We start from the raw sequence: 57,671 nt of genomic DNA, 5'->3' as shown, positions 1-57,671 counted from the left end.
CGGCAACCGTACCAGCGCGCGTATTGAATACGTTGCTCCGGCCAAACCTGCACCGGCCAGCCAGGGAGGTGCGGAGTGAAGATCACTATGACTCGCTATTCGTTTGCCGTCTCGACTGCATTGTTTGCCACGTTTCTGGCACCTACGCCAATATGGGCTCAGGCTGCTGCCGCCCCAGCGAAGACTACGGCTGCCACTACTGCGCAGCCCTGGAAGAAGATTCCGATTCCGCCGCTACATGCATTCAAACCCGAACAGCCTAAGCGCATTGAGCTGACCAACGGCATGGTGATCTTTCTGCAAGAGGACCACGAGCTTCCCTTCATCGATGGCTCAATCCTGATTCGTGGCGGCAATCGCGACGAACCTGCGGACAAGGTTGGCCTGGTTGCCATGTATGGACAAGCCTGGCGCACCAGCGGCACAACAAGTATCAGCGGCGACAAGCTGGACGACCAGCTCGAGCTGAAGGCTGCGCGCATTGAGACCTCGGGCGGGGCGGCAAACACGTCGCTGCGCTGGTCGAGCTTTAAGGGCGACTTCGATTCGGTCTTTGCCTCAGCGATGGACCTGCTGCAGCATCCCGAGTTCAAGGCCGACAAGCTGGCACTCGCGAAGCGCCAGATCGACACATCTATCTCGCGCCGTAACGATGACGCCGACGGTATCGCCATCCGCGAGGCCATCAAGCTTGTCTATGGGCCGACGAGTCCGTTTGCCCGCCAGACGGAGTATGCCACGGTCAACGCAGTCACTCTCGAAGACCTGAAGGCGTGGCATGACAAGACGGCGGTGCCGAATGGCATGATCGTCTCCGTCTCAGGCGACTTCGACGCAGCTGCTATGGAGCAGAAGCTGCGCGCAGCCTTCGAGCCCATGCCCCGTGGCCAGGTGATGGCGGAGCAGAAGTTCACGTTTACCGATCCGACACCAGGCGTTCGCTTCGCCAACAAGGACGATGTCAACCAGTCGAATATCCTGATCGTCGGCCTCGGTACCGAGCGCAAGAATCCTGACTACTATGCCCTCTCGGTGATGAACGAGATCTTCTCCGGTGGGTTCGGATCGAGAATCGTCCAGAACGTGCGCACCAAGCTAGGTCTTGCGTATGACGTGGGCGGCAGCTTCAGCGCCTCCTACGATCATCCAGGAATCTTCTATGTCGAGGCCGGCACGAAGAGCACATCGACTGTCGCCGCCACCAAGGCGATGCTGGATGAGGTGAACCGCCTGAAGACTGTTCCACCGACTGCGACGGAACTGGCCAAGGCGAAGGACCAGCTGCTGAATGCCTTCATCTTTCACTACGACTCGCCCGACAAAATCCTGAACGAGCAAGTTACGCTGGCCTTCTATGGTTACCCTTCGGACTTCCTGGAGAAGTACAAGACGGGCATCGAGAAGGTGACGGCAGAGGATGTCGCTCGCGTCGCGAACAAGTATGTGGACGCGTCGAAGCTGGGGATCGTGGTCGTGGGCAACCAGGGTGAGATCAAGCCTGCGCTCTCGACGATGGGCACGGTGACCGATCTCGACATCACCATTCCTCCTCCGCCGGCCAAGGGCGGCAAGTAAGGTTGCGGGCTGCCGATGAGGCGGCCCGCAGCATGAGAAGATAGCCTGTGATGGATACACAAGGCTTCGCGATCGCAATCATGGCGGCCGGTAAAGGTACCCGGCTGAAGAGCAAGCGTCCCAAGGTTCTGCATGAGATTGGGGGCCGTTCCCTGCTGCTGCACGTTATTGCGGCAGCGCAGCAGATCGTTCCAGCGGAGCAGATCTACTGCATCATCGGCCACGAGGCGGAGCGGGTACGCTCGGCTATCGCGCCGACCGGCGTGCAGTTCGTGATGCAGGAAGAACAGCGCGGGACCGGCCATGCGCTGCAGATGGTGAAGGCCTACTTCGCGCTCTCCGGTCAGACGATTCCCGAGAACCTGCTGGTGCTTTCGGGCGATGTTCCACTGATTCGGCCAGAGACGATTGAGCTGATCCGCGAGACTCATCTTCGGGAGCGAGCCGCGATGACGATTCTGACCGCGGTGCCCCCGAATCCAACCGGCTATGGACGCGTACTGCGTGTCGATCCGGGCAAGCCGGAGGTTACGGCGATCGTCGAGCAGAAGTCACTGCGTCCTGACCAGCTTGCTACACCTGAGATTAACTCGGGAATCTATTGCTTCCAGACGGCCGCCCTGTTTGAAAAGCTGGATCTGCTTGATACCAACAACGCGCATGGAGAGTTCTATCTGACAGACGTTGCCGCGATGATGGTCGCAGACGGCCAACGCGTGGTTGCAGTCAAAGCCGACAGCGCCGACGAGGTTCTGGGCGCAAACACCATCGCTGAAATGATGCACCTGGATGCTGCGATGCGACTGAACACGGCGCGCAGGCTGATGGCCTCCGGCGTGACGATCTTCCAGCCGGAGACCTGTGTGATCGATGCGGAGGTTGAGATCGGGGCTGACACAGTGATTGAGCCGCACGTGCAGCTGCTAGGTTCGACAAAGATCGGCTCCGACTGCCGTATCCGGTCTTACTCTGTCATCGAGGACACGGTGATTGGGGAACGGGTCACGGTTCGCAACGGCTGCATTATGGGATCGGCGTTTGTCGCTGACGATGCCGTACTTGGGCCCTATGCACATCTGCGCCCGGAGAGCAGGATCGGCGAGGCGGCGCACATCGGGAACTTTGTAGAGACCAAGAAGGTGACGATCGGCAAGGGCTCGAAGGCGAATCACCTGAACTACCTGGGCGATGCGGTGATCGGCGAGGGCGTCAATATTGGCGCAGGCGCCATCACGTGCAATTATGACGGCGTCAACAAGCACCAGACGACGATCGGCGATAACGTGTTCGTGGGTTCGGACTCGACGCTTGTAGCGCCAGTCACGATCGAGTCGGGATCCTATGTCGCGGCAGGCAGCACCATTACCGAGACGGTTCCTACCGGCGCTCTTGCGCTGGGTCGCGCACGCCAGACGGTTAAGCCGGGTTGGGTGGAGCAGAAAGCCGCACAGCGTAAAGCGCGGAAAGATTGATTGTGGGAATAGACGCCCCGATTCAGCTAAGGAATTCTGTCGCGATCTGCCGATAACCATGGTGTCCATGCGCCCCTGCGCTCATGGAGCCTGGTCGACAGATGTCGCAGGAAAAGATTCTTATAGTCGATTCAGCCGATCGCATTCGATCCGCTAATATAATCAGCCAGGTTTGTATAGGCAGCCAAGTTTGCCCGCGCCTCCCTTCCCGCTCTAGCATGCGGAGTGAGGAGGATTTTCATGTCCGTTCTGACACAGCAGGAACTCAGCAGCTTTCTTCAATCCGGGACAAAGTGGCATCTGCAAGATGGCCAACTCATCCGCGAATGGACGTTCCTCAATTTCAAACAGGCTGTGGCCTTTGTAAATCGCATTGCCGACGAGGCAGAGTCAGCCAATCATCACCCCGATATCGATATCCGCTATAACAAGGTGCGTCTGGCACTTGTTTCGCATGACGCAGGCGGAATTACAGCCCGGGACAGTCGGATGGCATCAAGGATAGATGGCCTTCCGGAGTGACCGAGTTTGGATTTTTCCAGCCAAATGGAGATCCATATTTGGCGATTTCCAAAAAGTGAAATCGCTAATAAACATTATTTCGGGGCCGGCGGAAAATTTCAGGCAGCCAAAACTCACGTCCAAGTTATTCATAAATAATGAAATAGCATCCACAATCCACACATATCCCATCAGGAGACTCGCAGAAAGTTATATGAAGGAATGTATTTTTGCATTTACTCATACATATTGTGGTATATTTTTCTTACGGGGATGAAGGCACCCGGAAAGATTCTCAGCTTGAGCGAGTAGACCTCGGCTGATACAAGTTGCGTCACTGGCCTCCCGGCACGAACTCTGTTCGTGCCGCCTTTTTTTGCCCAAAATACGCGGGTTATTTAGGATGGCTTCATGAAGCGAATTATCGGATGCATTGCGCTGGGACTTATTACAATCGCCGCGTCTGCGCAGTGGAGCAATCCAGCTGCAGATATTCCGGCATACAACGCGAAAGCACCGACCAGGGCGCTCCCGCCGATCCTCAATGGCAGCCAACTGACGGGCGACTACTTCGCCAATTCATATCAGATCACGGCTTATAAGATGGCGGCAAAGATCCCCAATGTGCTTCACCAACAGCCTTGCTACTGCCATTGCGACCGAGCCATGGGGCACAATAGTCTGCACAGCTGCTTTGAAGGTACACACGGGGCTGCCTGCTCGACCTGCATGAAGGAGGCAGTCTATGCCTATCAGCAGACGAAAAAGGGCAAGACACCGGCGCAGATCCGGACAGGCATCATTCATGGCGACTGGATCGACGTCGACCTCGAAAATGCTTCTCTCTAAAAAGATCCGTTCCCTTCCCTTGCTCGCAAAGATGGCCTCATGAACTGGCTCTACTGGTCTATTCTCTCGGCCATCTTTGCCGCAGCGACCGCATTACTGGCGAAGGTGGGCGTCAGCGGTGTTGATTCCAACCTGGCGACCGCTATTCGGACAACGGTCGTAGTGGTGTTTACCTGGGCGATTGCCATCGGATTTGAGGCGCATCGTGGCTGGAGCGCTCTTAGCGGCCGCAATTGGCTCTTTCTGATTCTGTCGGGTTTAGCGACCGGCCTCTCCTGGCTATGCTACTTCCGAGCCCTACAGCTGGGGCCGGCGTCGAGCGTGGCTCCGATCGATAAGCTGAGCGTGGTTCTGGTGGCACTGGGTGCGTGGCTTCTGCTTGGAGAACGACTGACGCCGATGAAGCTCGGCGGCATCACGATGATTGCAGCAGGCGCTTTGGTCTTGGCGCTCGCTCGCTGAGCCGCTGCGCCAGCTATAGCGATATAATGAATACAGTTCTTTGCAGGGCCCAATGCAATGTTGGTGCCAGCTCCAGATGGGGGCGTCACGGCTTCGACGGGATTGCTTGCGGCAGAGAGGCATGCCGGGGTGTGGACACCCGTAATCGCTCACAAAACTATAAGTGCCGAACCTCAATTCGCGCTTGCTGCTTAATTAACTAAGTAGCCGATTGCTTCCGCTTCGCCTACGGGCGGATACCAATCGTCGCACAGTAGGCTGGCCAAATCTGCTCCGTCTGCGCGGAAATGGCGAGATCAATCAGGCTGGTGGTTGTTGCATCTTCGCCCGTTCCAAGTAACGACCACGAGACAAAGATGATACGGGAAAAGCATGAATGCTCTCTGTTGAAGGTTTTTTCGGACGCGGGTTCGACTCCCGCCGCCTCCACCATCACTAACTAACCGGGAATCAATTGGTTAGCTAATCGGACGGAAAAATCACGGCAAAACTGTACAGTCGCGCTCAAGGATTTGACCCAATTCGGCGATCGAAGCAGAATCTCGCTGAAGTCGGGGTCAACATGCTTTCCGTCTATACCCGCCATCATCCGGACTGCAAGAACGCCGGCGACAAGTCCTGGCGCCGCTGCAACTGCCCGAAGTGGATCTGGGGATCCGTCAACGGCAACTTCATCCGCCGCAGCGCCCGCACCCACAACTGGGACCAAGCTGAGGAGGTCCGCCTTAGCCTGATGCAGGCGGTGAGCGTGCCCTCCCTTCCAGCGTCCCAAGCCACTGAACCCTCTCCGCCAGTAGCGCCCTTCGCTCTCCCGGCTCCACCCGTGCAAACGCATCCCACTGGCCAGGTCTGCCTCCGGCGCCGAAGAGACCGCGTGTCACCGTCAAGAAAGCCGTCGAGGCCTATCTCGCCGATGCCATAGGCCGTAACGTCGCCGAGGCCACGCTCGAGAAACTCAACACCATCTTCGAGAAGCAGTTCCTTCCTTGGAGCTTGGCGCAGGGGTTCGAGTACATCGACGAGGTCGAGCTCGACGCGTTGCTCAACTTCCGCAGCACCTGGAAAGACGGCGCTCTCGCCAAACAGAAAAAACAGAGCCGTCTCATCGGCTTCTTCTGGGCCTGCGTGCGTCGCCGCTATCTGATCGAGAATCCCGCGCTCGGCCTGGGACGAGTCAAGGTTGTTCAGGTTCCGACCGACTACTTCCCTCCCGACGAGTTCCGGAGGATCGTCGACGCGATATACATCTACGGCGATCCCCGCGGTGGCTACATTCCTGTCTAGGACACGCGGACGCGGCTCCGCCCCCTGACGCTTCTCATGCGCTGGAGTGGGCTGCGTATCCGCGACGCAATTCTCCTTGAGCGACACCGCCTACACGAGGACAGTCTTTTGCTCTACCAAGCGAAAACAGGAACTCCCGTTTATGTGCCTCTTCCCTCCTACGTGGTCGAGGCACTTGAAACTCTTCCTCGTGGCCCGAAGCCCAACGCGCGTTACTTCTTCTGGAGTGGCAATGGAAAACCAAAGAGCGCAGTTGCTGATTGGCAGCGCGCTTATCGTCGCCTCTTCGAACTGGTAGATATCCGCAGGCCGGATGGGCAACTCAAGCGTTGCCATCCCCACATGTTCCGTGACACCTTCGCCGTGGAGATGCTGCTGGCCGGGGTTCCCATCGACCAGGTTTCGCTGCTCCTCGGACACGCATCCGTGAAGATCACGGGCCATGGCTCTTCAGAATCGCGTCAGCTTTCGCGACACTGTCGCCGCTGTTAAGTAAGTCATCTAGAAAAACAACGGGCAATTCATTTAGTTAGCCTTCAATCGCCCGAAGACGACCGTTAGATTTACGCTCCTTACGAACAATGACGCCGTTAACATGGCGCCCTACCTGAAAACCGTGGGATTGAATACCTGCTAGTAACGGAATACCTGTCATTTCAAGACACGCAAGTTTAAAGTCGTTGACATTCTTCATGCGTTTCCAGAACAACCGGGAAATCCAGCTCATAGTTAAGGGATCAAGTAGCAATACCCGAGTATCTATGAGCCACGAGCAGGATTTCCCTCTTGTTGACCATGTACTTTCGTTTCCGGCTAAGATAAGCGATCGCGTTTTCAAATGATGTAAAAGTTTTTTTCGGATCTCCACGATTTCCTCGTCTTCGGTGCCAGCCGAAGACGAGGCGGCTTCTGCAATATTGTTCATAGATTTTTTTAATGAGACCCCATTCTGCCGAGCAGAAATCCCATAGCCAATGAGACAGCAATTCCGACAGAACCAAAAACCGTTTGCAGTTGGATGGCACTCCGAAGATATTGATATTTCGCCGACCGATCTTCGGCACTGACTACAGTAAGTTCAAATCTCTTGTATGCGTTCCGAAACGACCACCAAATAGAAATTAAAAAAACATAAGGGGTCGCCAGGAAAAGAAAACACAAGGGAGTTGAAGGTGTCTTTAGGACAAGCGATGCCATTGAAGCAGCTACAATCAGGACAAGGATGGAATTAGCAATATATTCTTTACGGTCTGCACGAGTCGATGTCATTGTCGTATTTTTCCTTTCAGGGCGGATTGTCGTGTGTAACAACAATCCGCCGGAATCATTAGCTAGTTAGCAAAATACTGCGTAGTAAGCGCCAATCGCGACGATACCACCAAGAAATGCGAGCAAAACTCCTACTGAGGCGAAGCCAACAGCTGCGGCAAACGCAGCAGCAGCAGCAGCATCGGCCTCAGCCCAAGCTGCAATAGCAGCAGCACTAAGGCCGCCTCCTAACGCAATAATAGAAGCAAGTACTTGGCAGGTGTCTAAGGCGCTGACGGATTCCATCCCTTCATAGACAATCGTACCGTCTGAATATTCCGCAGTATCCACATCTCCCGGACTGCCTGGACCGGTATCACCATCACCTCCAACACCCCCTCCGTCCCCCCCCCACCACCACCATCACCATCACCGATCGGTAGATCGGGATCGTCGCAATCATCGCAGTCGTCCATGGGCTCGAGCACATCACTTGGGTCAGCTAGAGCATTAAGGCTCACAAAAACTAGTTTGGGGTTCCTTGGTTTATTTGCAAGGTCATCGTCCATATCAGATGTCATAGATTGAATGTTGCGATGCCCTTGAAATACAGCTGGCATTAAACTCGCATCTGACTTCGACAGCAATGAGGCTTGTTGGAGTGTATGTTTAGTGCCCCTCGACTCCTGCCTTATCATGTCATGGAGGCCTCTGTGCATCGCCCACAACCCGTGCGTCTCCACGATATTTGTAAACGCCTGAGAAGCTTGTGCGGCATTTTGCGTGAGATGTTGAGTTATCGCCGGCCTGGCTTTAGGAGCAAATCTGCCCCATATTTTCTAAGATTCCGAAGTTACTATCTACAAGGGTACTTGTTACAGCTGGGGCGCCGTTTGCTTTGATGAACTTCTCTAGCTCCGCGGTCATACCACTACTACGCATGCCCTCCATAACGTAAATTTATTGGCCTTTGCCATGACGAGTCGATGGGCTGTATTTCCGGGCCCTGCCCCTGAAATTTTCTGGTTTGATTTGATTGATGTTTGTTGTGCTACTGCTTTGGTTTCTGACGGCATCGCCCCGGTGGCAGCAACGGCTAGCGATGATGTTACAAAACCGCGACGAGTAATCATTGCGTGACATTTTCTTGAATGTTCATTTCATTTTTGTGTCTTTAGCTAGCGATTTGCGTAAAAAAAATGATGAGTCCGCTCCTATTCGCATTAGGAACTGAGAATGAGCTGAAGCGACTGTCTTTCTCGGAGACAAGTTGAGATAAAAAGGTCGAACAATCAGTGATGCGAAATATATGGTCTTCGCATTAAGGGCGTCAACGCACTTTGGTATGCAGACCAAAGCGCGTAGCAAGGCCTACGTGCGACCAACGATGTCGACGCCAGTTGTTTTTTTGTATACCGCTGACCTCTTGGGGAAAATACGCTAGCCGCGGGCCGCGCAACGCTCCACAAGATGCACGTTGATCTCAAAACCCATGACAAGGAGAGATCGATCAGCTAAAAGCGGCGGTTGGGCCAGACGCGACCACCAAAATAGAATATTATCTGCAAGGCCCTCTGGCCGCATCCACTTCCCTCATTACTCTTACAGCCTCCCAGTTGCAAGCATTGCGGGCGCTGAAGGGGCAGGCGCGATGAGGCGATCGAACCGCTTTTGGATAATGAGCATCTGCGCGATGGCTTGCCTGCTCGGTGCAACGCATTGATTCCACGCCAGAAGCGGATAAGCCTTCTAGCACCTGGTATCGCGCTGTCACGTACAACATGATCCTCATTGCCTGCAATACTGGCATGAGACGCATCCGTGTGATCTCAAAAGAGACGGAGTTGGAAGGCCGGTTTTTTACTACTGTGAACGGGAGCCCGCAAAGAGTCTCTATATCTCATTGATTGCTGATTTTCCGAACAAAGTAAACTTGCGCGAAGGCACGCAGGGCGTGTCGAGATCGATCTATTGCTATGCCACGCTGCGATTACAGGAGGGTGTGGACGCGTACTTACTTGCCGAGCAGATGGGGACTTCGGTACAGATGATCGAGCAGCACTACGGGCGTGTGAGTACGGTCAAGCACGCGATCTCGTGCTGCAGGGCGTGACAGGATGGGAGCTTCCGCATCAAGAGGATGCCCAAGCCAGGGCGTCCAAGGCAGCAGAGACACACGATAAATCCAGGCGCGGTCAGCGCCACAAGCCTCGCTGACCGTTACTCCAAAGCCGTCTTTCGCCGGAGCCGATGGCGGAGGCGGACGTAGGGAGTTCAATACTTAATTAACCTCTTAAGATTATGAGTTAGGATTTGCCGCAGCCCTGCTGGGGCGTTCTTAGCGGCAAATCTTTGCGCACGTGCCGTCGTTGGCGGCTGTCTTCGTGCGCTTTCTGTGGGGGCAGCTGCAACGACGAATGGCCTAGGTGGCATCCACGTATAGACTTTTCGGTGGATTTGTTTTGGTCTGCATTGGATGTATGGCGAGCCAATACGAGTTGAGCGATGCGCAGTGGGATCGAGTGCAGGGGACTCTTCCTGGGCGTGTGGAGCATGTTGGTCGGACTGCGGTGGATAACCGTCAGTTCGTGAACGGTGTGTTGTAGGGTCTACGTTCGGGGGCTCACTGGCGCGATTGGCCGGCCTGCGTGCAGATATCGATTATGGCCTCTGCGATGGCAGGAGCTGGAGAGATGTCTATGAGGATCGTCATAGTTGAAGAGGACATTTCGTGTTTCATTCGTGCATCCATCCGGATCGCCAGGTCATCTTCACCGTAGATCGTTACGCTGAAGAGATCGCTCCGTTTGCTGCGGCTGACGAAGAAATCGCCGATACGGTTTGTTCCGTGAGCCAGAGCAAAGGACATTCTCCTAGACGTTCGACCTCTTGGGTGATGTTGTAGGTAGCTTTTGTGAGAATCAGGTCGCTCACCAATATGAGGTTATCTACCTCATTTGAAGAACGAATCACAGTAACATTCTTTTCGTGTGCGATCTGTGATCGGATGATAGTGTCATCTTATCCTGCAACCCATAGTAGCCTTATCCTGTCGGGATCAAGTTTGCGGAAGGCGCTCAAGATGAGTTGGCAGACAGGCTCGCGAAGTTCGCGAGGGCTGCCGGAAGCACATACGGTCTGTCTTCGATTCAAAGAACCAAACCCGAGGGGGGGCGATTGTCTTTCGCTGTGCCCCATTGGTGGTTCGGCCGAGGCCCCATACGAAATCGCAGTTCGCCACCGACCGCTATTTCTTCCTGCTTGAGCCATGCACGGTGCAATGCGTGGCCGTTGAGTTCGGCACGTTGTATGTACAGGTTCGTTGGACTGTTGCTTTCGGCAATGATCTGGAAACGGGCGCCTGTAACGTCATTGACGATAGTGGCTCGATCTATGAGAGGACTGCCCAATACATAGACACCATTTGCGGTGTTGACAGGGTAGAAGCCGAGCGCGGCATACGTGAACCAGCAGGAGACTTCGCCGCAGTCGTCATTCCCTGGAAGACCGGCGCGTGTTGGGTTATATAACTGCGCGACTTTGCGTACCCAATACTGTGTTTTCCATGGCTGGCCGGCAAAGACGTAAAGGTATGGGTTCCAGTGGCTGGGTTCGTTGCCTTGAGCCTGCTGGCCGACCATGCCGGTAATGTCTGGCCGCGCATTGATGACGAATGATGGTGATGTGAAGAGTGCATCCAGTTTGCGCACAAACGCTTCGTCGCCGCCATGCAATGCAATAAGTCCTGCAATGTCATGTGGTACAGCAAAACTTGCCTGCCATGCGTCTGATTCTACGTATTCGTCATACTCTTCGTCTGGGCGGAACGGGGCTCGCCAACGACCGTCCTCGTACTTGCCACGCATGAAACCTACTGACGGGTCGAAAAGGTTTCGGTAGTTGCCTGCGTACGCTAACAACTCCTGAGCTTCGGCCTGCTTACCAATGAGTTGTGCGAAGGTTCCTGCGCACCAAAAGTCATATGCGAGGTCGAGCGTGGCAGAGACGGAGCCATCCAGCATTTCCATCGGGATAAAGCCGTTCTTTCGAAACGCCGTTTGCTTCTGCTGGAAGTGCTTTACGTCTGCCCCCTGAAAGGCCGACTCCCGCATGGCCTGCAGCGCCAACGCATGATCAAAGTCACGATATCCGCGGACGAACGCTCCGAGGATGATACCCGCGGCGTGGAAGCCGTTCATGCTCCACGTTTCGTTACCCCAGAGTTGCCACATGGGCAGAGAATGAGCCTGCATGCCGCTGTATGCGCGAAGCAGTGTGCAGATCAGGTCATTGATTCGCTTACCTTCGGAGAGCATCATGAGCGGTACCTGTCCGCGATAGGTGTCCCAGATGGAGAGCGTGGTGTAGACGGCAGCTTTGCCTGCATTGCGATTGGTGTGGTCCTGGTCACGATAGGTGCCATCGACATCACTCCACGTGGAGGGTGCCATATAGCTGTGATAGATAGAGGTGGCGTACGTCTGGCTGAGCTTCTCGTCATGGAAGCTGGCGCTGAGCCTGTTGAGTACGTCTGCCCATGCGGCTTTTGTTGCGTTGCGTATGCTGTCAAAGTTAAAGCCCTGTACTTCTGCCCGAAGGTTTTTACGTGCGCCCTCAACGCCAGTGCCGGAGATGCCGACGCGCAGCACCACTTCATGCACATCATGCGGTAGCGTAAGCATGGCTTGCATGCCGCTACCCTGCATGTGATCTCCCGGTGTGATCGCATGCTCTGCTTTGTCTTGACGGAGAGTGACTGCGGTGGGTGCTACATTGAGCTCAAGCACGAAGAAAAACTCACGGTCTTTGGCCCAGCCGTGTGTTGTGCGCGAGCCCGTGAAGCAGATGGGCGTTTCCCATGTGAGTGTCGCTGTTTCCAGATTGGAGCCAAGTCCGTGGAGCAGGTCGAGCAATAAGCCGCGCTTTGCATTGCTTTCGTTTGGAGGGAAGCGATAGCGATGCACGCCGCAATGCACGGTCGCTGTCATCTCTGCATGGACGTTTGGTGTTTCTAGATGGACTTTGTAATAACCTGCTGCGGCTTGCTCTGTCTCTTGCCGGAAGGATGAACGATAGCCAACCTGTGTGGGGAATACCCATCCTGAGTCCGGGCCAAGGAATGCAGCCTGCATCTCTGCCAGCGGTTCAGGAACGCCAATCTCCCAGCTCCAGTTGCGCCCCTCAACAATAGGCATGATGCGGAGATCGCCAAGGTCTGAGCTACCGGTTCCGCTGAGGTGTGTGTGCGAGAACCCAAGGAGTACATCGTCCGGGCTGTGATAACCGGAGCTGTGTTCCCAGCCATCCCACGCGCCCCGTTCGTTCCACTTGGGTTCAGGCGGCCCGCTGGTGTCAGGGCTTAATTGCACCAGACCAAAGGGAGCGGTTGCGCCGGGAAAGGTGTGGCCTCGCCATGCGGTGCCAACCAACGGACGCACACTATCGACGAGACCTGTAGCGTTCGGGACCATGCGGCTACCGAGCTTCTGACTGAAGGCTGAGGAGGTGATGGCTGCTGCGCCGAGGCTAATGAATTCGCGCCGTTTCATGGCCGTGTTTCTCCGTGGGTGACGTCTACGTAGTGTGGCCACGAACATGGCCAAGGATGTCATGGGAACAAGAAGGCCGGAGACCATGCGGCTCCGGCCTTGGCTAAGAACTGGCGCTAGAAGTTGATCTTGGCCTGGAGAGTTCTTTTGCGACACCTAGAGTTGAAGGTTGGTGGAGTCGCAAGCTCCCACATGCACTTATGATTTTCCATAGAAGGACGGCTCAAAACCGGATATGACCTGAGATGTCAAGCCAGCGTGTAAGTCCCCCTCCATTTGAATACCCGTCGACGGTCACCTGTCCGAATTGGGGCGACGTGGGAGTCGTATTGGGCGCCCCGTAAAGTTGCTGGTTGAACACATCGAAAGCTTCAAACCGCGTTTCGAGACTCACTCTATTTTTAAGGCGGAAGGTCCGTTGCACATTGACGTTCCACGCATTAGGTCCCTTCAAGTGGACTCCTTGAAAATAGGTGGGAAAAGACCGCGAATTATTACTAGGCTGGCACTGTGGATTGGTGACAAAACCCTCACCGGTATAGGTGCACACACCATTGTTATAGGTCGCAGTGACATTCCCAACATTGAGCCACTGGATATAGTTATATCCACCATTCGCGCTTGCGCCATTATTGACAAAAACAGGGTGTTTCAACTGAATCTTCTTGGAATCTGGCTTGCCGATATAAAACAAGTTAGGAAAGTTGATCAGCCATCCGGGCTGAGTTTCATACGTGGTGCTGATTTGATATCCACTGAAAAGAGCCGATTTCCAACCTGAATTTGCCCACGTGTGACCACGTCCGAAAGGAAGCCGAAATACAGCCTGGAGTGTTACACGGTAAGGTGTGCTGTTATTTGAAGCTTCCCAGCTTGGCGAAGGGTCAAAGCTATTTGCGAAATAGTTACGATCTCGTTGGTGGTTGAGTTGAAGCGCGGCCATCAGCGAAAAACCGTTACTTAATCTTTTTGTCACATTGACCTGAATCTCCTGAAATTTCGACTCGCCAAGGGATTGATACAACGTCAAGCCATTCATTTGTGGGTATTGATTAAGAAGCTTATAAATTGAAGTGTTCTTGGCGGTGAAGTAGCTACTGGATGAGATCAGGCTGTACTGCGTCGGATTGCTGGCAGCGAGGCTGCTGAAATTTGCAAGCAGAAACGGATTTGGCAGTTGGGTCGATAAGATGTCGGTATTCTGTGCAGTATTGGGTTGCGGACCGGGCTTGTAGAAGGATGCCGGCGTCGGCGCTGTGTTCTTTGGCATTAGAATTCTGGTTGCGAGCGATCCAGTCCAGGCGACTTCCACCATTGTCGACGCGCCAAACTGATGCTGGATGCCAAAATAACCGCGGAGCAAACGTGTTGGGGTCAGATTATGGTCATAGATGCTAGGGTTTCCTCCTGCGTAGTACATCGCTCCTGCTGCACTACCGATCGGTTGATTGAACCTGCTCCCGCTGGCGTTTACCGGAAACGGATTTCCCAGGGGTGATGTTCCGGCTACAAAGTCTGTTCCACCCACGTTGGAAGAATTCACCGTCGTGCTGGAGCTGTATCCATCCTGATTGCTGGTAAAGAATGCCTCCGTACCTTTGCCGGCGCCGCCGCCTGAGTAACCGCCTATTAGAGACAAAGGTGTGCCCGGCGAGGTGGTCGCATTGAGCGTGTCAGAAAAAAGCCCCACTCCTCCTCGAAGCACGGTTCTCTCATTGAGTTGATATGCAACCGCAAGTCTCGGCAATACGCGGGAGTTGTTTGCAAACTGATTCCTCGGAGCACCATTGACTCCAGCATATTGTGGACCACCTTGAATGATGAGCGAAGCAGGCAATACCGCTTGTTGGGCCGCAGTTGCACCTGCGCGAGCCGCTTGATATGCAAGGTTGGCAGCAGCCGCAATGGGAAGCGATGCTGTTGGATCCCATCCCACAATCTGGCGGTCGTGTTTTTCCACTGGGCCATACTCGTATTCGTAGCGGATGCCCGGAATGATCGTAAGTCTTGGTGACACACGCCACGTATCACCGATATATCCTGCATAGTAGGGCGTCCCAATCGACAAACTCGATTGATAGTTCACTTGAGAATTCGTCTGAACGCCCGCCAGAAGTGCTGCATAGGCCAACCCGTAGTTTTGCTGGGTGTAGGTGTGATCCGAGTTGTTATTTTGTTGCGTATAGGTATTGTCGAAGGTGTAGATTCCACTTGTATTTGCCTGGGCTCCGATTGAATAGTTCTGGAGTCGCCATTCAAATCCGCCGCGCAGCGTATGGCTGCCCGCTACTCGGGTCAGGTTGGCGCGAACGGCAAGAACACGATAATTGCTCGTTCCGGCATCCATATTCCCAATTTTTTGATAGCCCGACACGGCGATTGTGGGCAGCGTCAAGAATCCCTTCGCATAGTCATCTGCGTAGCCAGGTAAACCAACATCGCTTGGTTTGTATTGGTCGTATCCAGGAAAATTACGAGACTGCTTGCGTTGCGATGCTCCGACTGTAACATCAAGATTCGTTTTTGCATCGAACACGTGGTTCCAGCCCAGAGCTCCGGTGTCCACCCAAGTGTCTACCTGTCGCCTGTCCACATTGCCGACAGTAAAGCCTTGCAGCGTATTCGAAGCATGCGCCCTTGACCATCGAAAAAACGCATGGTCCATCTGGGAGGCTGCATAGTCGAACCGCTGAACGAATTGACGAAATGTGTTTGGCGTTGAAGTAACATAAACGAAATTGTTTCCTGTTGCGCTGCCATTCGTCGGGGCGGGTGTCAGGCTGTTGTAGATTTTCGCCATGCTGTTCTGCTGCATCATGCTGGCAGGAAGTATGTTGCCGCAGACCGGGTCTCGACGGGGAGTGCGGCTGGAGTCGTATGTTGCGGTATAGGGATTGTAGATCTGGTACTGACCGTAATAAGGAGTTCCCGCACCGCATTTACTTATGAACGCGGCTGGTACATTCGTGGTCTGCACAGGAAGGTCGCTGAAATTCCCTCCCCGCTCCAGCAATGTAGGGACAGTTGTCGTGTTCGCAGCCGCGTCAGTAAATACATCGTTGTCATACCCCGTAAACCAGAAGAGTTTGTTGCGACCGTCGTAGAGAGGTGTCCCATCAAGCTTCGGTATAAAGAAAGGTCCGCCGATACCGAAACCTGCATTGTGTTCATGGACTCCGGGATAACCAAACTGGTTTTCGTCCAAAAAGCACTTCGGTGAAGTCTTCGCACCGTTGTAGCAGTTATCGACGGATTTTTGATACTTGTAATTCAAACCCTGAAAATGGTTCATGGCTGCCCAGCGGCGATTCTGGTAGAGCCAGCGAAGGCCACCATGCAGATCGTTCGTACCATTTCGAGTGGTTTGCGTGACGGCTATTCCCATCGTGTGCCCGACAGAAGCATCGTATCCGCTCACATCGATCTTCATTTCGCCGATTTCGTCAGTTGAAAGACTGATAGCGTTCCCTCGTTGACCCGCCTGATTCGGCGCACCGTCGACACTGTACTCGTTCGCATTTGGCTGGCCTGACGTTCCCATCTTGGAAACACCGTTCCATCCCAAGGTGCCACTCATGGAATATCCCTGCGAAACTGAGCTTTGTACTCCAGGAGCCATCTCGATAAGCTGGAAGGTATTCTCGCCGCTAATCGGTAAGGCCTGCATCTCAGCCGTTGTCAGTATCTGCCCTCCTGTGCCGCTTTCCATATTCAGCAAGGAAGCATCCGCCGTTACGGTGACCGTTTCCGTAGTATTTCCAGGACGGAGCTTTAGAGGAACGTTGATCCTTGCATCCGCCTGAAGAGTGATTTGCGTTCGTATCAGCGTTTGGAATCCAGGAGCAACAACCGAGATTCTGTAAACACCCGGAGTTAGAGAGTCCACTTCGAAGAACCCGCTCGAGTTTGTGACAGAGCTTTGGGAAACCCCAGTTTCAGTATTCCTCACCGTCACATGTGCTTCGGTAATAACGGACTGAGTCGAATCTGTCACAGTGCCAGATAGGGTCGCTAATCCAGTAACCTGAGCGCTTGCAGTAACGCCGGCGAGGCACAGGCAGGTGCAAAGCACCCCGAATGCGCCGACTAGAAAACAGGAGAATACTTTGCTTTTTTTTGCGTGGTGTGATCTTAGCGAACTCTTTGGCGTCATTTTCCTCTTCAAATAAGTCCGAATCTCGGTAGGAAGATTTTGTTTCATCGGAATTTCCATTTTTTCTTCTCTCTAAGTGGTTCTGCGGGCGCTGTACGTCTCTGTTGACTCAGCGAATTCTTGACTGTGGGGCAAAATTCAGAGCAAGCTGGCGATGATCTACGGATTTCATCTTTTTGCCATACGGCTTACGAGGCGTGACGACCAGTATTTTGGAGATACGACACCACAAAGTCTCGGGTAGCGCGTGCTATAGCTTTGCTTATGAACCTCACCCCAATGCTGCGAACCCACACCTATGCCAGGACGGTTATGAGTTTCATTTGCTTTTTATTCCATTTCCGCAGTTACACAATGGGCTCACTTGCTTCCCATGATTCGTGCGACAGGGGACCAAAGATCGCTATAAGCGCAAGAGTCAAAATGCAACTTCTGCGCTGAATCCTGGACACCAGGCGGGCGCGGAGACGGATGGGGATTACGCGGATCGTCCTCGATGGTTTTCAAGGCCCAAACCATCCAGCCGATGTCTTCCTTGGCAAAGAGGGCCAGCATGCCGGCCTCGAACTTGCGACAGGTGGTCTCGTCATATTGCCACCAAGTAGCTCCAAATTCGGTGCAGAGGACCGGCACATCGTATTTATCGCGGAATGCGGTCACATGCTCTTGGACTAACCAAGGTTCGTCGCTGTGTGGATAATCATGAAAAGCGAAAACAACTTGATTGAAGGGTGCATCAAGTGTTCTGGCGACTGCACCCCAGGTTTTCTCCAAAGCTCTGGAATGCGACCAATCGGCGGTGCCGACAATCACAATGTGCCGCTGGTCAACCTCGCGAATCGCCTTAATGCAGCGAATATACAAGTCACGGACAGTTTCTGGAGGCAGATCGTGAGGCTCGTTGCAAAGTTCATAGCCAAGGACATTGGGCTCGTCTTTGTATCGAGTAGCAACTTTAACCCAGCGAGCAATCCATTCTTGAACACCGACTTCGTCCCAGTGGCTATATTGCTTTTGGGCCTGTCTGGCCTTAGATTCGTCGATTCTCTCGCTGAAGTATTCGTGGTCATCGAGAATGACATATAGACCGTTCCTCTTGGCGGCGTCTATGACTGGGTCGCAAAAGGTGGGGAGTTCCGCATCAATGTCGATTGGTTTGGCTACGTCATTATTGAAATGACGCGTGTAGAAAGCTAAGCGGACGGTATTGAGGCTATGCTCTTTGCAGAAACGCATCACTTCATCGTCTTGAGCTCGAATGATTACATTACGGGCATATCCAATCCCAAGGGGTATGAAGGGATGCTTGGCTTCTCGGTCATCTGAAGAGCGAACAATCATGTGGCCTTTTACTGAAAGCCAAGGCAACGCCTGGGAGACATTTTTTTGGGAAGACGCTGTTTCGGATTCCATTACTCCTGAAACGTCAGCGTCCAAGTAGGGCAGTTCGGTATTGTCCGTGGACCACCTGCCGTCGTGCATTACATACAGAGGGGTCCGCAATGTCGCGATCTTGGCAACAGCGCTCCGCCCACTTATCGCCCATGTCAGCCCTCCGATGCCCATTGCCGCAAGCAGGGATCTTCTGGGAATTCCATTTGAACGATCACAATATCTCTTCATAAGCTCCTCTTCCGCTTCACCGGTTCTTCTCAAACGTTTGGTGCGATCCGCTCGGGCCCGTACAAAACTGTTGAGCACGGTCTATCCCTGTCGTATCGACAGGCAAGAAAATTACAGTGTTTCTCTGTTCGATACATGTTTATCGGCATGAAAATAAAGGAAATAATCGGTTTTTGGGGCTCCACATTTCATGCCTCCGCGTGGTACCATTTTCGCGCTCATGGACTCATTGAAAAGCTTCGCCGAGCCGTCTTCTCAAGCGGCGGTACAGGGTGACCCGTTCTTGTTGCTGCCGCCAACAGATCCCCGCCGGGGCGCAGTAGAGCGCGTACTGGCTAGTTCTGTGTTCCAGCGCTCACCTCGAGCAAGCGAACTTCTGCTGTACCTCTTTCGACAGGTCCTACTCAGACCGACTGAGAGTATTTCCGAACAGGATATTGCGGTAGATGTCTATGGGCGTCGCCCGGGATACAACGCAAGCGAAGACGCAATTGCCAGAGTCCAGGTCTCTCAGCTCCGAAAGAAGCTCCACTTGTATTCCGTGGACGAGGGAGCGAAAGACCCTATTGTTATAGAAATCCCCGCGCGATCCTACGCTCCGACATTTCGAGAGCGGCAAGCAGAATCGGTAGATGTCTCGTCGCCGACGGAGTCGTTGCCAGCCGCAAGCAAGCCCATTTGGACCTTCTTAAACGGTGCAATCATTGCGGTTCTTGTTCTTGGATGTGGGGTGTTGGCCTATCAAAACCTCGCGATGAAACGCGAGATTCGAACGAAATTTCCGTATGCCCCAAGTTTGGATCGCCTGTGGGGTACCATTTTCCACCAGGACCGTTCGCTTCAGGTTGTTCTGTCCGATTCGTCCTTGATGCAGATGGCAGATCTCACCGGTAGGCGGGTAACCCTGAGCGAGTATCGCGACGCTCTGTTTCCATCGCGGTTCTTGTCGAAAAACGTAACCGATCCGGCCGTTCTCACCACGGCACAGAGGGTTATCGCCCACATCTACACGACAACTCAGGACTCCGATGCGGTGTGGCAGATTAGCCGTCTCACGTTGCGCTATGGAGTTTCGGCAAATCTGATCTCGGCAAGAGACTTTCGCTTGGAGCCGCAGACATCTGGGGATGTAATTTTGTTGGGCCACCCTTATGGCGATCCCTGGATGGAGCTCTTTGAGGGTCGGATGAATTTCCGGTATGACATGGCCTCCGACGGCAAACGAAGCATTCTTAATATGAACCCGCAGCCCGGTGAAAGCCGGGTATATGAATCGGATTCCTATCCATCGCAGATGGGCTATTGTGTTATTGCGTTTCAGCCAAAGCCGATTGGAACAGGAGACGCTCTTCTCATTCTTGGAACCGACATGTCTTCTACCGAGGCGGGACTGCGAGCAATTTCTGAAGAAGCATTTGCTGCCGAGTTGTTGCGACGCATCGGAGCAGGATCGTCGGGAACGCTGCCCTATTTCGAAGTGTTGGCGCGCGTAAAGCTTGTGGGAGGTGTCTCACCGGGGTTTGAATTCGTTACGCAACGAACAGCAGTTCATTGACACCGCACCGCATCGCTACTTCTTCATGGAACACACATAAGAGGTTGGGTTATTTATGTCACCCTGACCGTTATACTTTGGCTCTGCCGGGTAGGCACACACAATCCTGACCATCCCATTGCCCGTGGCAGTCAATGCTTCCGGGGCCTTTCCTTTCTCGACCCAATTCACGACAGCGTCCAGCGGCGCAATGGTTGAAGGCCCTTGTCCACCACTGCAATGCTGAACGCCGGGCAACATAAACAGTCGCACCGAACCGTCGATCGGCGCTCTGGCAGCCGCGGCGTTGAAGTATGTAATGGTCTCCCCGGGTGGCACGATCTGGTCAGCCCAACCGTGATACAGAACGAGCTTGTGCCCATGCTTCATAAACAGATCAAGGTTAGGATCGGTGGCATTCAGTGTACCCGACAGCTTCGCCTGCATCGTGTCGACATCGTTGCCGTAGTCGAAACTCTGCCAGGCCCAGTCCGCTCCAAACACCCATTCAAACACAGGTGCAAACGGTGCTTTCGCTATCGAAAACCTGGATGGCAGCCATCCCCAGGCAAACTCACTGCCACGCTCTAACCCAGGGTAGAGCTGCCGTCCGTTCCGAGAATCTTTCGGTCCTGCATAGGTCTTGTTTACTGCCTCAACCTGAGATGGGGTAAGGCATTGTTCGCTCTTTCCGTCTTTGCAGAGCAAAACGGCTGGATCAAACCTGCATGAACGTGGATCGCCAATCAGACCATCCTTCACCCCATCATTCATGTCACAGGCCTTCACAACTGCCTGATTCACCAGCGTCAGCTTGTCCGCCGAAAGGGAGCTTCCTGGAGCTTCAAGTGCCGCAAAGTTCCACAAAATACTCTCATGCACTCCCGTCCGGTTATGAGCCGGCGCACCACCAACAATGCCGTCATAGTCATCCGGAAAACGTTGCGCTTCCATCAACGCCTGCTCACCACCCGTTGAGCAACCGACGAAATAATCCTTCTTCTCTGCACGCCCATAAAACATCTTTACGACGGACTTGGCGAAGACCGTCATCTCATGAGTGGAACGCCATCCCCAATCTGCCCACCGCTCTGGGTGGCCGACATAGATTCCAGCGTCCTTACCATCCGGAACACCGAGTCCCATATCGGTATTGGCGACGGCATATCCATCCTTCAACCCATCCGCCAAAGGACCGTAACCGATGTGTCCAGCCAACCCTCCGTTGCCTGTTCCCTCTAGGCGTTGGTTCCACGTCGTCACTGGTAGCCAAACTTCGATCTTGATCGATGAATCACCACTCGGATTCAGTGTCGCGGTAACGCGACAGAACTCAGGCAGGTCATCGATTGCCTTTCCGCCTTGCGGCGTAAACGAACCTCCGTGAACGACCTCAGCCGACGTCACCCCAGACATCGTCTTAAGCCGAGCGCAGTCCTCTGCAACCGCAATGCCTGAACCGGGTAGCGTAAGAACCGCCAGCAGCAATAGATCCCGTACGATACGTTTTCTCAAATTTCCGTTCCAGTAACCGTGATCGCAGCCAAGGCTACCATAGCATCGGCGATTTACCACCCATGGTGAAAAGCAAAAAAATCAGATGGTGGAGAGGCCAGCGCGGCGAAGGTTCATATCGAGCGCCACGAAATGCTGTCGCGCGATCAACTGGAAGCTCTTGGAAAGAACAAGATTAATATCGGCGTTGGAAGGCCTCTAGACCCGCCGTTTGATCGAGTGTTTTCTTCAGAGACGCTGTACGAGGAGGAGATGGTGTTTTGTTACCATCAGGCCATCCACTTGCGGAGGCCCTATCGATATTGGAGCGCTTGCTTCTGAGCGGTTTGTCTTGCGTGATCGAGATGGGATCGAGGATCGGTATGACAGCATCCTGCAAGCTCTAAATTTGACTGCAGGTTTACGGCACTGAAATCCCGGAATGCTGCACTCAAATCCCGCACGAAGTTCGGGGTAAAGTTTGTCCGGGAATTGAATGCAAAAATGGCGTAACTGAGAAGCTGCGGGGGAGCCGATTGGCTTTTGGCGCTGAAGCGCGAATCGGTAATAAGCGCAATCAATCAGCACGAACGCAGTCGTTGACGATCGTCACCGTTCCGGAGCAGATTATTTCGTCCGGGATTAGAGTACATAAACCAGCTCGAATTCCGGGATTGAGTGCAGTCCGACAACGGCATCACTATTCCTCAGCGATACGACCCCTGACCTTCTCTTCACCGAAGGCGACTTCAAACTCTCTCGAGATGATGCTGTCCGGAATCACTCGCAATTCGGTAGAGGTGTTCATAAGTGCAGCCTGACTTTCGGCACGCTACATCGTGCGCGGTATCCCGAACTTTGTGGTACTCAACGAAGGCCACCTCGTCTCGCAGCAGGCCGGGCTGGTAGGCCATCAGTAGACGGAGCAATGGCTGGCGAACGCCTGAAATATTCAGGTCGCGCCCGGCTGATACCGAACGCGACCTGCGTGTTGTCGAAATACCCTCTTCCTGTCTGCGGTTCCAGATCATGTTCCGAAACCGCAGACTGCGAGAGAGCATCGTTTAGTTGCTGTTCATCACTGAGAGCGTGAGCTGCGAGGTACGCTGCACGGAACCCGCCGTTGCTGTCACCGTGACGTTGTAGTTAGTTGCAGCCTGCGCCGTCGAACCACTGCCGCAACCTGTCAGGCTGCCAACTCCCACCACAGTGCCCGCGAGCAACAGCGCCGCGAAGAGCACGCGCCCCAGCCTTCCCGTCGCCCACCGCATGCGGCGTACGCCTGCCAGTGGTAGCAGCAGGAGTGCAAACGAAAGCGGTAGACCACGCCGATCGTGAAGTCCAGCAACGACCGCAGCCGCAGGCAGTTTAATCAGCAGGGTTACGGTTTGTGGTCCGGCGTTCGCAGCCAGACTCGTTGTTGTCGTTGTCCAGGTCGCACCCGTTGGCAGGCCTGTGACCGAGAACGTCACCGGGCCGGGGTATGCTCCGTTGACTGGAGCAAGCTGATAGCTGACTGCTACCGACGTGCCCGTGTACACCTGGGTCGTTGACGGGCCGGTAAAGCTGAAGTCCTGCGAGGCGACCGTGATCGTACTGCCTGTCGTTGAGCTCGCGCTGCCCAGGAAGTTGCCATCGCCAGCGTACGAAGCCGAGATGACGTGACTGCCCGATGCAAACGTGCCGCTGTAAGTGGCGACGCCACCGCTCACCGCCGCAGTACCCAGCGCGGCGCCGTTGTCGAGGAACGTCACCGTCCCCGTCGGCGTTCCGCTGGTGGCCGAGGCAACAGCCGCCGTCAGGACGACAGTCTGCAACGGCGTTGCGGACGTACTGCCAAGGGCCAGCGTGGTACCCGTGGCCGCTTTCGTCACAGTTAGCGTTCCGTTCGAGGTAAACACCGCGTAGTTATTCAGCGTGGCTCCCGTCACCGCAGGCGTGACCGTATAGCTTCCTACGGGTGACGTCGCGGTGGCCGTCGTTGTGAAGCTGGTGGTGAAGCTCTCGTTGTTCTTCGCTCCGGTGACCATGCCCACGAAGGCCGGGTTGGCACCGCCGTAGACGCGGGTTGCGTCGTTCGCCGTCACCGTCAGCGCCGCGGGCTGAATGGTAAAGCTGGCCGTCGTCGAGGCCGCCGGATAGCCGCCTGCTGCATCCTGATCCACGCGCAGTGTGACGTTTCCTGCGCCCGTGATCGTTACCGTGCTGCCCATGACGGTCGCCGGACCGGAGACGACGCTATAGCTCAACGCGCCTGTTGAGCTCGAGGTCGCCGTCACGCCGAACGGAGCGTCGCCGTAGGTATGCGTTCCCGGAGAGGGCAGGGTGAGGTCAGCTGCCAGCGTCACGACCTGCAGAGAGAAGGTGTCCGTCGCTGTCGCCGCGGTGGAATCGGTGACCGTGATGGTGTAGGTCGTCTGGCTGCTGAGAGCCGTCGGCGTGCCGCTGATCGCTCCCGTGCTAGAGTTCAGCGACAGGCCCGGTGGCAACGCCGGAGCGGCGCTGTAGGCCAGTGGAGCCGTGCCGCCCGCGCCCGTGACCGGAGTAAATGTCGTCGCGGCGTGGCCAACCGTCAGGGTCGAGGAAGCAACCGCTGTCGTCGCCGTCAACGGGGCGAGCCCGGTGCCACTCAACGCGATCGTGTGCGTCGTCGAAGGGCTGGCGTTGAGGTGGTTGTCGGTCAGCACCAGCGAACCGGAGACCGGTCCCGCTGCGGTTGGAGCGAAGCTGATGTCGAGCGTGCAGTCCGTCCCTGCGGAGAGCAAACCCGGCGCACTGGTCGTGCTGCCAGTCAGCGGGCACGCAGTTCCCCCCGTACTGTTCAGCGAGAAATCCGATGCGATGCTGGGATTGTTGCCCGACGAGGGAATCGGGAAGCTCAAGGCTTCACTACCGATGTTGTCCAGTGTGATTGTCTTAACCACGCTCGTGCTACCGATGTTGGTTGCGGGAAAGGTCAGTGAGTTGGCTGCGGCTGAACGATCGAGGATGCGGACCACGTTCCCGAAGTCGGCGATCAGGATATTGCCGCCCGGATCAAGCGTAAGGGTCATCGGATATGCGCCGAGCGAGCTGACTGGAATGACAGTCGTTATTCCCGAAGACGATACCTTCACGATACGCGCGTGTTGGTCGGCGATATAGACACTTCCTCCCGCATCAACGGCAATACCCGCAGGCACGGATAACGTCACCGAGCCAGTTGCGAGCACTGACGCCTGACCATCAGCCGTAATCTTCAGGACACGATTTGCGGACCTGTCCCCGGCATAGAGCGTACCGGCAGAATCAACGGCAAGATCGAGCATCGAACTAGACGAAAAGCTGTAACCGGGTGTGCTGACCACGCTTCCCGTTCCCGTGGGCGAACCGGTCGAAAGGCTGACGCCATTGAGAACGACCTTGTCGATGCAGGTGTTGCCATAATCCGCAATGTACAGAACTCCGGAGCCATCGATCTTGAGCGATGTGGGATGGCTGGGCGCAGAAGGCAGACCGCTGATGGCCAGCGTTCCCGCTGTGCCTGACGCGGGAACAACGAGAATACGGCTGTTGTTGTAGTCCGCGATGAAGAGATTTCCTGCTCCATCGACGGCGATGCCGGTGGGTAGCGAGACGCCCGAAACAGGAATCGCAACACCGTCGCCCCCGCCGGCCGGAATCTTGAAGACCTTGTTGGAGTTGGAATCTGTCACGTACATGTTGCCCGCGCCGTCGAAGGCCGCCTGGTAGGGAGCATTGAGGGTTGTGTTTCCCGTATTCAGGTTGCTGACGGTGCCGGGCGTAAACGCGGCCTGCGGGCCTGTTCCCGTCCCATAGATATATGCCGTGGCGATGGAGTCGCCGCTGCCGTCCTTCAGGACGACGGCGCCTCGACGTTGGCCCGGATAGCGTGGCGCGAAGGTCACATCCACCGTGCAGGTGTCGCCCTTTGCATAGCTGTGCGATGTGCCATTGGTCGTGCAGCTTCCCGTCCCGGCATCGGTAAAGTCGAGTCCTTCGCTGCCCTGCGTCATCACCGACGGCGCGGCGATGCTGCCAGGCGTGTCGAAGGCGAAGGTGAGGGTGCGCGAGGCCGGAGTCGTCGCCGCAACCGGCAGATCTTCGAAGTTCACCGAACGGGTCGAAACCACACCGATCTGCGCCTGTCTCACGCTGGGAAGATAGTAGATATGACCGCTGGCAGCGTCTACCGCGATCCCGAAGCCAGTGTAGTTGCTTGCCAGGGTGCTGGTGATCCCGCTGCCGGGATTGAAGCTCAGAAGTTTATTGGTCGCGCTGCCATAGCCCGAGATGATCAGGTTGCCGTTGCCATCCACCCGGACATTGTTGGGAAAGCTGATTCCCGGAACCACCGTCGTCATGGAGGGGTTGGCGGGGACAGTGCCACCCACCGCCAACATCTCCACAATCGTTCCAGCGTTTGCCATCGCGACATAGATGTTCCCACTGCTGTCGATGTCGATGCCGCAGGGCCAGTTCAGGCCGGACGCAATGACCGTTACCGTGGGATTGGCCGGGATGGTGCCGCTGACCGCGGCAATCTTATGCAACGAGCCTGTCGTCGTCTGCGCGAAAAAAATATCGCCGGCTGCATCGACCGCGAGGCCGGTCACCGTCGTTAGCCCGGAGGCAACCGTACTGATCGCCGGACTGTCAGGGATGCGGCCACCGACCGCGGCGAGCATCTTGATCGAATCGGGACCGCTGATGAGGAGGTTGCCCTGCCGATCGAAGGTCAGGTCGTTTGGTTCAGTCAATCCGGACACAAGCTGCTGCGGTACAGCATCGGAGGGAATCTCCCCGCGGATCGCCGTGAATCTCCAGATCGACCCCAACGTGAAGTAGCTGACATAAAGATTTCCCTGGGCATCGGTCGCGAGTCCGTACGGCGTGCTGGCCAGCGGAGAGTTGAGTGTGCTCAGACTGGCCAGAAGATGCGCTGTCGTCGCCGAGGCATGAAGGCCGACAGTCCCAGCGAACAGGAGGCCGATCGCTGCGATCCAGCGGGAGAGGCAGCCGGCATGATGGAGAACAAGGCGCGACAAGGCAGAGGGCAGGTAGCGTGCTGAGAGTTTCAAAACGTCCTTAAGGAGATCGGTTGTTAGTTGGTTCAATGTTGCATGGCGCTTCGCCCGGGAGACGTGAGCACATGCCAGCAGGGGTAGAGGTAGTGTAGAAATTTCTTCGAGGTTTCCTATTCAACGAAAGTGGCAGATCTCTTCCTGTCACTCCGTTATGCAGGAAGAGTATGCACCGCGTCAGCGGAGGTAAAGACTCTCAAGCCTGCGCCCTTGTCACGATTCGTCATCTCAACAGTGTTGGTCATACAGGCCCACGCCTTCTGATTAATGCAGACCCGAGAAGGATCGAGTGGGTTGACAGCCTTGCCAGCTGCAAACGACTGGCATCCCCGACACGAGCTGATCGGGACCGTCTGGCAATTGGTGGTGAATGTATCCACCGATTGCGATCTCTACGAACAGCGGGCTCGCTACCGAAGAGGATTCACATTCGTGGAAGTCACTTCTGACTCCCCTGTTCCCCAAGGTCTCGGAGTCTCGCTCGCGTGCCGGGCTTGGCCATCCCACTGCGGCGACGTCTGACCAGCAGCGCTCTCGAACAGCTTCCCAAGAGAATGATTTCAGCTTTCTCCAGTCCCCTGCACTGCGTCCGCGATTTGAGTACAGTAGCCGAGGTTTCGGATCAAATCCGTGATTTGAGTGCAGCGTGACAGTAAGCAAGTGGACCTTGGTCGTCAGACCTCCTCGGGAACGCCACAGAGCCTTGTCGCTCCCATTTTGCGATCAGTGACGCTTCCTGGTGGGGCGCGCGATGGTCTAAGGCCTGTTACTACTAATCGAAGATCCAGATCGGCGAACCGGTCTGCCAACTTTGTCGCCGCCTATCCTCTGAACGTAATGTCTAATGCAGAGATCCTTTGATGGTTGACATGCCGACTCTTTCTTAGCCGCGCAAGGGCCACCTGCTACTGAATCATCTCGTAACTGATGGAGCGATCCACTATCTTTCATGTACGGCAGGAACCTGCCACGAGGAGGGGTCCGCATTATAAGGATGTACGGTGATTATTGAACTCCAAACCGGAGTGTTATTGTTGATCTTCACCTTAAGGAGAGCTTCAAAGTATGGCACTTTGCTCCCTTTGTGCACTCCTAATTTGTTTAGCAGAGTAGCGATACAGGAGTCATCCGTAAGACAATCAACAGCAGCGCGAGTGCCTTCCGTCAAAGTGCCTGCAAGAACAAGCATATTTCTTTTGGAATCCATGCCAGGCGTAAAAGCAATCACCGCGTAGTCGTATTCCGAATCGTTCGAATACCTATCCGATTCTCCAGGCTGCGGGTGAGCGTTGATAATGCCACGTCCGGTCTGAAAATAGAACTCGCTTAGACGAGACAGCTTTTGCAAGGCGGGATTCTGCTCTGGTCTGCCAAGAAAGATAAGATTGGAGACCCTGGCGGCGTCCCAGGAGAGGTGGGCTCCCGATTCGAGGCGGAAATCCCATTGGATTTGGTCGAAGAGGTGTGTCAGTGCCCGGACCGCCGGTACGTCGCCTGACCCTGTATAGGTCAAATTAAGAGACAGGTCAGGACGAGGCTCTTCTCCCTGATCGGCGTAGTGCAGGCCATCGGTCCACAGGTGGCCTGACAGCCGGGGATTCGAATAGACGATCGTCAGAGGTTGTTGTGCGTTGTAAAACGAGGTCCAGAACTGGTCCAGGTGTGCCGGCATCCTCTTCGATCGTTGACGCTCAATCATGTGCGTAGCAACAGCTCCCAGCAAACTGCCAAGAACAAGAACCAGGATGAGAATCATGCGTCCCTGTGTTTTGCCCTTTGTGGAAGCCGGCGCAGTCTCCATTATGGCGTAGGGGATTGAGGGGAGTTCTGCGGGTGGTTCTGCGTGGACGTGGGCAACGGATTCTTTGGTTCGAAAATGGCTAATCAGGCAATAACTGCCTTTTGGGATCTCGAGAAGAACCTCATCGTCGATACCAGCGCTTGCATAATACTCGACGAGCCTGGTCCGTAGTCGGCCTATCCGGACTCGAACGGTGGAATCAACCTGTGGGTCGAATTTATCCGATGATAGACCGAAAACTTCTCTGGCGAGCTCGATCTCTTTTACAGGCTGACCTGGGTGGTCGATCGCGCGCTTTCCGAGATAAGCCACAAGCTGGCGATTGGAATCAGAATGTTGAAACAGCTGATGTGCAAGTAACCGCTCGATCTGCCCTGAGATCTTCCCGGGAGCCTGCGTGTTGGGAAGCGAGAAGCTACTCTCACAGTCCGATGTATCGTCGAGACGCGCACTCGCACTCATCCGTTCCTAGTCTCCACATGGCCAATCCTCAATTGGCGATGGATCATTCTCGGTGGACACAATCATGGTTGTCAATGGTGCGAATGCTGAAGGCAACTGTGCAGAACAGCCACACCTGGCGGTTCTACGCGATAAAGAGGACGTAAGTCACATCCCTCCCGGATTAATGAGCAACCGTAGCTGTCTCGTATGCTCTGTGCGTTTGAAATTTGACGGTTAAAGCCTTGAAAGAAAAGCAATATATCGTCGTTACGCTGCCTCCTCAGGCTCTTCTTCCATGATGTAGTTCACGCATGTAACACCACGTTTCAGACCTAATGAAACTTGGCCATGCTTGCACGGCCACATATCTTTTCTGGCGATCCAATACTCCCGTTATCGCATAAGGCCTCACGAAAAAATAAAGCCTGATTTCTGTGACGCGGAGGTCCTTTTGAGGAGGCAGAAAGACCTTGTCGAACGCAAATAATTTTAGAAAAGTATTCTTTCGTATATGGCTGGCTAACCTGTTGGCAGTTACGGCATACGCACAGTTGTTTACGGCGACGATCACCGGCACGGTGACGGATTCTTCGGGGGCAGCGGCAAGCGGTGCGTCGATAAGGGTAGTCAATACGGCCACCCAATTGACTCGCCTTCTGAAGGCCGGCGAAGACGGTCACTACAATTTGAGCCAGATCAATCCGGGAAATTACTCCGTCACCGTTTCGCTGGCTGGATTCAAGACGGTGAAGCAGCAGATATCTCTCGAAGCGGGCCAGAACATCGGGCTTGATTTTGAGCTTCCTGTAGGTGAGGTCTCTGAGCAAGTAGTCGTAACCGCAGAAGTTCCCCTGCTGAACACGGAAGACGCCAACAAGAACATTACGCTCACCGGGGAGGAGATCAAGGATCTTCCATTGCCCACGCATGGTGCAATGGCTGCTGTGTGGGCACAGGCAGGTGTTGTTGCCATACGAACGGGCCAGGGCCTGAATGCGACATCAGGAGACCAAAACACCAATCGCTTTGCGCTGAATGGCGGTCGTGATGAGTCGGCGGCGATTCTGGTTGACGGGGTCAGTATTACGGCCGGTGACTGGGGAGGTGCCGTCGGCCTGCCCTCATCGGAATCTTTGCACGAGTTTCAGGTATTCAAAGCAGCATACGATGTGCAGTACGGCAGAACTGATGGAGGTGTGGTAAGTGTGACGACGCAGGGCGGCGGTCCAACCTTTCATGGAGGAGCTTTCCTGCATTATCAGAATGCAATCTTCAACGCGAACGCATGGGCCAACAAACGGAACACGACCATTATTCCCAGGGCTGACTACAGCATGAAGTTCTTCGGCGTGCGGGTGGGCGGTCCAATCTGGAGAAGCAAGAAGTTATTCTTCTTTACCAATTGGGAGCGTGTGAGACAGACCTCGCCTTCCAGCTTTACAGGGACTGTTCCAACCCAGGCGGAGAGGAATGGAGATTTCTCGCAAACATACGATTATTCCAACGGAATTGCCACGCTTTCCAGGATCTACAATCCTTTTTCGTCAAATTCCACTTTGGTGGCAAAGACGGCATTTCCTAACAATGTGATTAATCTTCCATTTGATCCTGTTGGGCAGAAGATCATAAACCTGTTTCCTCTCCCAAATACGACAGCAATTAATGGACAGAACAACTTTATTGCAGGTGGCACTTCGGCGACGAAACTCGATCGTCTGGATGGCCGTGCCGATTACGTCTTGAGCCCGAAGTTCTCCGTCTTCGGAACCTTTATGAAGCTATGGAACAGCCAGGACATCCCTGCGTTTCTAGGAAAGGGACTCGATACGAACTATGCGTCGTACAACCCTCTATACCGAGGACTGGTGAGCGCCACGTATGTGCCGACGGCGACCTTGGTGATCAATGCAGTTGGAGCATTTTCGACGTGGCACCAGTACCAGGTGTCGCCGAGCGAGATCTACGGCCTGGATGCCTCAACCTACGGTTTGCCTACGTCGCTGGTCAGCCAGCTCTCGACCAATACGCTTCCTGCGGTGTCCTTTACAAACTACAGCACCATTGGAAATGCCCGTCACCTCAATTACACGCTGCACAACTTTGACGGGCAGCTGAATGTCTCGAAACTGGTGGGCAATCATAACTTCCGTCTTGGCTATCAGGTGACGGTGCAGCAGTTGAATGACAACGACCAGAACTCCGGCAGCTTCTCCTTTAGTCGCGCTATGACGGGTGGACCTACGCCGAGCAATAGCACGTCGACGACAGGCAACGCGATTGCGTCGGCGTTGCTGGGGGTATACAACAGCGGAAGTGCCAATGTGGCCGTTGCGCCTGCGGCGCAGCAGGCCTATCATGCGTGGTACATAGAGGACTCCTGGAAGATCAATCCGAAGCTAACGCTGAACTACGGTCTTCGGTATGAGATCCAGATGCCTCGCAACGAGCGTTACAACCGCTACAACCATTTTGACGAGGATGCTGTCAGCCCTCTGGCTGGTTCTACGGGACTGCCGCTGAAAGGTGGGTTGGTCTTCGCCAACTCCTCGAATCGTGGGATGTGGAGTCCACAACTGACAAACTTTGCCCCGCGTTTCGGCTTTGCCTACAAGGCGTACAACAACATCTCCTTCCGCGGCGGCTATGGCATCTTCTATCCGCAAATGATCACGACGGCGCCGACGGCCAACACTGACGGCTTCTCGGTAACCAATGCGGCAATTGCGACCGTGAACGGTCAGGGTATTTTTGCCAATACGCTGATCAGCAACCCGTTTCCGAATGGGCTTGCTTCTGCGGTCGGCTCGTCGAATGGATTGCTGACGAATGTCGGCACCTCGGTAAGTGCATTCCTCTTCCAGAAAACAACACCAAGAATGCAAACCTACTCGTTCGATGTTCAACTGCAGCCGACTTCACGCTCTGTCGTCGAGATCGGATATGCGGGATCTCAGGGACGCCACCTGGCATCGGGATACACCCTGAATCGGAACCAGATGGACCCGAGCTATCTTCCGCTGGGGCCAACCTACCTGAACACAGCGGTGACCAACCCCATGTACGGCTATCTCCCGACGAGCAGTGCGAACAATACAACAACATTGCCGCGTTATAAGCTGTTGTTGCCTTACCCGCAGTTCACCAGCGTTTCGCTGCCTACGGATCTTCCCAAGGCCTCGTCAAGCTACAACGCTCTAACGACCAAGTACACGCAACGCTTTGGCAGCCAGTTGACCACGATCTTTACGTATCAATGGTCGAAGGCCATCGATAACACATCGGAGACCCAGGGGTGGGAGACGGGTGATGCTGCACGCGATTACTATCACCTGAATCTGGAGCGGTCCGTGAGCGCTCACGATGTTCCACAGTACTTCACCGGGATGGTGATCTGGAAGCTCCCATTCGGACACGGTGCACGCTGGGGGCAGAATATGAACACGGTGATCGACGGCGTTCTCGGAGGGTGGGAGGTTTCGTCGATTACAACCTTCTCCAGCGGCCTGCCGTATCAATTCTCCTGTACGAACAATCTGAGCATCTTTGGCTTCTCTGCATGCAGGCCGAACGTAAGCGACATTGGTCAGCTTAAACTTCAGAAGCGCTCGGTAGATACGTGGTTCAATGCGAATGTGCTTTCTAATCCAACCCTGATGAACGCTTCCGGTCAGGTAACCAGTTACGGTATCGGTAATATGCCTCGTTATACCTCTAATGTGCGATTTGGTTCGGCCCGCAGGGCGGATCTAACGCTCAGGAAGCGGTTCAAGCTCCCCCAAGAGATGAACTTCTCCATCGAGGCGGCGGCCTACAACGTGAGCAACACGCCTCAGTATGGGCAAGCGAATACCAGCGTAGGCAATACGGCAAATGGGGTGACCACCTATAGCAATACGATGGGACGGGTTACTTCACTCGCTGCCGGATCGACGCCGCGAATTGTGGAGTTTACGGGAAGATTTAACTTCTAATACAACTCACACAAGTGGCCAACAGATCGATCTGCTGGCCACTTGTTCTTTTCGCTTGCCGATCCAATTACGCATGTGAGGCAGTAGTGTCAGAAGAGATGCGGCCACGTTTTCATCTCTGCCTCTCATCAATACAAACAAGACAGATTGTTATTCAAGGAGATGAGTGTGGAACGACGCAACGCTATACAGATGTTTGGGGCTGGGATCTTCGGTGCGCTTTCTTCCTCAGAGACTCGTAGCTCATTTAAGGAAACTGCTGAGCAGGGGATCCCCTTTCTGCTCCCGCAGTCGTTTGGGGCAAAAGCCGACGGCAAAACGCTCGATACCGTGGCTATCAATACCGCCATCCACAAAGCCAGCGCTCAGGGAGGCGGAACGGTTTACGTTACCGCGGGCACGTATCTTTGCGGCACCATCATTCTCGAAAGCCGCGTGACGCTCTATCTTGAAGCTGGTGCAGTACTACTTGGCAGCAAGAATGTTTCTGACTACACACCTCAACCTGGCCCGTCGCCGCATTCGGATGCTGGACAACTGCATCTGATATTCGCTCGAGATGCCGAAGATGTCACCCTGGCTGGCCCGGGGAAGATCGACGGTCAGGGGCCATCCTTCTGGGTGCCCTCCGGCCGTTCCAAACTTCCTGTTGAAGAGCATTGGAGGGATGTAGCAACGTATGATTTCAAGCCTCTTCCACGTGTCTCACCAATGCTTGAGTTTGTTTCCTGCAAACGTTTGCGTGTCGAACAGGTGAGGATTGAGAACTCCTCCGGCTGGACCATGCGGCTTATCAACTGCGATGGCGTGGTTGTTGACGGCATTGCGATCAAAAACCCCGTTGCCGGGCCAAACGTTGATGGCATCGACATCAGTAACTCTTCCAACGTTCGTATCGCCAACGCGCTCATCGATACAGCCGATGATGCCATCTGCCTGAAGAGCGAAGTTCATAATCCGTACTCTACGGAGAACATTGTTACGCGCAACATTACCGTTACCAACTGCATGCTTTCCAGCTGCTGCAACGGCTTCAAATTCGGTACTGCCGGTCATGGCGGTTTTGAGAATGTACTCTTCAGCAACTCCATCATCTTTAATAATGAGGTCGATTATTCTGAACGAGTCATCGCAGGGATCGCGATTGAGGTTGTGGATGGAGGCTGGGCGGAGGGCATTGTAATGACGGGGATTCGTATGCAACGCACACGAACTCCGATCTTCCTCCGCCTTGGCAATCGAACGCCGAATCCCGATGGTCGTGCTGGTTGGATGAAAGGAGTCATGCTCAGCGATATTCATGCAACAGGTTCTATCCTGACAAACTCCATCACGGGCATACCGGATTTCAACATCGAGGATGTAACTCTTTCAAATATTCATATTCAAACGGAAGAACCGGGAAAACATGAGTGGGCAACACGTAAGGTCCCAGAGCAGGTTCCTGCCTATCCTGAAGCGCGAATGTTCGGACGCCTTCCGAGCTATGGTCTTTATGCGCGACACGTACACGGATTGCGTCTACGCGATCTTGTCTTCGAGACGCTGACAAGCGAAGAGCGTCCCGCGATTCAATGCGACGATGTAAGCGATCTGGAAATTAGTGGGCTGCGTGTGCCCCAGCATGGCACGGGATCTGCGGTCATTGCTCTCCACGATACTCGTACTGCGTGGCTTCGCACAGGACGTGCACCTGCGGGTGTACCAGCATACGTTGCACTCAGCGGAGCGATAACGGACGATATTTTGCTTACCGAAAATGATCTCCGCAAGGCCACCAATGCCGTCAGTATGACCAGTGATGTCTCTTCAAGCGCTGCCACCGTCGCTGGGTCAAATTTAGTTGTTTCTCAGAAAGAGACGAAGTGAACCAGCCGGGTAGTACGAAGCCGCCCCGTCGGCGAAGGAGCTGCTGCTGCCGCCGCTGTGCAAATCCAATCTTCCACTTCCCTGCCCAAGCCCCTTAGCCTGATGCACCCGTTTCCCCAAAAACCCTCTGTTGATCTGGCCTCATGGAAGGTCTCCAGCACGCCGGAATCTGTAATCAAATTAGGTGCTCAGGCCGTCTTTACGACACTTATCACCAAAAAATACGACAAATAATTTCTAAAACGACACTACCGACATGCCGACTTCAAGGGCCTGTCACCCGAAGAACCCGGATCAGTGCAGCCATCGCAGCGGTTTGCTGTCGTCTGCTTGGGTAATAAAGATAGAAGCCGGGATACGGTTGGCACCAGTCCTGCAGGACACGAATCAGTTTCCCGTTCGCGAGTTGATCAGCAACTTCTTGCTCGGTAATAAAAGCAAGCCCAACACCATCAAGCGCAGCCTGGATCACCAATGCCAAGTCGTCTACGATGAGAGGCCCATGCACGCCAACCGAGAGGGATTTCCTACCTTTCTCAAATTCCCAGCGGTACAGGCCAGTCGAGCCATGACGAAAATTGATGCATTGATGCTTCAAGAGATCCCGCGGGAGCTTCGGCCTAGCATGCGTTTTGAAATATGATGACGAGCCAACGATCGCGGGTCGATGGTCCGAGGAGACTCGTTGCGCAATCATGTCTTTCTGGATGTATTCGCCAAAATGGATCCCAGCATCGAAACCCTCCGCAACGATATCTCTGCGGCTATCGTCCGTCACAATATCGAGCGTAATGTCCGGATACTCGCGGTGAAACTCACCGAGCTTTGGCGCGAGAACTGAACGAATAGCAAGCCTAGGAACAAGCAAGCGGAGACGACCCGCCGCCTTGTCTCTCTTGCCGGAGATGTCTTCAAGGGTCTCTGCCACTTCGGCAAGGGCCGGTCTCAAGCGCTGGAGAAGCTGTTCCCCGGCTTCTGTTAACGACACACTTCGCGTTGTACGTGCGAGAAGTCGCACGCCTAATTGCTCCTCCAAGGCTCGCATCGCATGACTGACAGCAGATGGCGAGGTTTCTTGGCGTTTCGCTGCGCGAGTGAAACTTCGTTCTTCCGCAACCAAAACGAACGTCGAGAGTGACGATAGATCGGCAGACATCATTTGTGAATTTTACTCACAAGCGTATGCAAGTATCTCGCGATTCGAAAGCGACTCTCTGGGTATCTAATTAAGCATGGGGGTTCATGAGGCGACGCTAAGTCTGGAACCTGCACGAATGCCGCATACACCGATAAAAGGCCTCGGCTTATGGACACCGAGGCAGCGTTGGGCCCTAACCGGAATCACTGCCGTTCTTGTGTTACCTGGAATGATTCAAAGCATAAATGCGCAAACGGCGTTAAGCAGCCCTGCTGAACACTTGGCGATCATCGCCTCAAACGACCAGAAAGTTTCCAGCGGATCAGCTTCTTCCTTCACTGGTTCTGTACGAGTACAGCGTCTGTTTGCTGTTTTATCTCCTAGTCGTACGTCGGGTGGTTTGGTCACCTTTCAACCCGGAGCTCGGACGAACTGGCACACGCACCCTCTTGGGCAGGTGCTGATCGTTACCGATAGCGAGGGATGGGTTCAGGAGTGGGGACAGCCGCGCCGTGTGATTCATAAAGACGATGTAATTCAGATTCCGGCGAGCGCGAAGCATTGGCACGGCGCGACAGCGTCCACAACAGTGACGCATATCTCCATCCAGGAGTTGAGCAATGGAAAGAACGTCGACTGGCTCGAACCCGTCACAGACAGTCAGTACCTGAGCTCGAAGTGAATACTGATCAGGAGGAGCAAACATGCCGCACGTCATCGTCAAACTCTGGCCAGGAAAGTCGGCGGACTAGAAGAGAGAGTTGAGCGCAGCGATTACACAAAGTGTGATGAGAACCCTTCACTACGGAGAAGAGTCGGTTTCGGTCGCCTTCGAAGAGGTGCCCTCTGCGAATTGGAAGCCACAAAGTCTACGAGCCCGAAATCAAAGCAAAAGCGAGCCAGCTCTACAAGAGACCTAGCCCTAATTACGTTATCGCTATGCGATCCACCTCGAATCATTGCAAAGGATAAAAACATGCCCGATAACAGACATTTGCCCCACGGAGTCCTCAGCCTGGATGACGTTCGCTCGGTCTCCCCGGCGCTCGAAGCATATACACAGGGCGCTTTGCTGAACGGATTGTGGAAGCGCACAGAGCTATCGGCGCGAGACCGCAGTCTGGTAACCGTAGCGGCGTTGATCGCGAGGATTCAAACAATCGAGATGCCCTTTCACTTCGCTCTTGCTCTCGACAACGGTGTGAAACCGGGTGAACTTTCCGAGACGATCACGCATCTTGCTTTCTACTCCGGTTGGGCGAACGCGATGTCAGCGGTATCGGTTGCGAAGGATGTCTTTAATAAGAGAGGCGTCAAACAGGAACAATTGCCGCCTGCTAAAGACAAGCCGCTTCCTCTGAATCAGGAAGCCGAGGATAAGCGAGCGACTACAGTCGTGGCTAATCTTGCGGCAACGACTCCCGGGCTGGTGCAAAACACGACAGACCTGTTGTTCCTTGATCTGTGGCTTCGGCCTGCTCTGGCGCCGCGGGACCGTAGTCTCATCACGGTGAGTGCTCTCATCGCCTCGGGGCAGTCAGCACAGATTCCGTACCACCTCGGTCGCGCGATGGACAACGGACTGACGGCAGTCGAAGCAGGCGAGATTGTTACGCACGTCGCGTTCTATGCTGGATGGCCCAATGCGTTCTCCGCCGCCCCGGTGGTGAAGGACGTTCTCGAAAAGCGCCCAAAGTAAGGAGTACCCCATGAGCAACTGGACGACGGAAGAGCTTGATAAGATCGCATCCACTGATGACCTGCATATCTCTCCATATCGCAAGGATGGAAAGACACTCGGCACGCCGACCTGGATCTGGTCCGTCGTAGTAGATGGAAGCCTCTACGTTCGTGCCTATAACGGGCAGGTGTCCTCCTGGTACCAGGCTGCACGAGAGCAAAAAGCAGGACGCATCACAGCCGGGGGCCTGACAAAGGACGTCGTATTCAAGTTGCTGGGCGACACCGATCAAGAACGCATCGACGTGGCATACAAAGCAAAGTACAGCAAGAGCCCATATCTTGCTCCGATGCTTGGAGACAGGGCACGTTCAGCCACTGTCGAGATTACACCTGCATAGTCTCGAAGGCATGTACAAGAGCAGCAAGCGCAACAAGGAGATGATATGAAGATTCAAAGAGTCGGCACACAACCCTCAGCCAAAGGACCGGAGGAATACTTCACCGGCTCCGTGCGCGTAGACATGATGTTCAAGGCTGAAGAGCCTGGACGTTCTTCCGCAGGCCATGTGACGTTCGAGTCTGGTGCTCGCACGGCATGGCACACCCATCCTCTCGGACAGGCCATCCTCATTACTTCTGGTTGTGGCTGGGTACAGCGCGACGGCGGACCTGTAGAAGAGGTGCATCCCGGAGATTCCGTTTGGTTCTCCGCCGGTGAGAAACATTGGCATGGTGCAACTCCTACAACTGGCATGTCGCACATCGCAGTGACCGAATCGCAGGACGGGAAGGTCGCCGATTGGCTGGAGAAGGTCACCGACGAGCAGTACATAAAGCCTAGCTCCATCCGGGCTTAACAATTGGTAGATGCCGGTTACGGCAGAGGTGTGAAGAGTGCGAACAAGAAAGCTTGGCAATAGCAGTCTCGAAGTGTCTGAAGTTGGGTTTGGTTGCATGGGAATGAGCTGGTCCTACGGCGCTCCCAAGGACAAACTGGAGATGATCTCCCTTCTGCACGCAGCTGTCGATCGGGGTGTCACATTTTTCGATACGGCGGAGGTCTACGGGCCACTCCTGAACGAGGAACTCGTCGGAGAAGGGTTAGCTCCCTTTCGCGGCAAGGTTGTCATCGCAACAAAGTTCGGCTGGGAGGCGAACCCTAATGATGGCGGCAAGTGGACGGCGCTTAACAGCAGGGCCGAACATATTCGCGCAGTAGCGGAAGCCTCTCTGAAGCGATTGAAGGTCGATGCCATCGATCTCTTTTACCAACATCGTGTCGATCTGAATGTGTCCATCGAAGACGTCGCAGGAACAGTGAAGGACCTGATTCAGGAAGGCAAAGTAAAACACTTTGGCCTCTCCGAAGCCAGCGCACAGACGGTCCGCCGTGCACATGCTGTTCAGCCGGTAACGGCTTTGCAGAGCGAGTACTCTCTGTGGTGGCGAGAGCCTGAAGAGGATGTCATTCCGACTTTGGAAGAACTCGGCATCGGATTCGTTCCTTTCAGCCCGCTTGGGAAAGGGTTTCTGACGGGAAAGATCGATGCGGACACTAAGTTTGATTCCACAGACTTCCGGAGCAGCGTCCCGCGTTTCAGCGAGGAGAACTGCAAGACAAATCAGGCGATTGTGGATTTGCTGACAGATTTTGCCTCGCAAAAGGATGTCACAACGGCTCAGATTGCCCTTGCATGGCTGCTCGCGAAGAAGCCCTGGATCGTTCCCATCCCAGGAACCACCAAACTCAATCGACTTGAGGAAAATCTTGGAGCTGTGGCAGTCGAACTTACCGAAACAGAGGTCGCCGCATTGGAACAAGCGACCGCAGGGGTCAAGCTTGAGGGCGCACGCTATCCAGCATTTCACGCACGACTCGTCGGTCGATAAGCGGCAGGAGGAAAGGTATGAAGGCACCTCGTTTTTTGGCACTGTTTGCGATCATGGCAACGCCTTACCTCATTCATGCTCAGGCACCCCATGAAACAACTTCCGGTAAGCTTTCGGCAAAGTCTCGGCTCGTTGGGGCGTGGCATCTCACACATATCGACTCACCCAATCCCGCGGGCAAACCGGTCTCGGAACCGCAGCCCAAAGGCATGCTCATCTACACGCGCGATGGACACATGTCAGTCCAGCTGATGTATCCAAAGTCCTCAAACACCAAATCCAACGAGTATGTTCAGGATGGGTACGAGGCCTCCTTCGGCAGCTATGACGTGGATGAAGCGAAGCACACCATCACGCATCACGTGCTGGGCTCTGTCACCGGAGATCGCCTGGTCAGCAGAGATTTGCCGCGTTTCTACCAGTTCAGCAACGATGGCCATTTGATCATCCGTTCAACAAACCCCGCAGAGCATTGGTCCGTTACCTGGGAACACTATTAGGCAGTATGTCCGTACGTGGAAACATGCAAAACCATCGGGTGGCACAGCTTTTCGTCACTCGTCGGCGAGTTGCTTTACTTCAATGCTTTGTAGGCCTGCTCACTGATTGACTCCAGCCGAACTGGCTTGTCCTTCTGCATCGGACTACTGATACCTAGATTCCGGTCATCTTGAGCATGGCATCTGGCAGGCGAGTACCCTCGAGCGACAGCTTCGAAGTGGCTTCTTCAATCTGCTGGAGGTCGACCTCCGTCAACTGTACATCGACCGCTCCCAGGTTCTCTTCCATCCGTGAAATCTTCGTGGTGCCAGGAATGGGAACGATCCACGGCTTCTGCGCCAACAACCACGCTAAAGCGATCTGCGCTGGAGTTGCACATTTGCGTTGTGCTGCTGCCTGCACGGCATGTACGAGCACCATGTTCGCTTTGCGAGCCTCAGGCGAGAAGCGAGGCACGTGATTGCGGAAGTCGCTCGGGTCGAACTTCGTGTTCTCGTCGATCTGTCCAGTCAGAAAGCCGGCACCGAGAGGGCTGAACGGAACAAAGCCGATACCAAGCTCTTCGAGCACGGGTAAAACATCGTCTTCTGGTCCGCGCCAGAAAAGCGAGTATTCACTCTGCAGCGCTGTGACCGGCTGCACGGCGTGAGCCTTGCGGATGGTGCCTATGCCCGCCTCCGACAGACCAAAGTGCCTCACCTTACCTTCGGCAATCAGATCCTTTACCGCACCGGCGACTTCCTCGATCGGCACGTTGGGATCGACGCGATGCTGGTAGAAGAGGTCGATATTGTCTGTACGAAGCCGTTTCAGGCAAGCCTCAGCCGCAGCCTTGATGTGGTCGGGACGGCTGTTCGTGCCAGGGCTGCGCTTGCCGGTCTCAGGATCGATATCGAAGCCAAACTTCGTAGCAATCACAACCTGTTCGCGGATTGGCTCCAGAGCCTTCCCCACCAACTCCTCGTTTGCGAACGGCCCGTAAGCTTCGGCCGTATCGAAAAAGGTAATTCCCTTGTCGTGAGCTGACCGGATCAGTTGGATCATCTCGCCCTTATCGGCGGCAGGGCCGTAGGCCGAGGTCATGCTCATGCAACCGAGTCCCAAGGCTGAGACTTCAATGCCGCTATTTCCTAAGGTTCTTTTCACCATGATTATTCACCCTTCCTACTGCATTTATGAAACGCTTCACTTGAGCATCCCGATTGTCTTTAGCCAGCTTTCTACTTCCTTGCGGACTTCTTCTGCCCTGGCATCTTTGATGGCGAGGAGTTGTCCATCTCTTTCCAATCCTCCCCGAGTGGAGAATCCCTCCAGCACGGTGCTTTGCGGACACAGCTCTCGCACGGTCTGAAAGGTGCTCCCTGGGCCGTATCCGCCATTGGAGTTGAACGGGATGATTGTCTTCCCACGGAAACTGTACTGACGCAGGAAGCTCTTCATCGGAGGCGGCAGCTTCATATCCCAAGTTGGAAAGCCGACAAAGACGAAATCGTATTGATTCGATCCGTCGATCACTGTCTTGAGAGGCGGCAGATAGCCGGTCTCATTCTCGCGGACGACTTGCTGCACAGTGGCGTGATAGTCCGCCGGATACGGTGTTTGCAATTCGAGCGAGACAGTTTGCCGCCAACCTTTTCGTGGATGATGTCCGCGACGGCCTTGGTGTTGTTCGTTCGAGACAGATAAACGATCAGAATCTTCTTCTCCGCGGGCAGCCCTGGCCTTTCGCTGGCCGTTGTTGCGCCGCAGCGGCCCCGGTCAGGAGACAAAACACCACCAAGGCGATCATGAACAGGGCATCTCTTCGTCTCATCTGTCTTTCAACCTCGGTGGCTAATTCTTATCGCTATTCACTTTGACTGGCCTAAGCAGATGCGAAAACGTGAGTTGAGCAAGCTTCCACTTGCCGTTTTCCTTGCTGTAAACCTCGGTCACCATAAAGGGATTGGTGACTTCGTGCGCACCGACTACTGCCTGCAAATCCATATCTTCAAGCACGACAGCCGTGTTACCAAATATGCGAACGTCAACGGCGTAAACGAAAGCCTTCTTGTACCAGATGCCACCGCTCTTGATGGTGGCTAGTTCCTGGGTTTTCCCCCAGGTCCCACCCATGTGAGTGAACATGGCTTTGTCATCGAATAGTGTCTCTAACGAATCGACCTTCTTATCAGCCATCCAATCCCACTTCATGTTTGAGAGGTTGATGACTTCTTGTTGTTCGGGTGTATGACTCGCGGCAGTTTTAATCGTTTCCGTTGGAGGTGCTGGCGATTGCTGTGCGTAGGACGATTGCACAATCAGTGTCGATAGAAACAGACCTAACATTAAGGTTTTCATGGCTCTCCCTCGATATGTGTGGTTAATCTGCGGAGCAATTCAAAGCAGTGCGGCTGATCAGCCACGCTACGCGGATATAAGAATAAGTCTGCACTTAGGATTTCGGCGGCGCTTCGACGCCCGAAAGCGCGAGTACCCCGTCCGGCAGACGTTTCCCTTGAATCTGAATACTGGATACCGACGCGTTCAGCTCCTTGAGTTCATCCTGGTTGAACGTAACCGAGCTGCCGCCGACATTTTCAATCATGTGCGCCATCTGCGTTGTGCCTGGGATCGGCACGATCCACGGCTTTTGCGCCAACAACCAAGCGAGCGCAATCTGGACGGGAGCGGCCTGTTTCCGTTCAGCCCACTTCTTGACCAGGTTTACGAGCTCAAGGTTGTGCTTCAGGTTTTCCGGTGAGAATCGCGGCTCTGCCGCGCGAATATCGCCGGGGGCGAAACGAGTGTTTTCGTCGATGGCTCCAGTCAGGAACTGCACACCCAGCGGGCTCCATGGCACAAACCCGATACCTAGCTCCTGGCACATTGGGATAACAACCTCTTCCGGTCCGCGCCAGAGCATTGAATATTCGTTCTGCACGGCGGTGACCGGAAGCACCGCGTGCGCTCGACGCAGAGTGTTCGGCCCCATCTCACAAAGGCCCCAGTGCAGAACCTTGCCCTCGAACATGAGGTCCTTGACCGCTCCAGCCACATCTTCAATCGGAACCTGAGGGTCGACACGGTGCTGATATAAGAGATCGATTCGATCTGTCCGGAGACGCTTAAGCATCCCCTCAACGGCTCTCTTGATGTGATCAGGCTTACTGTTGAGCCCCATTTGAAACCGCCCCGTATCAGGGTCTATGTTCCAACCGAACTTCGATGTGATCACAACGTTATTGCGGAATGGCGCGATGCCTTCACCGAGAATCCGTTCGCATTCAAAAGGTCCATAAGCCTCGGCCGTATCGAAAAACGTAACGCCATGATCGTAGGCTGCCCGAATGATGTCGATCATCTCCGGACGATACGGCACGGTCGTCTCGTATTTACGGCTCATGTTCTGGACACCAAGACCCACGGTCGAGACTTCGAGCGAACCCAGCTTGCGCCGCCCACTTACATGCGCTTGCGTGTTTGGCTCGGCAACCGCCGGAGTAGAAAGCACGCCTGCAAGAGTCGCGGCTGCAGCAGCTCCAGTGATGCCTAGGAATGAGCGACGGTCGATGCTGATTTTCATATCGCTATTGTCGATACTGCGCATAATTTGAGCTCTCATCGGGTTTGGGCGAGGCTAATCGGGACGTCCACCTCAACTACTGCTCTAAAACTAAGGCCACTGCCACAGGTCGGCCCTGCCGGGCACGACAACATTCCTGCAAATCACGACAATCTGTAATCATGGAAATTGACGCCTTTCGCCGTTACCATGACGCCTTTTGCATGGCACGGCTCGGGTACACTTCGATATCGTTGGAATAGGAGAGTGAGTGATGCTTAAGCATTTCCGGGTTCCGGGACGTCTCGCTGTCAAGCTGGAGGAACTGGGTGTATCCGTTCCCGCCGTGCTCCGTAAGGCGGGTCTTCCGCGCGACCTCTTCCAGCAAACACGAGTGCTTGTCTCCACAGGAGAGCTCTTTGCACTTTGGCGTGCAATCGACCAGGTGAGCTCCGACCCGCTCATCGGTGTAAAGCTGGGGGTAGAGACAAAGACCGAACGCTTCCACCCCATGGCGATTGCCGCTCTCTCGACCGAAAACCTCGTAGCAGCTTCAGAACACATGGCCCGGTATAAGAAACTGACCGCACCAGAAGAGATTCTTGTCGAACTCGACGAAGTTGAATTCACCGTCGGCTTCCGTTGGCTGCTCGCCGTTGATAATGAGCCATCGAGCCTCACCGACTACTGCTTCTCGTGGATGCGCTCTCTTGCTCGACATGGAATCGGCGCTGCGGTAAACCCGCTTAGAGCCGAATACGTCCAGCAGCGCTCGAATCTTCGCCAGATAGAGCGCAGCCTTGGCTGCGATATTGTCATGGGCGCTCCACGGAATGTGATTGTTTTTCGTGCGGCAGACGCTACGAAGCCGTTCGTCACGCGAAACGCGGAGCTCCTCGATCTACTAGCGCCGCAGTTCGAGGAACAGTTGCGACAGTACAAGGAAGAGGACAGTTTCTTGGAGCTTGTGCGTCGCACGATCCAGGACAAGCTTACAGGCCATCGTCCCTCGATCGACGCCATATCGAGAGTTCTCCACATGGGCCCTCGTACATTACAACGGAGGCTCCAGGATTCGGGGTCGAGTTTTCAGCGCGTCTTGGACGAAGCACGTCATCAAATGGCGCGTTACTACCTCAGCAACTCGGCATTGGAGTTGAACGAAGCAGCCTACTTGTTGGGCTTTGAAGATCCCAACTCTTTCGGACGTGCTTTCCGTAATTGGGAGGGTATGCCGCCAAGCGACTGGCGGGAAACACATCGGTCAACAAAAGTGATGTGATCGTCACTCGTGTTGTTGCAGCAGATACATCAGTACCGGCAAAAGCGCATCCCGTCGTCATCAGGTTTGGATTGTTCTTTGAGAAAGATTTCAACTCGATCCGAAGTCCAAACTGCAACTCCTGTTCCAAGAAGTCGGTATCCTCCGTCCAAATTGCACAGGACAGAGACAGGGCCGTCGCTAGGACTGGCCAGTCCTCCTCATCCCTGCCCCGCAGACGCTGCCGCAGATAGGCAACCTTTCTTCCGCGACGCATCTGTTTGAACTCTGCGACGATCTCTTCCTCTCCGGGATGCCGTCACGGATCAGCCCACGTGCTTCAACTTCGTGAAAGAGCTGTTTCGCTTTATTTTGAGCAATGCGGAGTTCTGTGACCTTTTTCTCTTCCGGTGTGTCTAATGATCCGACGTCGCCGAGCACGGGTTTGTACCTCACTATACTTAGCCGATATGGCCTGCTGGAGGGCCAAAGCAGATGTTCACAGTTTCTTACCGGATAAAGAAGAGGCCGTTTTTTGTGCCTGCAGTTGCTGCGCTTCTCGTCTGTGTAGTAATGATCTCGAGCCCCATGAGATCGCAGGAGCCGCCGAGCATTATTGGAAGCTCCCCGCTCTCCGGGTTGTCTGGTGCGACAGGCTGGATCAACTCTACGCCTTTGACCGCGAAGCAGCTCAGAGGAAAGGTCGTTCTCGTCGATTTCTGGGATTATTCCTGCATCAACTGCATTCGCGCCATTCCCTATGTTCGTGCGTGGTCGGACAAGTATAAGGACAGCGGATTAGTAGTGATTGGCGTTCACACGCCGGAGTTCGATATTGAGAAGCTGCTGCCGAACGTGCAGAAGGCCGTGAACAAGTTTGGTATCACGTATCCCGTCGCGCTCGACAATAATTACGGCATTTGGAAAGCCTTCCACAATCAGTATTGGCCTGCTCACTACTTCATCGACGCCAAAGGAAAGGTTCGCTACGAGCACTTTGGCGAGGGAGAGTATGACCAGTCAGAGAAGTGGATACAGGAATTGCTGAAAGAAGCGAACGCGAAGCCGATGGCAGCCAGCACGGTCAGTGTTCACGGCGAGGGCGCTCAAGCTGCTGCCGATATGAACGACGTTCGCTCACCTGAGACCTATATCGGTTATGCACGTGCAGACCATTTTGTATCGCCCGGCGGCATCAAGCAGGATATGGAGCAGCTTTATACCGAGCCGAATCATCTTCTACTGAACGAGTGGGGTATTGCGGGCAAATGGCTGGATCATAGGCAGGTCGCTGTGCTCGGAGCCTCCGGAGGGAAGATCGTCTTTCGCTTCCATGCACGCGATCTGCATCTTGTACTTGGTCCAACTATTGATGGAAAGCCTGTTCGCTTTCGCGTGACTATCGATGGACAGGCTCCGGGAGTGAATCATGGAGTGGATACGGATGCGCAAGGCAACGGTGCCGTAACGGAACACCGCTTATATCAACTGGTACGGCAGAAGGGGGTTGTTGCCGATCACACCTTTGTCATTGAGTTTCTGGACCCGGGAGTACAGGCTTTTTCCTTCACCTTCGGATGAGGGGCAATTGGAGGACATCATGATTGAAAACCAGGATGGCAGAATCAGTCGACGAGCGTTCCTTATCGCTGGTGGCAGTGCAGCGACGGTGGTTAGCTTATATCTTCGATACGGGACCAAGCCTATCGAGGCAAAGAGTAGTGGCCCGAAGCAGGTGAAGATCGTAGAGTTTTCGCAGTTGGGGCAGAAGGAAGATACAGTCACCCTGCCTTTCATCGTGAAATCCGATACAGAGTGGAAGCAGCAACTGTCTCCCGCTGCGTTTGAGATCACACGGCGGGCTGGCACGGAACGTGCCTACTCCGGCCAGTACTGGAATCTCCACGACAAGGGGCTCTATCGCTGCATCTGCTGTGATACCGCGCTCTTCAGCTCTGAGACGAAGTTCGAATCGGGCACGGGATGGCCGAGCTTCTGGCAGCCTATCGCCAAAGAAAATGTTCGAGAAAACAGCGACATGACCCTGGGGATGGAGCGCACAGCTGTCTCATGCAGGCGCTGCGATGCGCATCTTGGGCATGTCTTCGATGACGGTCCAAGACCGACGGGTCTGCGTTACTGTATGAACTCAGTAGCTCTTAAATTCGTGAAATTCGCCTAACGCCTCAAGAAGCGCAGAGTAGAGATATGTCCGAGAACACCTTCGCCGAGATCCTTTTCGAAGTAAGCACATTTGCGGAGTCAGCGACGAGTCTTGCATCGTTGCAGAGCTTCATCGTCGAGATCATTCCGCGGCGCCTGTCCTACTACAACTGGACGGGCTTCTACATGCTCGATCCCAATGATTCGGAGATGCTTGTCCTGGGGCCGTTTCGCGGAGCGCCTACCGAACATGTACGTATTCCTGTGAGCCAGGGAATCTGCGGTGCTGCTGTAGCGCAGAACGAGACGGTGATCGTGGACGACGTTCACTCCGACCCACGGTATCTTGCCTGTTCGCTGGAGACGAGATCCGAGATTGTTGTACCTGTACGTGCAAAGAACGCTGTAGTTGGTGAGATCGACATCGACAGCCACGACGCTGCAGCGTTCTCGGTTCAAGATAAAGAGTTCCTCCAAGAGTGCGCGGCCATCGTTGGCGCTTTTATTGAGCGGAATGAAGGTCTGTCTTCAGCAGCAAAATGCCAATGGTAGATTTCTGCAGCCGGGGTTGAAGGCGGCCCCGCAGTGCAGACTTCTGCAAATGCCCCTTATCCTGCGGATCTGGTTAATGTCCTACAAGATATAGAGTCCATTTCTCCATGTCCCATCGGCGTCATAAATACACAGAACGCCTATTGGCACTGCAACCACCTTCTGTATCGTCGATGGATTTAAGGAGTGATGGTGCGGCTGGAAACGATCCGCGTCCTGGCTGGATTATTTTGAATATCCCTCGATTCAAGGAGCAATTCGAAGGATGGAATCTTTCCATCCGGGTGCTCGATCGATGCAAGCCACTTTGCAAATGCCTCGTTCTCTAGAACAAATTTTCCCGCCGAAAGGGTGCCTGAATTCCAAATTCCATCCAGAACAAGAATCTTCCCTTTGCCGCTGGGGTTCGGTAGATAAGCCACTTGGCCGTAAGTCTCTGATCCCCCCAAGTTCCCTTCTCCCTTTCGGGCGGTATAGAGCTCGGCTTCCCCAGGTTGCGGGTTCCGGTTTTCAAAACCGTAGGTCGAGTTCGATCCTCTGAGAGGAGCCTCTCTCTTTTTGAGAACAAGCTTGAGCTGCGGTTCAACCATGGCAATCCATGGATTCGCTTGACGAGACCCAAGGAGAATCAGATTTGAATTTTCCGCATCGGACGGCCTCAGATTTCTGGCAGAGATGATCTCGCAATTGGGCTGATTGCACTCAGGCAGATGAGCGAAGCCTGCCGCTAGTTGAGCATCTGCCGTACTGGTATATGGTCTATTTGCCAAACTGATCAGAAACTCCCGGCTGACTTGAGAAGTTCTTGGAGCCGAACTATGGGCAGGATCACGATACTCTCCGCTCAGATATTCGGTTAGCGTGACGTCGTTGGAGACCAACGTTTCGTACATTACAAGACCGCTATCCCCGGTAACGACAATAGTCCTCCGTTCAGGAGTAAATAGCGTACTCCAGAAACGAGCGACTGTAGGAGACCGATTGGCTAAAGTCTGCACCACAGTGGGTCTTTCTCGCTTCGCCCTTACATACCTCCAGGCAACAATAAGAAAAGCCGCCTGTATCAACAGAAAAAAGGCGATGACATACAGCATGCGGTCCGCACGAAACTCTTTTGCGAGCCGGCTTCTTCGCTGTTTCGCCGGTTCAGGCAAAACAACCTCTGGCTCTTCCAATACAGATACTTGAACTGGGACTGCAGCCATTTCTTTCCGATAAAAATGTGGCGTGTATCCACCCCGGGGAATCTCGAGCCGCTCCTGTTCCTCTGCTCCCTCTTCAGAAAAATAAGCATCTAGTTTATGCCGCAGACGTGTGGCGTGAGAACGGACGATCCCATCGACACCGGGATCATATCCCGGTGCGCGACGAAAGATCGCCACTCCTATCTGCTGCTCACTTAATTCTTGATCTCTGCCGGCAAGCTTCATCTTGCAGACATGCAACAGAAGACGGGGCAACTGCTCGGAGCGGGCAAACGTGCGTGAGCGGGCAATTCGTCTTGCCAATAGCCAGCGCCAATCTGACACGATCCGCCGTGCTTCAGCACTTGGGGGAGCCGGGGCTGTTGCCATGATGTCAATCTAGGCTTTTTTGATGAAAGAACAATGAATGCAGCCCGTTTAACAGTTGCAACACCGCCAGGTTTACGAATGGTAAACGCCACAAATTAAAAGCCTTACTCGCCAACTTTACGATTCACAGTGAAACGGATATGCTCCCCTCCCTCACGTCGCTATGCTCCACGAAGCCCTGCCCAGCAAACCCGAGGACGGGGCATCATTTCCCATCATTTTTGAAAGAGAGCCTTATGTTTTCGTTGAAACGTCTGCTCGTTCTTTGGAGCGCGATGATTCTCTGCCCGGTCGGCATTCTGGCGCAAGCCGTCAATGCGTCGATCGCTGGAGTGGTTCGTGATCGCTCTGGAGCAATGATTCAGGATGCCGAAGTGACTGCAACAAACACAGAGACCAATGTCAGCAGCTCCCAGCGTACGGGCACGAACGGGGAATACATCATTCTGAATCTCCCAGCCGCCACCTACAAAATTGCTGTCACCGCTCCCGGCTTCGCCACTGCCGTTGAAGCTGGAGTCGCGCTCGATGTCGGACAGAAATCCAACCGCGATTTCACTCTCGAAACCGGAAGCACCACCAGCACCGTGTCGGTCTCTACGGACAACAATGCGGTCGAGAACTCGGACGCAACCATGAGCAGCGTCGTCACCGGACCTCAGATCCGCAACCTGCCCCTGAACTCGCGCAATCCTTACTCTCTACTCGCATTGACGCCCGGGTTCGCCGGATCGGTCGGCAATAACTACAATTCCGTAGGCTATTCAATGAACGGCAGCCGCCAGGGATATACCGAGGTCCTGGTGGATGGAATTCCGGGTGGATTTCCTACCCCTAACGGCAACTCCGGAATCAGCGTCTTTCCCTCCGTCGACGCGATCAATCAGTTCAGGATTCTCTCGCAGAACTATCCGGCGGAGTATGGCCGCAGTCTCGGTGGCATCCTGAACACGGCCTTCAAGAGTGGTACAAATGGATTCCACGGCACGCTCTACGAATTCGCTCGCAACTCCGCCCTTGATGCCAACAACTTTTTCTCTAACCGGAATCGCAGTCCTTTACCCGCCTTCCAGAGGAATCAGTTCGGCGGTGTGTTAAGCGGACCTATCCAGAAAGAGAAGATGTTCTTCCTGCTCTCCACTGAACTGCTCCGTCAGAGCAGCTCCATTCAGACCACCACAACCGTCCCCACGCTTCTGCAGCGCCAGGGAGACTTCTCGCAAACATTCACCTCATCCGGGGCCCAGGTTCGCATCTACGATCCTTTCTCAACCCGTCGCAATCCCAGTGGCAACGGATATATTCGTGACCAGTTCCCCGGCAATGTCATTCCAGCATCGAGATTGAATGCGGTGGCGCGAAATGCCATGCAGTATTACCCCGAGCCCAACATTCCGGGCACGGCCCTGACCAATACGAACAACTACTTCGCCTCGACGACCGAGGACGTACGCATCGATAGCTGGGACGTACGCATCGACCGTAACCTCTCTCATCAGCAGACGCTCTTCGGACGATATTCCGACCGGTTTTACGACGACAACCCGCAGCCATTCTTTCCCAGCCCTATCCGTCAGGCCGAAAACAGGACGGAACAGCGCGACTGGATGCGCAACTTCGTCGTGGGCTATACCATCGCACCTACCGCCAACCTTCTGTATGACGTACGCCTAGGATTCTCCCGCACCCTGTACGACTACCTGAATACAAGTCTCGGCTTCCAGGCCTCTGACCTGGGACTACCCTCCTCGCTCAACACCGGTGGAGGTCTTCCCGCGTTTCCCGTCTTTGCGGCCTCGAACTACGTTCAGCTTGGCAACCCTGACAACCGGCATAGCGCCTTCATGACCTATAGCCTTCCGCAGAGCCTCACGTTGGTGCATGGACGCCACACATTCAAGTTCGGCCTCGACGCGCGCATGATCCGGAACAACACGCGAGAGACACGCGATACCTCCGGCTCTTTCAGCTTCACGTCCGGATTTACGCAGGGGCCGGATCCGAACACGGCAAGTGTCGCCGCTGGCAACAGCATCGCGTCCCTGCTGCTGGGCACAGGCAGCGGTGATCTGATTCAGAACTTCAAGGACGTCGCCTCGCAGAACTTCTACTATGGCTTCTATGCGCAGGATGACTGGCGCGCGACACCGAGGTTGACCCTCAGCTACGGTGTCCGTTACGACCTGGAGACACCGCGTACTGAGCGCTTCAATCGTATCAATTACTTCGATCCCAACGCAGCCTCACCTCTGGCCGGCGCCTCGGGGATCGGCAATCTTCGCGGAGGACTCGTCTTTGTCGGCGTCGACGGACGAGACCGACATCAGTTCAACTACGACGCGAACAACATTGCACCGCGTCTAGGACTCGCCTATCAGGTCGACAACAAGACCGTCATTCACGCAGCCTTCGGCATCCTCTATGCTCCATCTCCACAGGCAGCTCAGGGAACGGTCGGCCCATTTGGTTTCCGTGTGCAGAACACCTGGGTTGGTTCCGTTGACGGCATCACACCATACGACACACTTGACAATCCTTTTCCAAGCGGCTTCCAGCCTCCTCCCGGAGCCGCAGGCGGACTGGCAACCGGCGTTGGCGGGCAGATCCAGGCCTTCGTCCGGAACACCGTCACTCCTTACGTCGAGCAATATGGCTTCAATATCGATCGCGAACTTCCATGGGATTCACATCTTCAGATCGGATACGCAGGCAATCACGCCTTGAAGCTGCAACAAAGTCGCGAAGGCGGAATCGACTTCAACCAGCTGCCAACCTCAGCCCTCTCGCTCGGTTCCCACCTGAACGATCTCGTCAGCAATCCGTTCTATGGCGTCATTCAGTCGGGAACACTTGCGGCGCCACAGATTTCCCGCGGACAACTGCTGCGTCCGTACCCGCAGTTCACCAGCGTTCAACCGCTCTTCCTGCCAGGTGCGCAAACCAAGTACGACGGCCTGCAGATCAAGTACGACAAACGAATGGGCCACGGTGTGCAGATCAACGCATCCTATGTCTTCTCAAAGTCATACGACACGAACGTCTCGCATCAGGATAGCTACAACCCATCGGCAGACTATGCTGTGGCCAGCCAGCACATGCCTCATCGCTTTGTTGCAGGCTATATTGCTCAGTTACCTGTGGGGAGAGGCCGGCATTTCGGCGGCAACATGAACCGCACCCTCGATACGTTGATCGGTGGGTGGCAGGTTAACGGCATCACTACGATCCAGAGCGGCAGCCCCCTGCAGATCACCGCAAGCAACGTCTCGGGTCTGGGAAACCCCATGGAATATGCCAACTGGAATGGAACCAAACCTTCCCTCTCGGGAGACATCCACGACCGGCTCAACCAGTACTTCAATACGAGTGCCTTCTCGCAACCCGCCGCCTTCACCCTCGGCAACGCACCCGCCTACCTGAGCGGTCTTCTGACTCACAGGCTGGTTACAACAGACTTCTCCCTTTTCAAGGAGTTTCATCCTTACCGGGAGACGTCAATTCAACTACGCGCAGAAGCTTTCAACGCCTTCAACCACGTGCAGTTTGGTTCTCCAAACACGAACGTAAGCTCCACCAGCTTTGGCCAGATTACCTCGCAGGCAAATACGCCCCGCCAATTGCAGTTTGGCGCCAAGCTGCTCTTCTGACAACCGCGCGCACGACTCTGTGTGAGGCGTGCGCGCATCTGCATTTCAAAATGCAACCGACAACCGCCGATGGCCATCTTCGTCAGCTGCGCTGGCATCCTGCGAACAATCCCCTCATCGTGGCCAGCTTGGTGTCGCCCGTTCCACGTGCTGAGGTCCGATGAAAGCGGGATGGAGTGCTTGCCCCAAAGTAAGGGGCCACATCCTCCGTCTGTATGATGTGCCCCCGTTATTTAGCTGGTTACTTTAGAAATTGATGCGACCGACGATCTGCATCACCCTCATTGGCTGCGCCGAAGTGATCTGGCCGAAGCTGGCACTGTTGAACACCGGCGTGTTACCCGGCACCGTGACTGTAAGCGACGTCGTCGGGAACTGCAGGTTGACATGATTCAGCACATTGAACGCATCGAGCCTTATCTGGAAATTTGTAGAGCAGCTGTGACATCTTCTCCGCTACGCCCCGCAAATGTAGCGCAGCAGGGTCCTCTGGGCGCACGTGAAGGACGGAGGCATCGAGCGAAGACTGGCTTGAGCGGGGTGCAGTTTTGATCTGCGCAGAAATTCGTATCGAGCTTCCTCCTAGGACCTACCTTTCGGTATTTCGCCGGTCAGCAGATGTCGTGGCGAGACAAACATCCACCAAGATTCCATCTGCCGTCGGGTTCGAGGAACCATTGGCTGCGGCAATTGCTTCGGCAAAACAAACTGTACCCCCCTCATTGCTAGTGGCTGACGTTCCTGCCGTCGCTTCACCGGAGATGCGTCCCCCACGGAACCCATGGAAAAACGCTGCTTATCTTGCGGCAACGCTCTTGATAGTTGCGCTCCTGGGATATCCGTTAATACGTCACAACCAGGCGACGGATATGGGCCGGTTCTGGACCGACTTTTTAGGCAGCACCAGAAGTGCAATCATCGTGATGCCTGTCATTTGACATACGACGATTCCAGGTGTGCCTAGCCGTCCAAGCGATGTGTCTGTTGCACCGAACCTCTCCATCGAAGACACAACAATTGCTTCACGCGTCAATTGCTTCACGCGTCGCAGGTCGACTGGAGAATCTGAAGTATTGGCTGGCGTCGAGTTCGGAGATCAGCTTCTCGGAACTCCTAACGGGACCGGCAGTCTACATTGGTGCGCTCGACAATGCGTGGACAATGCGACTGAATAACGATCTGCCGTTCCGCTTTGAAGAGTCAGCAGATGGCCGGGCGGGCCAGATCGTCTCCAAGGATGGCAAGCGGTCGTGGTCGGTAGATATTACGACGCCGCATCAGAGAATCCAGCACGACTACGGTATCGTCGCAAAGTTCCATAGCTCGCTGACTGGCGAACCCGCGAGGATCATCGCGGGCATCTCTTCGCAGGGCACGCAAGCCGCCGGTGAGGTGCTGACCTCGCCAATGGTCTTTAAAATCGCGATCGGCGGGGTGAAAGATGCAGAGAACTTCGAACTTGTGGTTGAGACAGAGGCTGTAGATGGCAAGGCAGGTCCTCCGCATGTCGTTGCAGAAGAGACCTGGTAGCGTCGATCCCCAGCATCATCCATGACGATGAGCACTATGGTTGGGCGTTGCCTGCTGCTGCCCTCCGTCCTCCCGAGTTGTAAGACGGCTTTGTGGGCAACGATCCAGCGATCTCAGGAAAACATCAGCGCAGACTCTGTCCGATGGACTGCAGATGGTATCCGAAACTGGAATATTAGCTCTAAACGACCATACTAATGAGTGTTTGAGAATATTGAAATCCGATAGGTCATGTCTGACGTACTGAATTTGTAGCGCTGGTGACTGCACTGCAAAGGAGATCGGTATCGTGGGAAACCTTGAGGACATGCTGTACAAGCGAAGTCTATCCCGCCGCAGATTTTTAGATGTGGCAGGAACAGGGGCAGGGGCAACAGCCATACTGTCTCTGACAGGTGGATGCAGTGACACGGCATCCTCGGGCACGACAACGACGACGACTCCACCGGCTACTACGACGGTAACGGATACGGATATTCTTAATTTCGCTCTGAACCTCGAGTACCTTGAGGCAGAGTATTATCTGCGGGCCGTCACTGGTTCGGGACTTTCCAGCACCGACGCCGGAACCTCTGCCGGCGCAGTAACCGGGGGAACTCAGGTCCCCTTCAAGACCCCAGCACTTCAGCAGTATGCAATGGAGATCGCTAACGACGAGTTGGCCCACGTTCGGTTTCTGCGTTCGGCCCTGGGTTCAGCCGCCGTTAGCAGGCCGGCGATCGATCTCACAAACAGCTTCAACGCCGCGGCGCTGGCGGCTGGGATAGGGCCTACCTTCAATCCCTTCGCCGATGAAGACAGTTTTGTCGTCGGTGCATTTGTCTTTGAAGATGTTGGCGTGACGGCCTACCACGGCGCCGCAAGCCTGTTGACGGATAAAACACATCTCGCCGCCGCGGCCGGCATTCTTGCGACAGAGGCGTACCATGCGGGCGAGATTCGCACGTTGCTGACACAACTGGATGTTCCGTACATCACGTATGCGAACCAGATCTCCGCACTGCGTGCAAAGGCTGGCGGTGGAGCGGAGACGACTTTGTCAGCAGGGGCAATCGTGGCTGCGGATTCGAACTCTATCTCATATAGCCGAACCACCGATCAGGTCTTGCACATCGTCTATCTCAATGCGACGGCAGGTGTGGTTAAAAGTGGAGGCTTTTTCCCCAATGGACTTAACGGGACCATTACGGCATCGGCTACCTAGGAGAGTGTGATGAGCTTTGAAAATGAATACAACGGCGTAGCAGAGACCAAAGCCTCTTCGCGGAGGTCAATGGTTTTTATGGGTGGAGCTGCATTGGTTGGTCTTGCGCTCAATAAGAAGGCCTCTGCCCAGGCGGCCACGGTAACAGATGCAGACATCCTCAACTTCGCATTAAATCTTGAGTTCCTTGAGGCGCAGTTCTACACGATCGCCACGACGGGAATGACGCTGGACGAGATTGGTATCTCCACAAAAGGAGGTAACGGCGCGGCTGGTGGAGCGGTTACGGTGAAGGCTAACGCAAAGGTTCCGTTTACGACACCCTTGTTGCAGCAGTTTGCTGCAGAAGTGGCGAAAGACGAACAGAACCACGTGACGTTTCTGCAAGGCCAGCTAGCAACAGCGGCTGTCGCTCAGCCCCAGATCGATTTGCTCAACAGTTTCAATGCTCTGGCCAGTGCTGCGGGACTGGGAGCGACGTTCGATCCCTTTGCCAGTGAGACGAACTTTCTGTTGGGCGCCTTCATCTTCGAAGACGTGGGCGTAACTGCTTACCAGGGAGCTGCCGGACTGATCTCGAACAAGACGTATCTGGACAAAGCCGTGGGGATTCATAATGTGGAGGCGTATCACGCAGCATCGATCCGCACCCGCATCTTCCAGGCGGGAGCCACGGCTCAGGCCGCTTCACAGGCCATCGCCGCGACACGAGCCAAGCTCGATGGTACTGGCACAGACGACATTGGCGTCAGCGTGACCAGCGGAGCCGCTACGATCGTGGACAATGATCAAAACGGAATGACCTATTCCCGCACGACCACACAGGTTCTGAACATCGTCTATGGCGGTGGTCCCGCCGGTACAGGAGGCGCATTCTTTCCTGCTGCAATGAACGGTACGATCAAGTAGGAGCTATGCATCCGTTACCCAGTTTGGGCCGGGATATTTCCCGGCCCAACTAACGCAGGAATCGATATCTGCATCACATCTTCCTGCGATATAAGAATGATTCCTAAGATGACGCACACTCCGAGAATCCGATGAATGCTCCATGGAGTTCCGTGCCCAAGGCACCGTCGCCGATGCCTCCAATCAACACGAACTCGAGCGAAAGCGATGTAGCCCTCCTTAGCCGCGTGGCAGAGGGAGATCAGGTGGCAATGGCCACTCTCTTCGATCGTTACGGCGGCATGGTCTATTCCGTCGCGTTTCGTGTTGTGAGAGATCAGAGAGCCGCGGAGGATCTTCTTCAAGATGTTTTCTTTCAGCTATGGAGAAATCCGGAATCATATCTATCGAGTCGAGGATCTTTAGGTGCCTGGCTGCTCGTGATTTCGAGAAATCGCGCCATCGACGTTATAAGGCGTCGACGCCCCATGGAGTCGATCGACGATTATCCTATTTCTTCAAAAGAAAATCTGGCTTCAAAGATCGAACAGAGTGCAATGATGCATAAGGTCAGGAGTGTTCTGACGGTTCTTCCTTTGGAACAACGGAATGCGTTGGAATTGGCCTATTTTGAAGGCTTATCCCAGTCCGAGATCGCGGCGCGAACAGGCGATCCGCTGGGCACGGTAAAAACCAGGATTCGACTGGCGCTGATCAGTTTACGAAAGGCATTGCAGGCATGAACGGCGGCTCTCATATCTCGCAAGAGGATCTGGCACTTTACGGGATGCAAGCCCTTGAAGAAGAGGAGTTGCGGGCTGTTCGCGCTCATCTTCCGACCTGCGCTGATTGCCGCAAGCAGCTAAAAGAGATCGCAGGCGACCTAACCGCTTTAGCGCTAAGCGTTGAGCAGCATCCTGTATCTTCAGAAGCGCGACAGCGATTCCTGAGCAGCATATCCAGCGTCGTTCCCGTGCAAACATCGCCTACGGCTCCGACCACTGTACCGATTCGGGGAGCGGTAACAAAGACTGCCTGGGTGCCGTGGGCCATTGCTGCGGCCCTGGCTATTGCCACGGTGGGACTTGGTCTCAATGTGAAGGTGCTCCGGGAGCAGCTACGTGGCCAACTCCAAGAGACGGAGAGAGTCACAGAGCAGAATGCCCAGTCTCAACGAATACTG

The 57,671-nt window shown here is 54.6% G+C and carries 44 protein-coding genes, 1 other RNA gene and 3 pseudogenes (2 of these 48 cut by a window edge); 30 read left to right on the top strand and 18 right to left on the bottom strand.

Going from position 1 to position 57,671, the window contains the following annotated elements:
- The 9 genes and pseudogenes from PW789_RS00445 to PW789_RS00405 all read left to right on the top strand — a co-directional run.
- On the top strand, positions 1 to 79 hold the end of the coding sequence (locus tag PW789_RS00445; RefSeq protein WP_299370125.1) for a pitrilysin family protein. The gene continues 1,457 nt to the left of window position 1, outside the view; the window shows 79 of its 1,536 coding nt (coding positions 1,458-1,536); the start codon falls outside the window, past its left edge; the stop codon is at positions 77 to 79.
- Complete coding sequence (locus tag PW789_RS00440; RefSeq protein WP_299370123.1) at positions 76 to 1,575, top strand: pitrilysin family protein; 1,500 nt, start codon at positions 76 to 78, stop codon at positions 1,573 to 1,575. Before PW789_RS00445 ends, PW789_RS00440 begins: the two co-directional genes overlap by 4 nt.
- A gap of 50 nt (positions 1,576 to 1,625) precedes the next feature.
- Complete coding sequence (glmU, locus tag PW789_RS00435) at positions 1,626 to 3,047, top strand: bifunctional UDP-N-acetylglucosamine diphosphorylase/glucosamine-1-phosphate N-acetyltransferase GlmU (protein ID WP_299371557.1); 1,422 nt, start codon at positions 1,626 to 1,628, stop codon at positions 3,045 to 3,047.
- A gap of 240 nt (positions 3,048 to 3,287) precedes the next feature.
- Positions 3,288 to 3,569 carry a 4a-hydroxytetrahydrobiopterin dehydratase gene (locus PW789_RS00430; protein ID WP_299370121.1) on the top strand — a complete coding sequence of 94 codons (282 nt, stop codon included), beginning with the start codon at positions 3,288 to 3,290 and terminating at the stop codon, positions 3,567 to 3,569.
- A gap of 390 nt (positions 3,570 to 3,959) precedes the next feature.
- Positions 3,960 to 4,397: a CYCXC family (seleno)protein gene (locus PW789_RS00425; RefSeq protein WP_299370119.1), complete on the top strand. Its 438-nt coding sequence runs from the start codon at positions 3,960 to 3,962 to the stop codon at positions 4,395 to 4,397.
- A gap of 39 nt (positions 4,398 to 4,436) precedes the next feature.
- Positions 4,437 to 4,859, top strand: coding sequence for an EamA family transporter (locus tag PW789_RS00420; protein ID WP_299370117.1), 423 nt, complete (start codon positions 4,437 to 4,439; stop codon positions 4,857 to 4,859).
- A gap of 78 nt (positions 4,860 to 4,937) precedes the next feature.
- Positions 4,938 to 5,291: a transfer-messenger RNA gene (gene ssrA / locus PW789_RS00415) on the top strand.
- A 561-nt stretch (positions 5,292 to 5,852) separates the two neighbouring features.
- A complete protein-coding gene (locus PW789_RS00410; RefSeq protein WP_299370114.1) occupies positions 5,853 to 6,143 on the top strand; it encodes a hypothetical protein in 291 nt (96 codons plus the stop codon).
- 21 nt (positions 6,144 to 6,164) lie between these two features.
- A pseudogene (locus PW789_RS00405) lies at positions 6,165 to 6,635 on the top strand (tyrosine-type recombinase/integrase); the annotation flags it as partial.
- A 37-nt stretch (positions 6,636 to 6,672) separates the two neighbouring features.
- Here PW789_RS00405 and PW789_RS00400 read toward each other — a convergent pair.
- The 3 genes from PW789_RS00400 to PW789_RS00390 form a co-directional block, all read right to left on the bottom strand.
- Positions 6,673 to 7,068 carry a hypothetical protein gene (locus PW789_RS00400; RefSeq protein ID WP_299370112.1) on the bottom strand — a complete coding sequence of 132 codons (396 nt, stop codon included), beginning with the start codon at positions 7,066 to 7,068 and terminating at the stop codon, positions 6,673 to 6,675.
- An 8-nt stretch (positions 7,069 to 7,076) separates the two neighbouring features.
- Complete coding sequence (locus PW789_RS00395; protein ID WP_299370110.1) at positions 7,077 to 7,412, bottom strand: hypothetical protein; 336 nt, start codon at positions 7,410 to 7,412, stop codon at positions 7,077 to 7,079.
- Positions 7,413 to 7,478: 66 nt separating this feature from the next.
- Positions 7,479 to 7,742 carry a hypothetical protein gene (locus PW789_RS00390; RefSeq protein ID WP_299370108.1) on the bottom strand — a complete coding sequence of 88 codons (264 nt, stop codon included), beginning with the start codon at positions 7,740 to 7,742 and terminating at the stop codon, positions 7,479 to 7,481.
- 2,129 nt (positions 7,743 to 9,871) lie between these two features.
- Here PW789_RS00390 and PW789_RS00385 point away from each other — a divergent pair.
- Positions 9,872 to 9,994, top strand: a pseudogene (locus tag PW789_RS00385) (IS5/IS1182 family transposase); the annotation flags it as partial.
- Between the two features lie 20 nt (positions 9,995 to 10,014).
- On the opposite strand, the gene PW789_RS00380 reads toward PW789_RS00385, so the two are convergent.
- The 4 genes from PW789_RS00380 to PW789_RS00365 all read right to left on the bottom strand — a co-directional run bounded on the left by PW789_RS00380 (position 10,015) and on the right by PW789_RS00365 (position 18,506).
- Positions 10,015 to 10,260 (bottom strand): hypothetical protein, encoded by a 246-nt coding sequence (locus PW789_RS00380; protein WP_299370106.1) that lies wholly within the window; start codon positions 10,258 to 10,260, stop codon positions 10,015 to 10,017.
- A gap of 280 nt (positions 10,261 to 10,540) precedes the next feature.
- Positions 10,541 to 12,988 carry a GH92 family glycosyl hydrolase gene (locus tag PW789_RS00375; protein ID WP_299371554.1) on the bottom strand — a complete coding sequence of 816 codons (2,448 nt, stop codon included), beginning with the start codon at positions 12,986 to 12,988 and terminating at the stop codon, positions 10,541 to 10,543.
- 175 nt (positions 12,989 to 13,163) lie between these two features.
- The gene (locus PW789_RS00370; RefSeq protein ID WP_299370104.1) at positions 13,164 to 17,153 is read right to left on the bottom strand and encodes a TonB-dependent receptor; all 3,990 of its coding nucleotides are present in this window, start codon (positions 17,151 to 17,153) and stop codon (positions 13,164 to 13,166) included.
- Positions 17,154 to 17,453: 300 nt separating this feature from the next.
- A complete protein-coding gene (locus PW789_RS00365; RefSeq protein ID WP_299370102.1) occupies positions 17,454 to 18,506 on the bottom strand; it encodes a glycoside hydrolase family 5 protein in 1,053 nt (350 codons plus the stop codon).
- Positions 18,507 to 18,936: 430 nt separating this feature from the next.
- On the opposite strand from PW789_RS00365, the gene PW789_RS00360 reads away from it, so the two are divergent.
- Positions 18,937 to 20,271 carry a hypothetical protein gene (locus tag PW789_RS00360; protein ID WP_299370100.1) on the top strand — a complete coding sequence of 445 codons (1,335 nt, stop codon included), beginning with the start codon at positions 18,937 to 18,939 and terminating at the stop codon, positions 20,269 to 20,271.
- A 15-nt stretch (positions 20,272 to 20,286) separates the two neighbouring features.
- Here the strand turns inward: PW789_RS00360 and PW789_RS00355 are convergent, their stop codons facing one another.
- The 3 genes from PW789_RS00355 to PW789_RS00345 all read right to left on the bottom strand — a co-directional run bounded on the left by PW789_RS00355 (position 20,287) and on the right by PW789_RS00345 (position 29,091).
- Positions 20,287 to 21,765 (bottom strand): tannase/feruloyl esterase family alpha/beta hydrolase, encoded by a 1,479-nt coding sequence (locus PW789_RS00355; RefSeq protein ID WP_299370098.1) that lies wholly within the window; start codon positions 21,763 to 21,765, stop codon positions 20,287 to 20,289.
- A 1,043-nt stretch (positions 21,766 to 22,808) separates the two neighbouring features.
- Complete coding sequence (locus tag PW789_RS00350; RefSeq protein WP_299370096.1) at positions 22,809 to 26,825, bottom strand: Ig-like domain repeat protein; 4,017 nt, start codon at positions 26,823 to 26,825, stop codon at positions 22,809 to 22,811.
- Between the two features lie 943 nt (positions 26,826 to 27,768).
- On the bottom strand, positions 27,769 to 29,091 hold the full coding sequence (locus PW789_RS00345; RefSeq protein WP_299370094.1) for a hypothetical protein: 1,323 nt from the start codon (positions 29,089 to 29,091) through the stop codon (positions 27,769 to 27,771).
- A 509-nt stretch (positions 29,092 to 29,600) separates the two neighbouring features.
- Between PW789_RS00345 and PW789_RS00340 the strand changes: the two genes are divergently transcribed.
- Both PW789_RS00340 and PW789_RS00335 read left to right on the top strand, forming a co-directional pair.
- Positions 29,601 to 33,044, top strand: coding sequence for a TonB-dependent receptor (locus tag PW789_RS00340; RefSeq protein WP_299370092.1), 3,444 nt, complete (start codon positions 29,601 to 29,603; stop codon positions 33,042 to 33,044).
- A gap of 168 nt (positions 33,045 to 33,212) precedes the next feature.
- Positions 33,213 to 34,913, top strand: coding sequence for a glycosyl hydrolase family 28 protein (locus PW789_RS00335; RefSeq protein ID WP_299370090.1), 1,701 nt, complete (start codon positions 33,213 to 33,215; stop codon positions 34,911 to 34,913).
- 265 nt (positions 34,914 to 35,178) lie between these two features.
- Here PW789_RS00335 and PW789_RS00330 read toward each other — a convergent pair whose 3' ends face one another.
- The gene (locus PW789_RS00330; RefSeq protein WP_299370088.1) at positions 35,179 to 36,072 is read right to left on the bottom strand and encodes a LysR family transcriptional regulator; all 894 of its coding nucleotides are present in this window, start codon (positions 36,070 to 36,072) and stop codon (positions 35,179 to 35,181) included.
- A gap of 379 nt (positions 36,073 to 36,451) precedes the next feature.
- Between PW789_RS00330 and PW789_RS00325 the strand changes: the two genes are divergently transcribed.
- From PW789_RS00325 to PW789_RS00295, 7 genes are all read left to right on the top strand, one after another.
- Entirely contained in the window at positions 36,452 to 36,733 is a 282-nt protein-coding gene (locus tag PW789_RS00325) for a cupin domain-containing protein (protein ID WP_367182448.1), read from the top strand.
- 106 nt (positions 36,734 to 36,839) lie between these two features.
- Positions 36,840 to 36,971, top strand: coding sequence for a hypothetical protein (locus PW789_RS00320; RefSeq protein WP_299371548.1), 132 nt, complete (start codon positions 36,840 to 36,842; stop codon positions 36,969 to 36,971).
- Between the two features lie 56 nt (positions 36,972 to 37,027).
- The gene (locus tag PW789_RS00315; RefSeq protein ID WP_299370086.1) at positions 37,028 to 37,750 is read left to right on the top strand and encodes a carboxymuconolactone decarboxylase family protein; all 723 of its coding nucleotides are present in this window, start codon (positions 37,028 to 37,030) and stop codon (positions 37,748 to 37,750) included.
- A 10-nt stretch (positions 37,751 to 37,760) separates the two neighbouring features.
- The gene (locus PW789_RS00310; RefSeq protein WP_299370084.1) at positions 37,761 to 38,132 is read left to right on the top strand and encodes a DUF2255 family protein; all 372 of its coding nucleotides are present in this window, start codon (positions 37,761 to 37,763) and stop codon (positions 38,130 to 38,132) included.
- Between the two features lie 45 nt (positions 38,133 to 38,177).
- Complete coding sequence (locus PW789_RS00305; protein ID WP_299370082.1) at positions 38,178 to 38,591, top strand: cupin domain-containing protein; 414 nt, start codon at positions 38,178 to 38,180, stop codon at positions 38,589 to 38,591.
- Between the two features lie 37 nt (positions 38,592 to 38,628).
- The gene (locus PW789_RS00300; RefSeq protein WP_299370080.1) at positions 38,629 to 39,624 is read left to right on the top strand and encodes an aldo/keto reductase; all 996 of its coding nucleotides are present in this window, start codon (positions 38,629 to 38,631) and stop codon (positions 39,622 to 39,624) included.
- A 17-nt stretch (positions 39,625 to 39,641) separates the two neighbouring features.
- Positions 39,642 to 40,124 (top strand): lipocalin-like domain-containing protein, encoded by a 483-nt coding sequence (locus PW789_RS00295; RefSeq protein WP_299370078.1) that lies wholly within the window; start codon positions 39,642 to 39,644, stop codon positions 40,122 to 40,124.
- Positions 40,125 to 40,278: 154 nt separating this feature from the next.
- Here the strand turns inward: PW789_RS00295 and PW789_RS00290 are convergent, their stop codons facing one another.
- The 4 genes from PW789_RS00290 to PW789_RS00275 all read right to left on the bottom strand — a co-directional run bounded on the left by PW789_RS00290 (position 40,279) and on the right by PW789_RS00275 (position 43,714).
- Positions 40,279 to 41,274, bottom strand: coding sequence for an aldo/keto reductase (locus PW789_RS00290; protein WP_299370076.1), 996 nt, complete (start codon positions 41,272 to 41,274; stop codon positions 40,279 to 40,281).
- A gap of 36 nt (positions 41,275 to 41,310) precedes the next feature.
- Positions 41,311 to 41,694: a flavodoxin gene (locus PW789_RS00285; protein ID WP_299370073.1), complete on the bottom strand. Its 384-nt coding sequence runs from the start codon at positions 41,692 to 41,694 to the stop codon at positions 41,311 to 41,313.
- Positions 41,695 to 41,958: 264 nt separating this feature from the next.
- On the bottom strand, positions 41,959 to 42,465 hold the full coding sequence (locus PW789_RS00280; RefSeq protein WP_299370071.1) for a nuclear transport factor 2 family protein: 507 nt from the start codon (positions 42,463 to 42,465) through the stop codon (positions 41,959 to 41,961).
- A 94-nt stretch (positions 42,466 to 42,559) separates the two neighbouring features.
- Complete coding sequence (locus PW789_RS00275; RefSeq protein ID WP_299370069.1) at positions 42,560 to 43,714, bottom strand: aldo/keto reductase; 1,155 nt, start codon at positions 43,712 to 43,714, stop codon at positions 42,560 to 42,562.
- A gap of 229 nt (positions 43,715 to 43,943) precedes the next feature.
- Here PW789_RS00275 and PW789_RS00270 point away from each other — a divergent pair, with 229 nt between their 5' ends.
- Positions 43,944 to 44,951 (top strand): AraC family transcriptional regulator, encoded by a 1,008-nt coding sequence (locus PW789_RS00270; protein ID WP_299370067.1) that lies wholly within the window; start codon positions 43,944 to 43,946, stop codon positions 44,949 to 44,951.
- A 136-nt stretch (positions 44,952 to 45,087) separates the two neighbouring features.
- On the opposite strand, the pseudogene PW789_RS20005 reads toward PW789_RS00270, so the two are convergent.
- Positions 45,088 to 45,207, bottom strand: a pseudogene (locus PW789_RS20005) (PIN domain-containing protein); the annotation flags it as partial.
- A 311-nt stretch (positions 45,208 to 45,518) separates the two neighbouring features.
- On the opposite strand from PW789_RS20005, the gene PW789_RS00265 reads away from it, so the two are divergent.
- The 3 genes from PW789_RS00265 to PW789_RS00255 are packed head-to-tail and all read left to right on the top strand — an operon-like array spanning position 45,519 to position 47,645.
- The gene (locus PW789_RS00265) at positions 45,519 to 46,511 is read left to right on the top strand and encodes a thioredoxin family protein (protein WP_299370065.1); all 993 of its coding nucleotides are present in this window, start codon (positions 45,519 to 45,521) and stop codon (positions 46,509 to 46,511) included.
- Positions 46,441 to 47,112, top strand: coding sequence for a peptide-methionine (R)-S-oxide reductase MsrB (gene msrB / locus PW789_RS00260; protein WP_299370063.1), 672 nt, complete (start codon positions 46,441 to 46,443; stop codon positions 47,110 to 47,112). The genes PW789_RS00265 and msrB overlap by 71 nt, the downstream gene beginning before the upstream one ends.
- A 26-nt stretch (positions 47,113 to 47,138) precedes the next feature.
- On the top strand, positions 47,139 to 47,645 hold the full coding sequence (locus PW789_RS00255) for a GAF domain-containing protein (RefSeq protein ID WP_299370061.1): 507 nt from the start codon (positions 47,139 to 47,141) through the stop codon (positions 47,643 to 47,645).
- A gap of 179 nt (positions 47,646 to 47,824) precedes the next feature.
- On the opposite strand, the gene PW789_RS00250 is transcribed toward PW789_RS00255, so the two are convergent.
- Entirely contained in the window at positions 47,825 to 49,219 is a 1,395-nt protein-coding gene (locus PW789_RS00250) for a hypothetical protein (protein WP_299370059.1), read from the bottom strand.
- Positions 49,220 to 49,455: 236 nt separating this feature from the next.
- Here PW789_RS00250 and PW789_RS00245 point away from each other — a divergent pair, with 236 nt between their 5' ends.
- A complete protein-coding gene (locus tag PW789_RS00245) occupies positions 49,456 to 52,866 on the top strand; it encodes a TonB-dependent receptor (protein WP_299370057.1) in 3,411 nt (1,136 codons plus the stop codon).
- 246 nt (positions 52,867 to 53,112) lie between these two features.
- Here the strand turns inward: PW789_RS00245 and PW789_RS00240 are convergent, their stop codons facing one another.
- Positions 53,113 to 53,265, bottom strand: a complete 153-nt coding sequence (locus PW789_RS00240; protein WP_299370055.1) for a hypothetical protein — start codon at positions 53,263 to 53,265, stop codon at positions 53,113 to 53,115.
- Positions 53,266 to 53,883: 618 nt separating this feature from the next.
- Between PW789_RS00240 and PW789_RS00235 the strand changes: the two genes are divergently transcribed.
- The 5 genes from PW789_RS00235 to PW789_RS00215 all read left to right on the top strand — a co-directional run.
- The gene (locus tag PW789_RS00235; protein WP_299370053.1) at positions 53,884 to 54,396 is read left to right on the top strand and encodes a hypothetical protein; all 513 of its coding nucleotides are present in this window, start codon (positions 53,884 to 53,886) and stop codon (positions 54,394 to 54,396) included.
- Between the two features lie 289 nt (positions 54,397 to 54,685).
- Positions 54,686 to 55,600: a ferritin-like domain-containing protein gene (locus PW789_RS00230; protein WP_299370051.1), complete on the top strand. Its 915-nt coding sequence runs from the start codon at positions 54,686 to 54,688 to the stop codon at positions 55,598 to 55,600.
- Between the two features lie 9 nt (positions 55,601 to 55,609).
- Positions 55,610 to 56,509, top strand: coding sequence for a ferritin-like domain-containing protein (locus tag PW789_RS00225; protein ID WP_299370049.1), 900 nt, complete (start codon positions 55,610 to 55,612; stop codon positions 56,507 to 56,509).
- Between the two features lie 152 nt (positions 56,510 to 56,661).
- Entirely contained in the window at positions 56,662 to 57,231 is a 570-nt protein-coding gene (locus PW789_RS00220) for a sigma-70 family RNA polymerase sigma factor (RefSeq protein ID WP_299370047.1), read from the top strand.
- Positions 57,228 to 57,671 carry the 5' portion of an anti-sigma factor gene (locus PW789_RS00215; RefSeq protein ID WP_299370045.1) on the top strand. It continues 363 nt past the right edge of the window, so 444 of the gene's 807 nt are visible here — the first part of the coding sequence; it begins with the start codon at positions 57,228 to 57,230; the stop codon falls past the right edge of the window. Before PW789_RS00220 ends, PW789_RS00215 begins: the two co-directional genes overlap by 4 nt.

The organism is Edaphobacter sp., assembly GCF_028283685.1.
Taxonomy (GTDB): Bacteria; Acidobacteriota; Terriglobia; order Terriglobales; family Acidobacteriaceae; genus Edaphobacter.
Note: the sequence above shows the minus strand (reverse complement) of the source record. Positions and strands in the feature narration are given on the sequence as shown.

What these genes read in the sequence shown, in the direction of transcription:
- glmU (WP_299371557.1), top strand. Translation starts at nt 1,626, where the DNA reads ATGGATACACAAGGCTTCGCGATCGCAATCATGGCGGCCGGTAAAGGT.
- PW789_RS00430 (WP_299370121.1), top strand. Translation starts at nt 3,288, where the DNA reads ATGTCCGTTCTGACACAGCAGGAACTCAGCAGCTTTCTTCAATCCGGG.
- PW789_RS00425 (WP_299370119.1), top strand. Translation starts at nt 3,960, where the DNA reads ATGAAGCGAATTATCGGATGCATTGCGCTGGGACTTATTACAATCGCC.
- PW789_RS00420 (WP_299370117.1), top strand. Translation starts at nt 4,437, where the DNA reads ATGAACTGGCTCTACTGGTCTATTCTCTCGGCCATCTTTGCCGCAGCG.
- PW789_RS00400 (WP_299370112.1), bottom strand. Translation starts at nt 7,068, where the DNA reads ATGAACAATATTGCAGAAGCCGCCTCGTCTTCGGCTGGCACCGAAGAC.
- PW789_RS00395 (WP_299370110.1), bottom strand. Translation starts at nt 7,412, where the DNA reads ATGACATCGACTCGTGCAGACCGTAAAGAATATATTGCTAATTCCATC.
- PW789_RS00380 (WP_299370106.1), bottom strand. Translation starts at nt 10,260, where the DNA reads ATGTCCTTTGCTCTGGCTCACGGAACAAACCGTATCGGCGATTTCTTC.
- PW789_RS00375 (WP_299371554.1), bottom strand. Translation starts at nt 12,988, where the DNA reads ATGTTCGTGGCCACACTACGTAGACGTCACCCACGGAGAAACACGGCC.
- PW789_RS00370 (WP_299370104.1), bottom strand. Translation starts at nt 17,153, where the DNA reads ATGGAAATTCCGATGAAACAAAATCTTCCTACCGAGATTCGGACTTAT.
- PW789_RS00365 (WP_299370102.1), bottom strand. Translation starts at nt 18,506, where the DNA reads ATGGAATCCGAAACAGCGTCTTCCCAAAAAAATGTCTCCCAGGCGTTG.
- PW789_RS00360 (WP_299370100.1), top strand. Translation starts at nt 18,937, where the DNA reads ATGGACTCATTGAAAAGCTTCGCCGAGCCGTCTTCTCAAGCGGCGGTA.
- PW789_RS00345 (WP_299370094.1), bottom strand. Translation starts at nt 29,091, where the DNA reads ATGAGTGCGAGTGCGCGTCTCGACGATACATCGGACTGTGAGAGTAGC.
- PW789_RS00330 (WP_299370088.1), bottom strand. Translation starts at nt 36,072, where the DNA reads ATGATGTCTGCCGATCTATCGTCACTCTCGACGTTCGTTTTGGTTGCG.
- PW789_RS00320 (WP_299371548.1), top strand. Translation starts at nt 36,840, where the DNA reads ATGAGAACCCTTCACTACGGAGAAGAGTCGGTTTCGGTCGCCTTCGAA.
- PW789_RS00315 (WP_299370086.1), top strand. Translation starts at nt 37,028, where the DNA reads ATGCCCGATAACAGACATTTGCCCCACGGAGTCCTCAGCCTGGATGAC.
- PW789_RS00310 (WP_299370084.1), top strand. Translation starts at nt 37,761, where the DNA reads ATGAGCAACTGGACGACGGAAGAGCTTGATAAGATCGCATCCACTGAT.
- PW789_RS00305 (WP_299370082.1), top strand. Translation starts at nt 38,178, where the DNA reads ATGAAGATTCAAAGAGTCGGCACACAACCCTCAGCCAAAGGACCGGAG.
- PW789_RS00295 (WP_299370078.1), top strand. Translation starts at nt 39,642, where the DNA reads ATGAAGGCACCTCGTTTTTTGGCACTGTTTGCGATCATGGCAACGCCT.
- PW789_RS00290 (WP_299370076.1), bottom strand. Translation starts at nt 41,274, where the DNA reads ATGGTGAAAAGAACCTTAGGAAATAGCGGCATTGAAGTCTCAGCCTTG.
- PW789_RS00280 (WP_299370071.1), bottom strand. Translation starts at nt 42,465, where the DNA reads ATGAAAACCTTAATGTTAGGTCTGTTTCTATCGACACTGATTGTGCAA.
- PW789_RS00275 (WP_299370069.1), bottom strand. Translation starts at nt 43,714, where the DNA reads ATGCGCAGTATCGACAATAGCGATATGAAAATCAGCATCGACCGTCGC.
- PW789_RS00270 (WP_299370067.1), top strand. Translation starts at nt 43,944, where the DNA reads ATGCTTAAGCATTTCCGGGTTCCGGGACGTCTCGCTGTCAAGCTGGAG.
- PW789_RS00265 (WP_299370065.1), top strand. Translation starts at nt 45,519, where the DNA reads ATGAGATCGCAGGAGCCGCCGAGCATTATTGGAAGCTCCCCGCTCTCC.
- PW789_RS00255 (WP_299370061.1), top strand. Translation starts at nt 47,139, where the DNA reads ATGTCCGAGAACACCTTCGCCGAGATCCTTTTCGAAGTAAGCACATTT.
- PW789_RS00250 (WP_299370059.1), bottom strand. Translation starts at nt 49,219, where the DNA reads ATGGCAACAGCCCCGGCTCCCCCAAGTGCTGAAGCACGGCGGATCGTG.
- PW789_RS00245 (WP_299370057.1), top strand. Translation starts at nt 49,456, where the DNA reads ATGTTTTCGTTGAAACGTCTGCTCGTTCTTTGGAGCGCGATGATTCTC.
- PW789_RS00225 (WP_299370049.1), top strand. Translation starts at nt 55,610, where the DNA reads ATGAGCTTTGAAAATGAATACAACGGCGTAGCAGAGACCAAAGCCTCT.